Here is a 57,671-nt window from a genome sequence, read left to right on the forward strand (position 1 = left end):
GGACATATGAAAGCTATTTTATCTTTAAATATTAAAGTGGCCCAAGGAACACCTCTAAGAGCTGCAGTAAAAGATGAAAATGGATTATGGCATATTGGAAGTTCTAATATAAATAGTTTTGGAGGAGGATGTTCTGTTGCATCAGAAGCTAGTAAAATGGAGAGCTTTGAAGATTTATTAGGTAAAACAAAAAGTAAAGTTTGGAAAAAAGAGAATAACTACAGAATAAAATGGTCAATTTTTCACCCAATGGAAACGGGACTTTTTGTAGGAAATCCATCTTTTCATATATCTAAAGTTGATATAAAGCTTGATTCTCAAACTATTGGAAAAATTGATTTATATGGTTCTGTTAGTGAAAATCCAAGAATTACCCTTGAAACAAATGTAGGGAATGGAGCTTATAAACTTTTTATAAGAGATACTGATGGTAATGAATTTGAATTAAAAACAAAAATATAGGAGTAAAAAATGAGACTAGTTAAACAAATATTACTCTTTATTCTTTTTTCACAAATTTTATTTGCAAATGAATATAACTATAATCTAAAACCTAAAAAAATTGCAGAAAACACTTATGTACTTATTGGTAAAAAAGAGTTTTTTACAGTACATAATGGTGGTAATATCTCTAATACTGCTTTTATTATTACAAAAGAAGGTGTTATAGTTATTGATACAGGCTCTTCTACTAAATATGGGGAGCAAATGATTAAAGCAATAAAAAAGATCACTGATAAACCTATTGTAAGTGTTATAAATACACATCATCATCCTGACCATTTTTTAGGTAACTCTGCATTTAAAGATGCTGAAATCTTAGCTACTAAATATACTAAAAAAGATATTGAAGAAAATGGAGATTTATATATAGATAATCTTATGAATCTTACTTATAAATGGATGCAAGGAACAAAAGTTAAAGCTCCAAATAAAGAGTTAGTGGAACTAAAAAATAAATATATAAAATTAGGTAAACACAAACTAAAAGTTATTTATCTTGATGGCCATACAAGCTCTGATATTGCTTTGTATGATGAATATACTAAAACTTTATTTGCTTCTGATTTAATTTTTTATAATAGGATAGCAGCAACTCCTCATGCTAATATAAAAAATTGGATAAGAGCCTTAGAAGATTTAAGAAAAGTGGATTTCAAAGTTTTAGTTCCAGGACATGGTCCAATAGCTACTGATAAAAAACCTTTTGATCAAGTAAAAAGATATCTTATTTATTTAGATAAAACTTTAAAAGATTCAGCGGAAGAAGGGCTTAGCGTCTTTGAAATATTACAACTTCCTAAGCCAAAAGAGTTTGCAAATCTTGCTATGATTGAAGATGAATTTGAAAGATCTGTTATAAATCTTTATCCAAAATATGAAAATGCTTTAATGGAATAAATAGTAGAAAACTCTACTATTTATTACTCTACTACTTTTTCAAGTTTTTAATAAAATCTAATGTAATTCTAATTCCAGCACCTGTTCCACCAAATGAATGATATCCCCAAGGTGATTCACTATAAGCAGCCCCTGCAATATCTAAGTGTAACCATTTTTTCTTATTCTCTTTTTTTACAAAATTATTTAAAAATAGTCCAGCTGTAATAGATCCAGCTGCTCTTGAGCTTGTTGAGTTTACGATATCAGCAATTCCACTTTTTAATTGTTTTGGAAGATATCTATTAAAAGGTAATATACCTATTAACTCACCAGATGAATCAGCTGCTTTTTGCATTTTTTGCTTTAACTTATCACTATGTCCCATTGTTCCAATTGTTTCATTTCCAAGGGCAACTATACAAGCACCTGTTAGTGTTGCATAATCAAAAATGTAATCAATATCTTTAATTTCATCTTGTGCATAACATAAACAATCAGCAAGAACAAGTCGTCCTTCTGCATCTGTATTTCGAACTTCTATTGTAGTTCCATTCTTTGCAACTAAAACGTCATCTGGTTTATAAGCATCACCACCTATCATATTCTCAACAGCACCTATGATTCCATGAACTTCATATTCGCAAGAAAGAGCTTTTAAAGTATTCATAATTCCTAAGACTGCACTTCCTCCACCTTTATCACATTTCATAGAAACCATACTACCACCAACTTTTAAGCTTAAACCACCACTATCATACGTTAAACCTTTTCCAACTAATACAATCTTACCTTTTGGCTCTTTTGGCTTATATGATAGATGTATAAGTTGTGATTCATGTCTTGAAGCACGTCCTACATTAAACATTGCATTCATACCATTTTCTACTAAATAATCTTCACCATGAATAATACATTGTAAATTATTTTCACTTGCAATATTTTTAGCATCATTTGCCATAGTTGCTGGAAAATAATCTTCAGGTGGAGTATTAACAATACTTCTTACCATATTTACACTAGATGTAATTGCTAAAGCATTTTCTAAATCTTTTTCTAAAATCTCTTCTTCATTTTTTGATTTTGTTATAGAAATTGTAATATTAATCTTTTTACTTTTCTTTTTTTCTGATTTATATTTTGTAAAATCATAAGCTCCTAAAACTAAACCTTCAACTATTTCACCAATATTTAGTTCTTTATTATTTTGAACTAAATCAAACTTTACACTTTTGATATTTAGTTTTTTGATATTTCTAATAGCACTTGAAAAACAAAGCTTTAAATCTTCTTTTTTCAATTTTGGGCATGAAACATAAAATATATTTTCATTTGCATCAAAATATGTATCAAATGATTTTAAATCAAATGATATTTTTTTTAAAAGCTTTTGTCTATTTTTCTCTAATTTTTTTAAATCTTTTACTACAACTAATTCTATGTCAGAATCAATATTTTTTAAATATTTTTTTGATAGTTTAATATTCATTTATATTCCTTTTTTAATTTTTTTTCAAAGTGTTGATAATCTTTTATAGTAATCCAATCTCCACCCCATTTCCACCCATGCTTTTCAAAGATTTTAACAACCTTACTATTTTTAAGTAAAACTGCTTTATCTTTTAAACTTTTTATTTCATGTTTTCTAGTTCTATATTTTAGTGAGTCTTTATGAGAAATATGACCTTTTCTTGAAATATATGGATTCTCTATTGGATTTATATCAATAGCTTTTCCATATGCATGCTTTGACCACTTATTTTTTTTACCTGTAATAGCTCTACAGTTAAAGGCAGATGTATTATTATCTTCTATTGATACCCAATCATCAGCTTTATAATCACTTACTAGTTTCATCTTATAAATTGGATATTTTAAAGCATACAATTCATCAAATATTTTTAAAACTTCTTTTGCCACACTTTTATGAACTATTAACTCACCAATTTTATCTTTACCATCAAAACCTAAGTGCTTTATACTTAAATATCTCAAATCTTTTAATGGTACTGGACAGCCTTTTTTAAAAGAGTTTCCCAAAAGCATTCTATTTTCTATTTGTTTATTTATTAAAGATATTTTAAAAGGGTTTGTATTAGCTAGTAAAGTAGTAATTAAAATAGTAGTGAGTATAAAAAGATATTTTATCATAAGTGTAAACCTTTATAAACTAGTAAACCTCTACTAGTTTATAAATTTAATTTTTTGTTTTCTAGTTCTTCGTTTTTAGTTTTTGTTGATGGCACATAAATCAGAAAATGCAATCTCAAGTCTTGCAATCATAGATTCTTGTGAAGCTCTTAACCATTTTCTTGGGTCATAGTAAGATTTGTTTGGCTTATCTGGACATTCAGGATTTCCAATTTGACCTTGTAAATAAGCATGATTTTTTTCAACATATGATCTAACACCATCCCAAGTTGCCCATTGAGTATCTGTATCAATATTCATTTTTATTACACCATAATCAATTGATTCTCTAATTTCTGAAAGTTCAGAACCTGAACCCCCATGAAATACAAAATCAACAGGCTCTATTTCCGTACCATGTTTATCTTGAATAAATTTTTGTGAGTTATCTAAAATTTTAGGACTTAATTGAACATTTCCTGGCTTGTAAACACCATGAACATTTCCAAAAGATGCAGCAATTGTAAAGTTAGGGCTTACTTTACTTAACTCTTCATAAGCATAAGATACTTCTTCAGGTTGAGTATATAATAAGGCATTATCAACTTCAGAGTTATCAACACCATCTTCTTCTCCACCTGTAATTCCAAGCTCAATTTCAATCATCATATCAAGTTCATTCATAGTTTTGAAATAATCTACACAAGTTCCAATATTTTCTTCTAATGGCTCTTCTGAAAGGTCAAGCATATGAGATGTATATAAAGGTCGACCAGTTTGCTCAAAGTGTTTTTTCCCAGCATCTAATAAACCATCAATCCATGGTAATAATTTTCTAGCTGCATGGTCTGTATGTAAAATTACAGGAATACCATAAGCTTTAGCCATAGTATGAACATGATTAGCTCCACTTATTCCACCTAAAACCGCCGCATCTGAAGACTTTAAACCTTTTCCTGCGTAGTATCCTGCTCCACCATTTGAGAACTGAATAATAATTGGAGAATTAACTTTTGCTGCTGCTTCTAAAACTGCATTAACAGAATCTGTACCTACCACATTAACTGCTGGAATTGCAAACTTATTCTTTTTTGCATAAGCAAATAATTTCTTTGCTTCACTTCCAGTTAAAACTCCTGCTTTTACTATTTCTAATACACCCAAACTAGTCTCCTTGAAAATTTATTTAATTACGATTTTTGCTGTTTTTCTTAATTTATCAGAAATTTCTTTTACACTTTTATTGTAAGCATTTCCTATTAACATTTGTGAAATATTACCTTTTACTTCATTAAAAGATAATGATTTACCTTTCTTTTTAGATTCTAAATAAATTACATGATATCCAAATTGTGTTTTTACAGGAGATTTAGAATAAGAACCTGCTTTCATATTCTGTGCAGCTTTTGAGAATTCAGGAACCATTTGAGTTGCTGGGAATTCACCAAGTTTACCACCATTTTTTCCTGTAGGTCCAATTGATTTAGTTTTTGCTAAAGATTCAAATTTTGCTTGTTTATTTGAAGCTTTATTAATTTGTTTAATAATATCTTTTGCTTCAGACTCTTTTTCAAGTAAAATATGACTAGCTTTTAAAGTCATTGGAACTACAAAATTTGATTTATTTTCATCATAAAATTTTTTAATCTCAGAATCAGATGGTTTATGTTTTTCAATCTCATTTTTTTGCCATACTTGAAATGCTAAATCTTGTTTCATTTTATTTAAAGCATCTTTATAAGATGCATCATTTTCAATTCCATCTTTAATAGCTTGTTTTGCTAAAAGCTTTTTATTTATAATTTGTTCTAATACTTGCTTTTGAGCATTTTTTGGTAATTTTGAAAAATCTATTCTTGGATCTTGTAGTACTAAAGCAACGTCTGCTTTTGTAATTTTATCTCCATTTACAGAAGCATAATAATCAGCTGCATTTAAAGATACAGAAGTAATTGCTAGTGTTGCTACTAAACTTGAAATTATTTTTTTCATTTTTTTCCTTAGAAATTTTATTTTTATTATTTTATCTATTCTTGGTTAATAGAAGGTTAATTTTGCTATTTTAAAAGGCGAAAATATACATTACTTAAAGAAATTTTAAAATTTAGCTTAAAATAGCTTTAATTATTCAAATAATTATGCTACAATTCCGACAAAATTTAAACTTAACTTAAATTTAAAGGATAGAATTTATGAGAATATTAATTATAGAAGATGAAATAACTTTAAATAGAACACTTCAAGAAGGCTTAGCTGATTTTGGTTACCAAGTTGATGCAGCTGAGAATTATAAAGATGCTGAATACTTTATAGATATTAGAAACTACGACTTAGTTTTAACTGATTGGATGTTACCAGATGGTGATGGAATTGAATTATGTAAACTAGTTAAAAACAGAAGTTCAAGAACTGCTGTTGTTATTATTTCAGCAAGAGATGATAAAGAATCAGAAATTGAAGCATTAAAATCTGGTGCTGATGATTATATTAAAAAACCATTTGATTTTGATATTTTACTTGCAAGAATTGAAGCTAGATTAAGATTTGGTGGAACTAATGTAATTGAAATTGATGATTTAATTATTAATCCTGATGAAGAAAAAATCGAGTATGATGGGAATGAAATTGAATTAAAAGGTAAACCTTTTGAAGTTTTAACTCACCTTGCAAGACATAGAGATCAAATCGTTTCAAAAGAGCAATTACTTGACGCAATTTGGGAAGAGCCAGAATTAGTTACTCCTAATGTTATTGAAGTTGCAATTAATCAAATTAGACAAAAAATGGATAAGCCATTAAATATTTCAACAATTGAAACTATTAGAAGAAGAGGTTACAGATTCTGTTACCCTAATTTAACAGAAGAAGAGAAATCTGCAAAAGCAAAAGCTTAATATTTTTAACAAGGCTTAAATAATGGAAGCGAAGAGCATATACAAACAGTTTTATACTAAACTAATTATTGCTACTTCGCTTTTTATTATTGCACTATCATTTATTTTCTATGAATATACAAGAAGTACTGTTTATGGAAATATACAAAAAGTTATGCTCCAAGATGCAAAAGAGATTTATCTAGCATCATTAAATAAAAAACTTACAAAAAACAACTTTAAAGCTATTCAAAACAACAATGTTACTATTGATTTAATTGATGATGTAAAACTATTAAATTATAAGTTTTACACATATAAAAAAGAAAACCATTTTTATATAAAACTTATTTATCCTATAAATGTAAAGAAAAATCAATACTTGCGTATTATTAAAAATATTAATTTTGAAAGAGAATTATTATATTCAATCATTTTTAAAAACTTATTTATATTGGCAATTCCAGGATTTATACTAATGCTTTTATACTCACTTGTAGTATCAAAATCTTTACTTAAACCTATTATTCAAATTAATAAAAAACTCTCTAATATGGATGAAAACTCTTTAACACAAATTGATAAGAAAGATTTACCCATTGAATTTCATTCATTATCTGATTCAATTAACTCTTTAACAAATAGAATTGAAACCTATGTAAAATTTAAAAAAGAGTTATTTATAGGTGCTGCTCATGAGTTAAAAACTCCACTTGCTGTAATGAAACTAAAAAATGAAGTTACCTTACGTAAAAAAAGAGAAGTTGAAGCCTATGAAGAAACACTAAAGCTTACAGTAAAACAAATTGATGATATGAATATAATGATTTCTTCAATTTTAGATATAGGAAGAGCTGAAGGTGCTCAGTTTGAACAAACTATTGATTTAGATTTAGTTGAATATATGAAAAAGAAATCAAATGACTATAGAATGCTTAGTGCTCAGAAAAATATAATTATTACATTTTTTTCAAATGTGAATTTTTTAAAAACATCAATACAATTAACTCTATTTAATCAAATCCTGCAAAACTTTGTACAAAATGCTATCAAATTTACACCAAATGAAAAATCTATTGCAATAAGATTAAAAAAAACAAAGACTAAACTTGTTATTACTGTTACTGATGAGGGTTTAGGAATTGATGAAAAAATAAATTTGTTTGCACCTTTTAAAAGATATGGAAATCAAAGTGGCGTTGGATTAGGTTTATTTTTAGCAAAAAATGCTGCTGATGCATTAAGAGCTAGAATTTCTTTAAAAAATAGAAAAGATGGCAAAACAGGATGTGTTGCTAAATTAGTTATTAACAACCCATCTGAATTAAAAAAGACTTAGAATAAGTTAGCGTGTTCTATCTTAGTACACTTATTTTGAACTACTTTCATTCCTGCTTCGCTTGCTTTTTGTGCAGCTTCATTATTTACAAGCCCTAATTGAGTCCATACGGTATCAATATCACCTCTTGCTATACATGCATCAATCACAGCTGCGATTGCATTTGGTTTTCTAAAGATATCAACCATATCAATTTTAAAAGGTATCTCTTCTAAACTTCTATAAACTTTTTCACCTAAAATAGTCTCTTCTTTTGGATAAATAGGAACTATTTTAAATCCTGCATTTTGTAAATATTTTGCAACTCTATTTGAGGCTTTTTCTTCATTAGGTGAGAGACCTGCTATTGCAATTGTTTTTGTATTTTTAAATATTTTTATAATTTCTTCATTATTTGAATTAACACTTGGAAATTCACACTCCATTTTTTATCCTTTTTAATTATTTACTATATTATAAATAAATATGTTGAAAGTATTATAAAAAGGAAGAAAAAATTAGATTTTGTCTAATTTTCCTTGAACGTAAGTTTTAACATCACTATAGTTTATAGTTTCTTTAAAATCATTAAATTTAGCACCAGATGCATTTACATGTCCACCACCTCTTGCTAATTTTTCTGCCATTAAAGCAACATCAACTTTTCCATCTGCTCTAAAGCTAGAATTACCTTTTCTGCCAACATCTATAAAGAAGTCAAAGTCTGTATTAGCTTTTAAGAAAGCATTAGCAGGAATTGAGATAGAACCTAAACAGTAAGTTAAAAGACCTTTGTGTCCTTTGTATGTAACTGTAAGTTCATCTTTTATATCAGCAAGTGATTTTACTAAAAATTTTGCAGATAAGTTATCTAAAGTATCATCTTTTTTATCTAGTTTTAGAAACTCTTTTTTCATTTCGTGTAAGCTATTATCTAATAATATATTTCCATCTCTTTGTTCAATATATTTACATGACTCTTTTAGTAAATGAATTCTATATTCTCTATTCAAATCAGAAAAAAGTATATTATTAACTTCTCTTGCTTTTGAAACCATCATTAATAAAACTTTTCCAAACTCAAAGTTTTTAACTTCATTATCTAACCAAATATCAACTGCATTAATAGCATCTACTAAAGGAGATAACCAAGCTCTTTCATCACAATTAAAAGCACTATACTCTTCACACATATAGTCATATACTATTTTTGTAGCACATCTACTAATATCTAAATAGTACCAATGATAGATATCTGCACTTTTTTGACCACTTGCATGATGATCTAAAATTTGAAGCTTTATATTGAAACCATTATCATTTAATTCATTTATGCTTTTATCTAAATCTTTTGATTCTTGAGGAGTTAAATTTAAATCAGATATTAAAAAGAAAATCTCTTCTTCTTTAAAATCTTCAATCTGAGATAAAACCTTTTTAATAGTTAATTTAACTTCATTTCCATAATTTGCATTATAGTAAAAACCTTTTTTAAAAAACTCTTTTGTAATTAGCTGACATCCGTATCCATCTAAATCTGTATGAGAAATGTGAAATAACGTCATCAAGAAATATCTTTTAGTGTTAAATCATTTAAAAAACCATCAATTTTTGATTGTAAGTTGTTTAATAAAGGCCAAATAGTACATAACATTCCTACTTGACTTGGACAATCATTTACAGATGGTGAGCATTCGAAAACTGAAGGCGTTTTCTCTTCTGCTGCTGTTGTAATTTCTAATATAGTTATTTGATCATAAGATTTTTTTAAAGCAAATCCACCATTAACACCTCTATGAGACACTACTATTTGGTGCTTTGCTAAGTTTTGCATAATTTTTGCTAAAAATGATTTTGATATATTTAATTCTTTTGATAATACATCAACGTTCTTTGGTTCATCAGCTTTCGCGATTGAAATTAAAGAAAGAAGTGCATATTCACTCTTTTTTGTTAATAACATTTATATCCTGACATATTTTATTGATTGTATTTTACAAGAAACATTATTAAGATATGTAATTTTGAGGAATTAATTGTAAAATTTAATTTTGAGTAAAAAAAAAGGCTTACAGTAAAACTGTAAACCTTTTTTTAAGAAAGCAAGTAAAGCTAAAATTATTTAGCTCTAATTCCTAATGAAGCAACTAATTCAACAAAACCTGCATAATCAGTTCTTCTTAAATATTTTAATAGTCTTTTTCTTTTTCCAACCATTTTTAAAAGTCCTAATCTTGAAGAGTGGTCTTTTTTAAATGTTTTTAAGTGGTCAGTTAATACTGAAATTTGCTTAGTTAATATAGCAATTTGTACTTGTGCTGAACCTGTATCACCGTCTTTTTTTGCGTATTTTGCAACAATCTCTGCTTTTAAATCCTGATCTAAAGCCATCATGACCTCCTAATAGGTATATGTAATTTCACTTTACTATTTGTAAGTGGACGCGTATTATAGATAAAATTCCTTTAAAAAAACTTTAAGTATGTCGTGAATTTTAATAAAGCTTAACACTTTGGAGATTTTTCAAAAAAATAATGGTATAATTTATTTATATTATTTAAGAAAAAGGAGAAGGTTTTATGTTTAATGCATCTGAATTATTAGAAAATCCTAATAATCCAAAATTTAATTTAAAAGAATCCGAAATCTACTCTTTCAAAGAAGCTAATGAATTAATTAAAATTAATAAATATTCATATTCCTTATTTGCAATATGGAATGGTATTGTAATAAATTTACAAAGAAGAATAGAAAACTTTGGCATTGCAAATTTATTTACAATCATTGATGATAAAAATAACTTTAATGAAAAAGCTACAAATTTAAAAGAGCGTTGGTTAAATGTAAATGAATATAAAATTATTGATTATGCAAAAAACCTAAATATTATAAATAATACTACACATGATATTATCACTACTTTATATTGGATGAAATCTGACAATAATGAAGAAGATAGTCAAAAGCTTGACAAGTATGAAATTTATGCAATTGCATATTTACTTGAAAAGAACCTTATTTTAAAAGAGTTTAAAAAAGATTTAAGAGTAAATAAGATTAATACAGAAAACAATTTTAAGCGTAGAGAGATAGACAGATATAATGATTTAAATCTTGTACCTCAAACTCATCAAGAGATGCTTTTAAGGTCAAGTATTGAAGCTTTTAAAAAAGATAGTAAAGAAGAAGATAATCTTCCTTCTTTTATAGATAAGTATTGTTAAATACTTAATCTATTATTGAGTAAAAAATCACCCACCCGTTTCATAAAATGCTCTTGTAGATGTTTCATTATCATCTTTATCAGACCATTTATTTTTTTCTGGTTTATCAGCTAATACTTTTTTAAGTATTGCTGTTGCTTCATCAATTCTATTATTTCTAACTGCATCTTTAATACTCATAGCTTCTTCAAAATATAAACATGGAATTAAATTACCCTCAGCTGTTAATCTAATTCGATTACATGCAGCACAAAAATCATCTTTGTGTGGTTCTATAATACCAAACTGATATCCATCTTCAAGTTTATAATATTGAGCAGGAGAGCTTGTATCTCTTGGAATCATTTCAAAGTTTTTATACTTTCTTGAAACTATCTCTTTCATTTCATCAGAAGTAATACCTTTAGCTCCATCTTTTGCATGATTATTTTCCATAAATTCAATGAATCTAATTGTGTATCCTCTTTCTTTACAAAAGTCTAATACCTCAACTATTTCTTGATCATTTATTCCTTTAATTGGAACACAATTAATTTTGATTTTTAAACCAGCATCATCTGCTGCTTGAATACCTTTAAAAACTGTTTTTAAAACATCTTTTTGTGCTATCTTTGCAGCAACATCAGGTCTTAAAGTATCTAAAGAAATATTTATTCTTTTTAATCCTGCATCTTTTAGCTTTTGAGCTGCTGCTGGAAGTAAAAATGCATTTGTTGTAAGAGCTAAGTCAATATCATTTTTATAATCATAAATCATTTTTATAAAGCTATCTAAATTTTCTCTTAAAAGTGGTTCACCACCAGTGATTCGTACTTTTTTTATACCTTCATCAATTGCAACTTTAATAAATTTAAATAAATCTTCGTATGAAAGTAAGTTTTCTTTTGGAACCCATGAGAAAGGTTTTTCAGGCATACAGTATTGACATCTAAAGTTACATCTCTCTGTTACAGATACTCTTAAGTAATCTACTTTTCTACCATGTCCGTCTATTAACATATTTTTTCCTTCTATTATTAATCTGAAAGATTAATATAATTTAACTTAAAAAGGTCAAATTAATTTAACCTTTTCCAAGCCTCTTCTAAACTATCTACTCTTTTGGCAAATACTAAATATAATGCAATATTAAACTTAGCAAGTTTAATAATCTCTTCATCTGGATTTTTCACTATTTCTAAAGCTTCTTCAAGCGTAATATTTTCATATGTTTTATCATAAGAAATTCCAAAATCTTTTAAAGAAAAAGGTATTTCTACTATTTCACCATTAACTTCTTTCCAATACTTTCCATCTTTAAATACTTCTGGACTTCCTTCACTGGCTTTAACAACAAGAACTTCTTTATAATACTCTTTAAACATTGCTAAATATTTTTTTACATAAGGTTTATGAAAAGCTGTTGTAACTCCATATTCACTCTCTCCTGGATTCAATAACTTTTCAATTGTATTAAATACAGTTCTTAAACCTAATTCGTGTCTTAAGGGTGTAATATCACTTAATTCTTTAAGATATTCTACCCTATCAAAGAAAAATACGTGTTGCTTTAGGTCAAGAGAATTAAATACTTCTTTTGTAGTTATACCATTTTTTGCAGGTTGCAAAAAATCTCCTGAAATTACTAAATTTAATTCTTTTACATCTTTGTTTTTTTCAAAAAACTCTTTTAATATATTTTCATATAATGGAAATAAAAATGGATTATTAGTTCTACCATCAAATGAATAACCTAATTCAATAGAGTTTTCAATTTTTTGATATTTAACATATTTTTTTAATGCTTTAACTGCTGCTATTAATTCATCATTAGTTTCAAGCTTTGTTCTCCAAGCTATTAAAAAAGCCCCTATTTGACTTTGAGTTACTTTATTATCTAAGATTGAACTAATTGCATCAATTACTTCTTCTGCTTCTAAATCCCTGTTTCCTTTTGGACCTGTTCCTACAGCTTTAATATATTTTTTAAAATTCATTTATAAATACCTTGTTTAATATTGTTTTACACAAGGATAATATAGAATTGCTTAAATAAAACAATAGTTAAGGAAAATGTTGGCTGCCCTAGATACAATAAATAATATAAGTTTTTTTGATACTTTAAATGAGCAACAAAAAGAACAAATTGCTTCAATATCACTAGTGAACAAATACCCAAAAGACAGTATTCTTTACTATGAAAGTGAAACAAGTAAAAACCTTCTTTTCTTAGTTTCAGGATTGTTAAAAATATTTAAACTAGATAAATTTGAGAATGAAATTTTTCTTTATCATATATATAATAATTCTATGATTTCAGAGCTTTCTTCTATAGAACAAAATGATATATACTGTTTTTCTAATGCTGAATTTATTGAAGATTCAGAAGTTCTATCAATAAATTTTGAGAAATTTCATGAACTATTCTTATCAAAAAATATTTTAACAATTGAACTAATGGAAATACTTTTAAAAAAGACACATCAATTACAATGTATTGTAAATAGAGAACTTGTATTTGATGCAACTGCAAAAGTAGCTTTTATGATAAATCAAGATTTAGAGATGTTTAATAAACTAAAAAGACAAGAAGTATCTTTTATGTTACATATACAACCTGAAACTTTATCAAGAGTTTTAAAAAAGCTATCAAGAAATGGAAGTATTGAAATAGATAATAGTGAAGTAAAAATAAAAGATAAAACAGCTTTAGAGTATGTTTTTAAAGGAGTTGGGGTATGAGTGTGCAAACCAATACTATTAGTAGAAAAATAAAATTAATTGGTATTTTATTTATAGTTTTAATGACAAGTATCATTCTTACAACAATTTATTTAAATAATAAAAATAAAAAAGATGCCTTAGTGATTAATATTGCAGGAAAAGAGAGGATGTTAACTCAAAAAATTTCAAAAAATATTTTTTATTTATATCATAATAGTGATAATACATTATTTACAGAATTAGACTCTGCTACTATTGAGTTTATATATAATTTAAACTCTTTAAAAGATGGAAATACACTAACAGGAATAAACAAAGCACCTACAGATTTAATTGCAAAGCAAATATCAAAAGTTGATATTTTATGGAGTACTTTTTATGCAAATATAAATGACTTTAGAGAAAATATTGTAAAAAGAAATCCAGATAATGAAGTAGTTTTAAAAAATATTGTGAACTCTGTTCATAATACAAATATTACACTGTTAAATGAAGTTGATAAATTAGTTTTCATGTATACATTACATAGTGAAAAGAAAGCAGAATACATCAAGTATATACAATATATATTTGGGTTAATGATAATTTCACTTATGTTTTATAGTTTTTCACAGTTAAAAGCAATGGAAGATAATGTAAAGAAATTCTTTGAATTCTCAAAAAAATTAGCACAAACTGATGATAACAACCATTTAGAACCTATCAAAATTGAAGCAGAAAAAGAGATAATAGAAGCCTCTGATACGATAAATTGTTTCATTAGCAAGTTAAATTCAGCCATGGATTACTCATCAAGTGCTATTGAACAATCACAAAATGCATCTATTAAACTTGAAGAAATTACTGATGAGTTTAGTAAAACGATTAATGATTTAAAATATTCAAGTGAAATTTCAAATAAACTTGATAAAACAGAAAATATTGTAATTCAATCTCATGAAGACCTTATAAATACAACAAAGAAACTACAGCTATTAAAAAATGAGCTAGACAAGCTTTTAGAAAGTTGTAAAATATAAACTTGATACTTTAAGCTATAAACTTGACATATATTACTATTGTATGTCAAGTAACTAACACCCATACACTAAACAATCAGCACTCTTTAAAAACTATATTTACAACTCTTTTCTAAAATTGACATATATCCTTTCAAAATTGACATATATCATTTTTTTTAATCTCTCATTAGACTAAAATTTTTTCATAGTTCTTGCATCAGCAAAAGAGGAGAAAGAAAAGTATGGAACCTGTTTTAATTATTAGACCTGAGATCGCACTTGATGATTTCTTACCTATATTTTTATCATCTTCATTTGTATTGTTATTTGGACTGTTTTATGTAGCAATATATACGCTAGTAAAAATGGGTAAGCTTAAAAGTATATATATGCCTTTTGCATATATGTTCTGGGTTTTACAAACATATTGTACGTATTACTTCGCAGACATGATTCAAAGTAATCCTTTCACAATGAAAGCTTTAATGGTAACAATGGTGTGTTACTTGATCCTTCCACACCTATACTATCACTTGAATCAACGTTCAGAAGAACGATATGAACAATAAAAATTAGGAGGAAAAAGTGTCAAAAAAAGTTGTTTCAGTATGGACAAGTATTCCTTTTTGGAGAAGATCAGCAGGTTGGGTTACTGGTTTTGCTTCAATATTACTAATTTGGTTAACATTTGACTCAATGGGACAAATTAGTATGGGAACAGATGCCGACTTAAAAGCTGGTATCACAAAAAGAGTACCAGGTCCTACAGTAATTAATTATAAAATTACGTATGAGATGGATACAAAAAGAGGTCATGAGGTGCCAGTTATTGGTGAAAAAGAGAAGTTTTTTGGAAGAGATGATTGGTCTGAAGAAGAAGCAAGAGAGCTACTTCATTTAGGAAAATTAGGTTCACAAGCTAAGAACTGTATGAACTGTCATACTTTACTTGGAAACGGTGCTTATTATGCTCCTGATTTAACTAAAGCATGGTTAGATCCAGCATGGGGACCAAATGGACCATATTTAGGTATGACTAATTCTACTACAAAAGAAGAAGCTATGTCTAAATTTTTACAAGATCCTTCACAGTATCCAACTCATGAGAGAATGATGCCAGATCTTGATATTACAGAAAAAGAAGCTATGGGTCTTGTAGCATTCTTAAAACACATGTCTTCAATTGATACAAATGGTTTCCCAAGAAACTTCGCAAGAATGTCAACTGATGGTGTAACAGGAGCAATTCATGGAAAGTAATTTAAAATTTGAATCACAAAAATTAGCAACTTGGTACTTTACTGTAGCTGCTGTATTATTTGGTGCTCAATTATTAATGGGTTTAATTGCAGCAACTCAATTTTTATATCCAAGTTTTCTTTTTGAAATCTTTGATTTCTCTGTTGCAAGAATGGTACATATTAATGCATTAGTTGTATGGATGTTATATGCAATGATTGGTTCAGTTTACTGGTTATTACCAGAAGAAACAGGTATTGAAACTGTTGGTATTAAATTAGCTAAATTAGCATTCTTTGTTTTAACAGCAGCTGTTACTGTTGTTGTACTAGTATATATCATCGTTCAAGTTGGACCTGCTACAGAAGCAACTATTTGGTTTATTAACGAAGGTAGAGAATATATTGAAGCTCCAAGATGGGCTGATATTGGTATCGTTGTTGTTGTATTAGTGTTCGTTGCAAACCTTTTCTTAACTGCAATGAAAGGTAAGCAAACTGGAATTGTAACAGTATTAATGGCTGACGTTCTTGCACTTGCAGGTTTATATCTTGCTGGTATGTTCTTTACAGATAATATTTCTATGGATCAATACTGGTGGTGGTGGGTAATCCACTTATGGGTTGAAGCTACATGGGAAGTATTTGTTGGTTGTTTATTATCTTTTGGTCTTATTAGAATCATTGGTGCAAGAAGAGAAGTAGTTGAAATGTGGCTATGGATTGAAGTTTCAATGTTATTTGGTTCTGGTATCTTAGGTATGGGGCATCACTATTTCTGGATTGGTACTCCTGAGTACTGGTGGGAAATTGGAGCATTATTCTCTGCACTTGAACCTGTTCCATTAATTGCAATGTTTGTTCACGTAATTTACGATTGGGGTAAAGAGACTGGTCTTAAAGAAGCTGAAGCAAATGGAGAAGGTTATCATACAATGAATAACTCACCTGCATTTACTTGGTTTGTTATGAATGCCTTTGGTAACTTCTTAGGTGCTGGTATCTGGGGATTCTTCCACACATTACCACAAGTTAATATTTATACACACGGAACTCAGTTTACATCAGCACATGGACACTTAGCGTTCTTTGGAGCTTATGCAACTATTCTTATTGGTATGTTCTATATGGGAATTCAAGGTAAAAATGGGATTAAAGTATTAAAAGCTACTTTTGATTCAAAAATGGCTGTATTCTTAATTTGTTTTGGTGTAATGGGTATGACAGTAGCTTTAACAGTTGCTGGTTACGGTCAAGTTTTAGTTGAACGTGCTCAAATGGGTGCTACATGGGAAGGATTCTTTGTATCTCAAGATATGATGTGGTTCGTTCAAGGTATTGGATGGAGACTTGCGATGGGTGTTGTAACTTTAGTTGGGTTTGTTTACCTAATCAAAGATTTATTAACTACATCTAAAAACTCTATTCACGTTAAATAGAAAGGATATAAAATGTTTGAACCAATGACAGATTTGGTACCTAGTTTTTTTGCAACATTAAACCAAGGTCCATTAACATTGACACTTTTTCTTCATACTTTTATTGTACTTCCAATGTTTTGGATTTATAAGCAAGAGAAGAAAAGATTAGAAGAAGAAGCAGAAGATTAAAAAAGCGGGGGAGTCGTGTCCCCTACTTTTTAGAATAAGTTTATAAGAAAACTCGCCAGGAGTATAGCTTACTTCAATTAAAAGCTAATGTCTTGGCCATAGAATAATTAATTTATATATTAATATAAAGGGAGAAATTATGAAATTAGGTAAAGTTTTAAGTTTAGCAGCATGCACAGTAGTTACAGCAGGTTCTTTATTTGCAGGTACGTCAAATATGGATTTTCCAGAAGTTTATGAAAAAGAGTGTCAAGGATGTCATGGACCAATTCACCAAGGTGGTGTTGGATCAGATTTAAGACCAGGTGCTTTAAAGAAAAAAGAAAGACACGTATTAAGAGATGCAATCTTAGCAGGTGTTCCAAATACAGCAATGCCTCAATGGGATCATTCATTCTCTAAAGATGATGCAGATGGTATGGTTGATTGGTTAATGGATTGGAAAGATAATACAAATTATAAATTAGATTTCGATCAAATTCACTCAACTTGGACAAAATTAGCTGATAGAGAAGCATTAGCTAAAAAATATACTAAATCAGCAGATACTAAATCAGTTCTTGATATTACATTTGCAACTGAAAGAGATGCATCTTTAGTTGACTTTATTGATTCAACTAACGGGAAAGTATTATCTAGACATAAAGCTGGATTTGCAGTTCACGTAACAGTAACAAATAAGAAAAATCCAAGATATGCATACTCGATTTCAAGATCAGGTAGATTAACTATGTTTGATATTGCAGCTCCTGGTCAACCAGCGCTTGCATCAGTTCAAGTAGGGTTTGAATCAAGAGGACTTGCAGTATCTCCAGATGGTAAATATGTAATTGCAGGAAACTATACTCCAGGTGGAGCAGTTTTATGTGATGCAATGACTTTAGAGCCATTAAAAGCATATGATACATCAGCAGTAATTAACATGAAAGGTCAAATTGAAGCGTCAAGAGTTGCATCTTTAGCTGATACTCCTTATGGTCCTTACTTTGCAATGGCATTAAAAGATGCTGGTAGAGTATATATTATTGATTACTCTAAACCTGATTTCCCAATCGTTGGAGATGTTCCAAATATTGGTGAAGTACTTCATGATGCATTCTTAAATGAAGATGAAGGTGAAGATTTCGGTAGATACTACATGATTGCATCTCAAGGTTCTGATGTAATGGGTATCGTTGATTACAAAGAGAAAAATTTAGCTGCAAAAGTTTACACAGGTAAAAAATCTAAGCCACATCCAGGTCAAGGTTCTTCTTGGTTTAACAAAAAAATGGGTAAACAATTACATGCAACTGTAACTATGAACCAAGGTTCAGTAGTTGTTTGGGATTCTAACTGGGAAATTGTTAAAAAAATTGAAACTTCTGGTGGTGGATTATTCATAGGAACTGCACCTCATACTCCATATTTATGGGCAGATACAGTTCTTGGTAAACCAGCAACTTATAATGAAGTTCACTTAATTAACAAAGAAACTTTAGTAACTGATAAAATTGTTAAAGTTGGTAAAAAAGAAGGTCAATTAATTGATGCTAAAACTAATAAAGTATTACAAACTTGGGATGCAACTCAGTACAAAACTGTAACATTCCCAGAATCTAACCCACAAATTGGTAAAGATAAAGTTGTTGAATATACTTCAAAAGTTGGTGATAAAGTTAAAGAACCTGTACAACCAAGATTACTTCACGCAGAACCTGCAAACCATGGTAAATGGACTATGATTTCTGAGTGGACAACTGGTAGAATTGGTATTTATGAATCAGAAACTGGTAAATTTATTAAATATATTAATAACTTAACTACTCCTACATTTACTTATTCTGTTGAACACAGACAACATATCCCTGGTGCATAATTAGGAATATGTAAATATTCATCTCTTTTGAGATGGATATTTATCAAAAGGATTAAAATGAAAAAAGATATATTAATAAAACTTTTAATTTTAATCCTTCTTTTTAACTCTCAACTCTTATTTTCAAAATACTTAGATTCAAAATCATGTAACGAATGTCATCCAACTATTTATAAAGAACATGCCTCAAGTATGCATCATAAATCTTCTATTTATACTGATGAAATTCATACTAAAATGAAAGAAGCAATAAGTCCAAGAAAATATTCATGTGCTATATGTCATACACCTGCTGTAAAAAATCTAAGACCATTAATGCAAGGTAAATCTCAGCCAAGTGAATTTGACCATAGATTAAAAGATGGAGTTTCATGTTCATATTGTCATCAAATTTCAAAAGTAATTTTTACTAAACAAAAAGGTATTAATTTTTCAACTATGAATGATAAATTGAAACCAACATTTTTCGGAAATCTAGAAAGTCCAGAGGGTTCAAGTAAACATAATAGTTCTAGTAATAATGAAAACTATGTAAATAGTAAAGTCTGTATGGGTTGTCATTCACATAAAATCAATAAAAACGACATTCAAATTTGTAGTACCTTAGATGAAGTTGGACAAACAAGTGATTGTATTTCATGTCATATGCCAAAGAAAAAAGGAACACCTACAAAATTAAATGCAAAAGCAAGAGTAGAATATACTTCACATGAGTTTTTAGGAATACATTCTGAACAAATGGTTAAACAAGCTATTGAGTTAAGATTAAAACAACTATCAAACGATTCATTTGAATTATATATAAAAAATAAAATGGGTCATTCAATAATTACACAGCCTATGAGACTTAAATATGCAAAAACAGAAATTTTAAGAGATAAAAAAATTATATGGCAAAATTTTGACAAAAATCCTTATAAAGATAAAGATGCTACTTTTTCTATTGTATTTAAAGATATAAATAATAAGCCAACTTTTCCAGCTTTTGCAAAAGGGTATATTTATAATAATAACTTAAAATCAAAAGAAGAAAAAAGAGTTATCTACAAAGTTAAAGAATTAAAAAAAGGAGATATTATAAAATCCACGTGGGTTTCATATATCATAGCTCCAAAAATTGCTAAAAAACTTGATATTACAGATAAAGAATTGACAAAACAAATCTTAGGTCAAACAGTTCAATTAGAGATTAAATGATAAAAACTATTCTACTATTATCAATTTTTATTAGTTCATGTTTTTCAAATAATATATCATGGTATTCTTCTTATAATAAAGCTTTAAAAGATTCTCATAAACAAAAGAAAAATCTTATGATTTTTATAAGCTCAAAAAAAACAAATAAATCTAATTTTGTTCTTAGTAAGTATTTTATGAAACAAGATTATATTGAATATATAAATAAAAACTTCATATGTGTTTTAATAAGTGTAGAGAGTAAAATTTCATATCCTATTGAGATGTTTTATACTACAACATTTCCAAGTATATTTTTTGCTTCATATAAAGATGAGTCATTTTTAACTCACCCAATATATGATTTTAAAAGTAAAGAAGATTTTAAAAAGATTTTATTTTCAATAGATTATAAATAATATAAACCACTTCCAATAATAAGTGATAATACAATAGTAAGTACTACTGTTAAGATATTATACATTTTATCACTAACATGCATTTTTGTTTCTAAAAATTCTACTATTTTCATAGCAGGATAAATCATAAAAACTAACATTACTGATGAAAAAACTAATGTCATTACAATTTCCATATTTAACTCCTAATACTTTGCTAATTCAAACTGATCCCATAAAGCCTGTGCTTTCATGTTTCCAGTATCTTTTGCTTTTTTAATATACATTGCTGCTTTTTTCATATCTTTTTTCACACCTTGTGAAGAGATATACATAAACCCTAAATTTATTTGAGCATCAGTACTTCCTAAAGAAGCTGCTTTTTCATACCAATAAATAGCCTCTTTTTTATCATGTTTTACAATTGTTCCAACTGTATACATAAAGCCTAAATTATAAGCAGCTTCCTTATTCTCTAAAAGAGCAGCTTCTGTAAATAATGCAACTGCACGTTTATTATTCTTTTCTACACCATATCCATTAATATAGTTTTTTGCTAATTGTGTCATTGCAAAAGGATTTTTAGAATCACTTGCAATTTTTAGCCATTTAATAGACTCTTTTAAATTCTTTTCAACTCCATCTGCATTATTATACATAATTGATAAATTATGTGCAGCTTGAGAGTTTCCATTTTTTGCACTTTTAATAAAAAACTCATAAGCTTTTTTAAACTCATTGTTTTTATATGATTGCAAACCTAAATCATAGTTATTTGCAAATAGTAAAGATGCACAAGAAAGTGCCAACAATACTTTTTTCATTACTATATCCTTTATTATTAAATATATCTGTAATTTTATCTGATTATATACATATAATGTTGATAGCAGTCAAGTATTCCAATTATCATTTATGTTAACATTTAATACAAAAAAAATAAGGAGTACAAAATGAGTATACTAAGAAAAATACCTCTTGTACTAATATTTTTTTATTCATTTACTTTTGCACAAAATGTAAGTGGAGAAAAAGTATTTAAAACATATTGTTGGGGATGTCATCACCAAACTTCTGTAGCTTTTGGACCATCATTTCAAGAAATTGCAGATTTAAGAACAAGAGGAGAGATTCAAGGTCATATCATTGCTCCTAAATCAATGTATAAGCAATTAGGTCATAAAAGATCAGTAATGCCAAGTTTTGAAGGCAAACTTTCAAAAGAGGAGTTAGATGCAATAACAGATTTCATTTACTCTTTTAAATCAAAAAAGGATAAATAGAATGTTTAGACTCTCGAACCTAATCAAAACAACACTTGAAGATCAAAAATCAAGAACATTAAATGGTTCAATTATGATTTGGAATTTTACAAATCGTTGTAACCTATTTTGTCATCACTGTTATAGTAAAGCTGATGCAAATGAAAAAGATACACTAACTTTTGAAGAGATAGAACAAACAATTAAAAGACTTAAAAATGGTGGTGTAAACTTTGTAATTTTTTCAGGTGGAGAACCACTTTTAAGAAAAGATATTTTTGATATTGCACAATGTATGAAAGATAATGGAATAATGACTTATCTTTCTACAAACGGTTTATATATAAGTCCTAAAAATGTTGATAAAATAATTGAAACATTTAATTATATTGGTATTTCTATTGATGGTATTGAAGAAGTTCATGACCAGTTCCGTGGACAAAAAGGTGCATATAAAAAATCTATTGAAGCAATAAAACTTGTACAAAAACATGGTGGAAATGCTGGTATAAGATTTACTATCACAAAAGAGACTCAAGATAGCTTTTATGCAATGTTTGATTTATGTGAAGAATTAAATGTAAACAAACTATATATATCTCACTTAGTTTATTCAGGACGGGGAGAAGATAATCTTGAAATTGATATCTCAAAAGAGGAAAGAAGAGAGTATGTTAATTTCATAATTGATAAAGCCTTTGAATATTATGAAAGTGGTAGTAATATTGATTTAGTAACTGGAAATATGGAAATGGATGCAGTTATGTTATTAAATAGGTTTAAAGAAAAATACCCACAAAAAGTTGAACTACTAGAAAGTAAGTTAAAATCTTGGGGTGGAAACTCTGCTGGGAATAGACTTGGAAATATGGACTGGGCTGGAAATGTAAAACCAGATCCATTTTTTCCTTTTACAGTTGGGAACTATTTACAAACTCCTTTTGATGAAATTTGGACTTCAAAGAAAAATGATATTTTAAATCAATTAAGACAAAGTCCAAGAAATATTAAAGGGAAATGTGCCCAGTGTAAATATCTTGAGATTTGTAATGGTGGTTCAAGATCAAGAGCATATGCAATTAGTGGTGATTTATGGGAAGAAGACCCATCATGTTATTTAACAAATGAAGAGATTAGGAATTAATATGAAAATTTTTAAAATAATACTTGTAGCAGTTATTGCTCTTAGTTCAGTTTACGCAAAAGAAAAATTCTTTGTAGTTGAGAGAGAAAGCTCATCACTTGCAACAATCTATAATGGTTTAAAAAGAACTAATATAGAAGGCATGAGAAATATGAATCATGGAGTTGTAAAGTTTGAGGGGAAAGATGGTTATGTAATATCAAGAGATGGATATGTTATTAAATTCAATCCAGAATCTGAAAAGATATTAGCAGAATATAAAACTTCAAAATCAGCAATTGGTTTTGTAATTGGTAAAAACTATGTTGCAGTTGCAAACTATGATGATAAAAGTGTTGATATTTTGGATAGAGATTTAAAACCTATTAAAAAAATAAAAACTAATTCTAAAAATGTGGGAATTAAAATATATAAAGACTATTTAATTTTCTCACAAATGGATAATGACACAATTAGCGTTTATAAAGACATGAATCTTGGAATTGGTACTGCTGACTTTAAAGTATATAAAGAGTTTAAAGATGTAGGACAGTTACCTTTTGATGCAATGATAAAAGATAATAACTATATTGCAGGATTTTTTACATCACCACATTATGGTGTTGTAGATTTAGATACAATGTCATACAAAAAAATCAAGATTTATTTAAATGATGAAAGAAAGATGGTACTTAAAGTTCCTCACTTTGGATTTTGGAGTATTGGTGGAGATAAAGTATTTGTTCCAGCAGTTGGCGATAATAAAGTTTTAGTTTATGATAAAGATTTTAAATTTATCAAAAATATTGAAACTCAAGGTTTACCTGTATTTACAAGTTTAAGTCCTGATAAAAAACATTTAGCAGTTACTTATTCAGGAAAAGATTTTCCTACAATACAAATAATAGATACAAAGACATTAAAAATTATACATACATTTAATTTTGATGGAAAAGTTCTACATGTAAGATGGTCAAATAAATCACCACAATTATATGTATCAGTAAATGATACAAATAAAATAGCAGTAATACACACTAAAGAGTGGTTTTTAAATAGAGAAATATTTAATGTTAAAAAGCCTTCGGGAATATTTATATATGAGGATGGAAAATAAAATGGGTAAAGTATATTTAACAGGAGCAGGTCCTGGTGCAATTGATTTAATGACAGTGAAAGCTGCAAGATTAGTAACTGAAGCTGATATTATAATTTATGATAGATTAGCAAATCCAAAAATTTTAGAAACAGCTAAAGAAGGATGTGAGTTAGTTTATGTAGGTAAACAAGATGGAAAGCACTCAGTGCCTCAAGATGAAATAAATGAAATTATTTATCAAGCAGCATTAAAGCATGAAAAAGTTGTAAGACTTAAAGGTGGAGACCCTTTTGTATTTGGACGTGGTGGAGAAGAAGCTATTTATCTTTTTGATAGAGAGATTAAATTTGAAATTATCCCTGGTATTACATCATCTATATCAGTACCTGCTTATGCAGGTATTCCTGTAACTCATAGAGGTGTTACAACATCTTTTAGAGTTGTAACTGGTCATGAATCACCAAATAAAAGAATTTCACAAATAGAGTGGGAAAGTTTTTTAAATGATGAAACACTTATTTTCTTAATGGGATTCCATAATATTGGATTAATTACTAGAAAACTTATAAAACATGGAAAAGATAAAGATTACCCATGTGCAGTAATATCTAAAGGTTCAACTCCAGAACAAGAAGTTGTAGTTTCAACTTTAGAAAATATTGTAGAAGACTCTAAAAATATGCCAACACCTGCAATTATTGTTGTTGGAGAAGTTGTAAAATTAAGAGAAAAGATTAAATGGACTTATTAGTCCTTTAATCTTCTTCTTTAAACTTTTTATTTACATACATTGCAAGTCCTGATAGTAAAGAAATTCCAAAAGAAATAACTAAGCCTCTACCTACTGTATATAAACAATCATTTATATTAACTCCACTTTTATATTCAAGTGCAGCCCAAATAACATGACCTATAAAAACTATTATAGCAGCACCTGCTAATAAGGTTGATGCCTGAATACTATTTTCTTCCATCTTAAGTAAAGAATACTTCTAGTTTTTCTTTATCTACTGTTTTTGCTTTTGCATCTATTAAACCATCATTTTTAAATACTCTTAGCATTCTAGAAAGTGTTTCAGGTGAGATATTTAATATCTCTGCAACCATGATATTTTTAGTATTAAAGAAATCTTCTGTGTGTTCACATAAATACTTTGCAATTCTTTCTTTTGAATCAAGAACTACATGTAAAGATACAAGCTTTTCTAGATTTCTAATTTTTTTAATAAGTGATGTTTGAATCATAAATGATAATTCAGGATCTTGATATATAACTTCTTTTAGCTTTACAAAATCTACTCTTAAAACTTCTGATTCTGAAAAACATTGTGCAGTTGCTGGATAAGGTATTTCTTCAAAATTAGCAACCTCAGCAATAAGCTCATTAGAATGAAAGTATTTCATAATAATCTCTTTATCATTTGAAGCAGTTTTATAAAGCTTTACAATACCTTTTGCAAGTATATATAAATACCTTGATTCATCACCTTCATAAAAAATAATATTGTCTTTTGATAATTTTAGTAGTGTAGTAAATTCTTCAATCTGAGATATAGTTTCATCTCTTAAATCTTTAAATAAGTAAATATCTTTTAACTTAACTTTCACTTCGTCTCCTAAATTTTAGAATTGATTTAATGAAAGTATAGTTAAAAAATCTTTTTATCCACTTGATTTGAGTTAAGTAAATAGGATTATTTTAGTTCAAAATAACTTTTAACCCAAGAAAGTTCCGTATCATTTTGTAATACTATTTTAGTTATTTCATTTTTATTTTTATCAAGTATTGATAAATTCATACCCTCAAGTTTTAAAAACTCTTTTCCCCATTGTTTTTCTAACTGTTCTAATCTACCATAAACATCTTTTGCAGGTGGTTTCTCTTTTATATCAGTAATTTTACTTCTAATAGATAAGCCCCCTGCTCTTTTTTCTAAAACATATGGCATATGCTTTTGTAAGATTGGATAAACTCTTTGATCTTTTGCACTTGGCATTCCTTGTTTTAATGCCATAATTCCTAGTAACATAAATACAGCAAAAAATGCTACTATTAATAATCTACTTACTTTCATTTTTCTTCCTTAAAATTAGATATATACTCTTTAGCTTTTTTATCTAAAAACTTCATTCTATCTTTACCTTTTGGCATTGTATTTCTATATTCTCTCATTTGTTTTAAAAAGTTCTCTACTGAATTTGGAATAATATTTTCCAACCATAGTTTTAATTGCTTTGACATTGCAGGTGAACTTCCTGATGTAGAAATTGCAATAGTTAAATCACCTTTTTTAATATGTGCAGGAAAAATAAAATCACAGTATTCTTGAATATCAACACAAGAGTACAAACATTTATAATCTCTAGTTTCTACATATATTGATTCTTGCAGTTTTATATTATCAACTGCTGCAAGTACAATATCAAAACCTTTGGCATCACTAAAATTATAATTTCTTTGTATATAAGATAAGCACTTATTTTGTATTAACTCTCTTACTTCACTTATACATTCATTTGAAATAATTGTAATATTATTTGTAAACTCTAATAGATATTTTAATTTTCTATAAGCAATTGTACCACCACCTATAATTAAAACTTTTTTATCATCAAACTTTATAAACACTGGAACATATGACATTAAATACCTTTGGGATTTATAAAAGAAATTATAGTCAAATTTATATCTGAAATACTTAATGCATATCAAGTAAAAAAGTTGTTTCAAATCAAGGCAGAAGTGAAAAATTGTTGATATACTTTCTCAAAATCGAATATAGGAATAAATATGAAAGATGAGATATTATATAGAGTACAAAAAAACTTTCCTCTTGTTATTAAACCTTTTGAGCAAATTGCAAAAGAGTTAAATACAACAGAAGATGAAGTAATAAAAATCTTACAAGAAGAGAAAGCAAACAATATTATTAGACAAACATCTGCAATTTTTGATACTAAAAAGCTAGGATATACATCTTCTTTAGTTGCATTTGAGATTGATGAAGACAAAATTGATGATGCAGTAATTATTTTAAACTCACACCCTGGTATTTCACATAATTATGAAAGAAATCATAAATATAACATTTGGTTTACAATAGCGATATCACCAGAATCAAAATCCAATTTAGAGGATACAGTTAAACTTTTATCAGAACTTACAAAAGCTTCTGATTATATTTTATTACCTACATTAAAACTTTTTAAGATATCTGTAAAATTAGATACAACTAATAAACAAGATAAAAAAGAAAAAGTTGAAAAGAAAAAGTTGAAAGACTTAGAACTGACTCCTTATCATTATAATATTATAAAAGAAGCTCAAAATGATATAGCAATTGTTTCAGAACCCTTTAAAGGAATTATTGAAAAATTAGATATTACTTATGAAGAGTTCTTTAAAGTATTACAAGACTTTCAAGATTCAGGTGTCATGAGAAGATTTGCCTGTATTTTAAATCATAGAAAAGCAGGATTTGGAGCAAATGCAATGGTTGCTTGGGATATTGAAGAAGGTGAAGAAGGTGAAAGAATTGGTGAAATTGCAGCTTTCTTCTCAGCTGTTTCACACTGTTATTTAAGACCTAAGTACCCTACTTGGAACTATAATCTATTTACTATGATTCATGGAAAAACAAAAGAAGATACGCAAGCAGTGATTGAAAGTATTCAAAATGAAATACCATATAAATCAAATATGCCACTTTATTCATCAAGAGAATTTAAAAAAATTAGAATTAAATATTTTAGTGATGAATTTAAACAGTGGGAAGAAAAATATATAAAATAAGGAATAAAAATGGAACTATTTATAAAACTTGAAGCAGGTTATCTTGGAATTGGTTTATTTACTTTACTAATTACACTATTTGTAACAACAAGACCTTTTATGAGCAAAGGTTCAGTAGTAAAAGGATTAATTTTTGTAGCTCCAGCAATTGCAATGTTTATTGGAATGCACTTTTATGTTACAAGTAGTAGAATGGTTGAAGTCGAAACTGCTTTTGAAAAAGGTGATAAAGTAATTTGTGAAAGTAGAGCTATTAGAAAAGTTGCTCAAAGTGTTACAATTGAAAAATCTAATGAATGGACTTTAAAAGACCATAATTTTAGCTCTCCAAACTATAATAGAGAGTTCTTTTCTGCTAGATGTATCAAGTTTGTACCCCTATCAAATCCTCCTAAAAAATAACTTATAAAATTATAGATAATTTAATTAAATTAAATTATCTATACAAATAACTGTAATTTAAAAGAATAAAACAAGACATTTTAAGTAATTTATTTAATATTGTTTAAAAAATATACTATTTTTGCTACGCAAATGCTATCTTTTCCTTTTATACTAGTTTTGTTAGTTTATTTATAGCTTCCTATAAATAAAAAATTAAAATCAATTAAAAAATAAGGATAGAAAAATGAAATTATTAAAAACTGCCTCATTATCAGTTGCTGCTTTAGCATTAGCTTCAAGTTTTGCATCTGCAGATACATTAGATTCAGTAAAAAGTAAAGGTACATTAAGTTGTGGTGTTTCAACTGGTATTGCTGGATTCTCAGCTACAGATTCAAGTGGTGCATGGAAAGGTTTAGATGTTGATATGTGTAAAGCTGTTGCATCTGCTGTATTTGGTGATGCTTCAAAAGTTAAATATGTTCCTTTAACTGCTAAAGAAAGATTTACAGCTCTTCAAAGTGGTGAAATTGATATGTTATCAAGATCAACTACTTGGACAAATACAAGAGATACTTCTTTAGGTTTAAACTTTGCTGGTGTAAACTATTATGATGGTCAAGGTTTCTTAGTTTCTAAAAATATTGGAGTTAAATCTGCTTTAGAATTAGATGGAGCAACTGTTTGTATTCAAGCAGGAACTACAACTGAGCTTAACTTAACTGATTACTTCAAAGCTAATAAAATGACTTATAAACCAATTACTTATGATACATCTGGACAAACAATTGAAGGATTTAAATCTGGTCGTTGTGATGTTGTAACTTCTGATGCTTCTCAATTATATGGTTTAGTATTAAAAGTAAAAGATCCTTCATCTGTTGAAGTATTACCTGAAATTATTTCAAAAGAGCCTTTAGGACCAGTTGTTAGACAAGGTGATGATAAATGGTTTAATATTGTTAAATGGTCTCATATTGCAATGTTAAATGCTGAAGAATTTGGTATCACACAAGCAAATGTTGATTCAATGAAAGGTAGCAAAAACCCTGGTATTAAAAGAATTTTAGGTGAATCTGGTGAAGCTGGTAAAAACTTAGGATTAGATGATAAATGGGCATACAATATTATTAAAAATGTTGGAAACTACGGTGAGTCATTTGATAGAAATGTTGGAAAAAATTCACCACTTAAAATTTCAAGAGGTTTAAATAAACTTTGGAATGATGGTGGACTTCAATATGGTGCACCTATTAGATAATAGATAAGGAATATATTAATTATTTAATAGCGAGGGGAAATTTAATTTCCCCTTTTTTAATGACAAGGTAAAAAAATGAACAAACACAAAAGGGCTAAACAGCCACAGGTTGCTTTTTATAACAACCCCGAAAATAGAGCCATTATCTATCAGATAGTAGCATTAGTATTAATATTTTTTGTAACATACTTTGTTATAAATAATATGTTTATAAATATTGAAAAGCGTGGGATTAATACAGGATTCGATTTTTTAAGTTCAGAAGCTGGATTTGGAATACTTCAATCACTAATTGAATATGATGAATCTGATACACATGGAAAAGTTTTTATTGTTGGATTACTAAATACTATATTAGTTTCAGTAATTGGTATAATATTTGCAACAATCATTGGACTTCTAGTTGGTATTGGTAGATTGTCAAAAAACTTTATGGTAGCTAAATTATCACTTATTTATGTGGAAACTTTTAGAAACATTCCAATTTTATTACAAATTCTGTTCTGGTATAATGTTGTATTAGCCTCACTTCCAAGCCCAAGACAAAGTATCTCTTTCTTTGATTCTATTTTCTTTAATAACCGTGGTTTATATATTCCACGACCTATTTTAGAAAGTGGATTTACAGCTGTAATTATTGCTTTTATTATTGCAATTGCAGGAGTTTTTTATCTATCAAAATGGGCGAATAAAAGACATGATGAAACAGGTCAAGAATTTCCAACTTTTTGGGTTTCACTTGCAATCTTAATTTCTGCACCTTTACTTGTTTTCTTAATAAGTGGAAGTCCTGCAAGTTTAGAAATAGCAGCACTTAAAGGTTTTAACTTTAAAGGTGGATGGACTTTAATTCCTGAATTATTAGCACTTGCATTTGCACTTAGTATCTATACAGCTACTTATATTGCTGAAGCAGTTCGTGCTGGTATTGAAGCCGTTCCAAAAGGTCAAAAAGAAGCAGCTAGTGCTTTAGGATTAAAAGATCACGTAATATTAAAGAAAGTTGTTTTACCACAAGCTTTAAGAGTTATTATTCCACCTGTGATTAATCAATATCTTAACTTAGTAAAAAACTCCTCTCTTGCAACTGCAATTGGATATCCAGAACTTGTAACAATATTCTCTGGAACTTCTTTAAATCAAGTTGGACAAGCAATTGAAATCATTTTAATGACAATGGCTGTTTATTTAACACTGAGTATATTAATTTCTATTTTAATGAATTATATAAACTCTAGAATGCAAATAAAGGAGAGATAATATGGCAACTTATGAAAAACTAGAAGCAAGACCAGCTCCTTTAGGTACAAAAGGAATAATTCATTGGGCAAAAGAGAACTTATTCTCTTCAATACTTAGTTCTATTTTAACACTAGTATCTTTTTATCTATTATATGTAACTGTTCCTCCTTTATTAGATTGGATGATTTTTGATGCAACTTGGAGTGGGACAAAAGATGAGATAACAAAAGAAGGTGCTAGATGGATTTTTATATTTGAAAAATTCAATCAATTTATCTATGGTTTTTATCCAGAAGAACTTTACTGGAGACCAAACTTAGCACTTGTTATTTTTGTTGCATATGTAATTGCATTTAAAAAATTTGATAGTATAAAAATTAAAGCATTTATAATTATCTCTTTTCCTATTATCACATATACTTTAGTAGCTGGTGGTTTTGGATTAGAAGTTGTTGAAACAGAAAAATGGGGAGGATTACTTCTTACAATTATTGTAGCTTCTGTAGGTATTATTGCGTCTTTTCCAATAGGAATTTTATTTGCATTAGGTCGTCAATCTAATATGCCTATTATACGAACACTTAGTGTTATTTATATTGAGTTTATTAGAGGGGTTCCTTTAATTACATTACTATTTATGTCTTCAGTAATTTTACCTTTATTCTTCCCTGAGGGAATGGATTTTGATAAATTACTTCGAGCATTAATTGGTATTACATTATTCCAAGCTGCATATATAGCAGAAGTTATAAGAGGTGGATTACAAGCAATACCAAAAGGTCAATATGAAGCAGCAGATGCTTTAGGATTAACTTACTGGAAATCAATGGGATTAATTATACTTCCACAAGCACTTAAAATTTCTATTCCAAATATAGTTGGATCGTTTATCTCTTTATTTAAAGATACAACGCTTATTTTAATTATTGGATTATTTGATATTTTAGCAATGGTAACACTTACAAATAGTGATACAAATTGGCTTGGTTTTGAAACAGAAGGTTATGTATTTGTAACAATGATTTATTGGGTTATTTGTTTTAGTATGTCTAGATATGCTAAATCGATTGAAGATAAATTTAATACAGATCACAAATAGTAGAAGAATAGGAAAGAATTATGAGTGAATTAGAATATATGATAGAAATGAACGAAGTTAATAAATGGTATGGAGATTTCCATGTACTTAAAAATGTTAACTTAAAAGTTAAAAAAGGTGAAAGAGTTGTAATTTGTGGACCTTCAGGTTCTGGAAAGTCTACTACAATTAGATGTGTTAATAGACTTGAACCTTTTCAAGAAGGTCAAATTATTGTTAATGGATTAGAATTAACTGAAGATGTAAAAAGAATTAGGGAAGTAAGAACTCATGTTGGAATGGTATTTCAACACTTTAATCTTTTTCCACATCTTTCAATTTTAGAAAATTTAATTTTAGCACCAACATGGGTTGGGAAAAAACCTAGAAAAGAAGCAATTGAAACTGCGATGCATTATTTAGAAAGAGTAAAGATTGCAGATCAAGCTGATAAATATCCAAATCAATTATCAGGTGGACAACAACAACGTGTTGCAATTGCAAGATGTTTATGTTCAAATCCTGATATTATGCTATTTGATGAACCAACAGCAGCACTAGATCCTGAAATGATTGGTGAAGTTCTTGATGTTATGACAGAACTAGCAGAAGATGGTATTACTATGGTTTGTGTTACTCATGAAATGGGATTTGCTAAAAAAGTTGCAGATAGAGTAATTTTTATGGATGCAGGTCAAATTGTTGAAGAAAATGAACCAAATGAATTCTTTGATAATCCACAATCTGATAGATTAAAACTATTCTTAGAACAAATTTTAGACCACTAATAATTTAAAATACTAGCTTAAAACGAATATTCAATATAAGAGTATTCGTATTTAAATATTAAGGTTATAAAATGACTATATTTAATCTTTTTAAAATAGGCATTGGTCCATCAAGTTCTCATACAGTTGGTCCAATGATTATTACAAAAAACTTCTGTACATTAATAAAAAAGCAAAATTACTTTTCAAACTTAACAAGAATAAAAGTTGAACTTTTTGGCTCTTTAGGCTCTACAGGAATTGGACACCATAGTGATGTTGCTGTTTTATTAGGCTTACTTGGACATGACCCTAAAACTATAAATACAAGTAAAATAAATAATATTATTGACAATATTAAAACTACTTCTACTCTTAGATTATTAAATGAAAAAACAATAAACTTTTCAATAGCAAAAGATTTAATCTTGCATAAAAGAAAAACTTTACCTTTTCATCCAAATGCTATAAAAATTACAATTTATAATTTAAAGAATGAGTTGTTTTCAAAAATTTATTATTCTATTGGCGGGGGAGAAGTTATAAGTGAAGATGAAATTAATAGTAAAAACAGTATTTCAAAAAAAGATGACCTATCTTTACCATACAATTTTTCTAATGCAAAAGAGTTATTAAAACAATGTAAAGATAATAAACTTACAATTTCCGAACTAATCTTTGAAAATGAAAAAGCATATAGAAGTGAAGATAAAATAAAAGAGTCTTTATTAGAAATATGGAAAGTTATGAATGAGTGTGTTTTAAATGGGTTAAATTCTGATGGTATTTTACCAGGAGGACTTAATGTTTCTAAAAGAGCATATAAAATCCATCAAAAGTTAAGAGAGAAAAGAACAACTGATCCTTTATCTTTTGTTGATTGGATTAATTTATATGCACTTGCCGTAAATGAAGAAAATGCATCAGGGAAAAGAGTAGTAACTGCTCCTACAAATGGAGCAGCTGGAATTATTCCTGCAGTGTTACACTATATAATTAATTTTTTAGTACATAAAGAAGACAAAGAACAAGTTATTATAAATTTTTTATTAACAGCAGGAGCAATTGGACTTTTATATCAAAGAAATGCTTCTATTTCAGGTGCTGATGTAGGATGTCAAGGAGAAGTTGGAGTAGCTTGTTCTATGGCAGCTGGTGCAATGGCTGAGTATTTAGGTGCAAATATAGAACAAATAGAAAATGCAGCAGAAATTGCAATGGAACATAATTTAGGTCTTACTTGTGATCCAATTGGAGGACTTGTTCAAATTCCTTGTATTGAAAGAAATGCTATGGCTGCAATGAAAGCTATAAATGCAGCCAGAATGGCACTAAATGAAGATGGAACACATTATGTTTCACTAGATTCTGTTATTAAAACAATGTATACAACTGGAAAAGATATGCAAAATAAGTACAAGGAAACATCAAAAGCTGGATTAGCTGTTCATTATGTTGAATGTTAATTCTTATTTTTATTAACTACTAGCTAACCAAATACCAATACCCATCATTAATATACCGGCTACTTTATTTATAAGTCTAACATTTGAGCTATTTTGTAATAACTTTCTTAAGGTCTTACCTCCAGTTGCATAAATAATTAAACATGAAAACTCTAAAACTAAAATCATAAATATTAAAACTATTAATTGTGAAGTCATTGGCAATTTATCATCTATAAAAGGTGGAAGAAGTGCTATAAAAAAAGCCCATCCTTTGGGATTTGCAATTGCTGTTATAAAACCTTGGATAGCTAAACTTTTTTTAGAAACATTATAATTACATTCATCTAAACTTAATGCCATCTTACCACGAGAAAGCCACATTTGAATACCAAGATAAAATAAATAAGCTCCACCTCCATATTTTAAAACTAAAAATATACTTGGATATTTAAGCATAATTGTTGCAACACCTATAACAGAAGCAGTTGCAACCAGTCCAACTCCAATGAGTTCTCCATACATCATATAAAATGTTTTCTTTAAACCAATACTCATCCCCATACTTAAAGACAAAGTCATACACATTCCAGGAGTAATAGATACAACAAAAAAAGTAGGAATAAAAACAGCAAGAAGAGTGAAGTTTACAAAATCCAAAATAATCCTTTAAAAAACGATTATATACAAAAGAGAATAAAAAAGTGTCTATTTAATTAGCTATAATAATTAAAATAAAGATAAAGGGGAGAAAGATTGTGTCTAAAGAGTTTAATGTTGGAAAAAAAATCAAAGATTTACGAATACAAAAAAATATGAATGCAAAAGAGTTAGCACATATGTCTAAAATCTCTGTTGGTATGTTATCTCAATTAGAAAATGGTTCAACACAAGGTTCAGTTGAAACCTTACGAAAAATTGCTAAAGTATTAGATACAACTTTAGCACAATTATTTACTGATGAAGAAACAGTAAATACGCCATTTGTAAATGAAGAATCAAAATATATTGTAAAAAAAGCTAATAGAAAAAAGATATCTTTTCCTGATCCTTTATACAACTGTGAACTTTTAGTACCAAATTTACAAGGTGCTATAGAGTTTGTATTAGTAAGGCTAGGTCCAAATAGACTTAGTGATGATATTTTACCTCACTCTAAAGGTGGAGAAGAGTGTAATTATGTTTTAGATGGAGAAATAGTAGTTACTCTTGAAAATCAAGAGTTTACACTTCAAAAAGGAGACAGTATTAGATTTAAACCTGAAACTCCTCATAAAATTGAAAATAGAAGCCTTAAAAAAGCTTCTTATATTTCAGCTATTACTCCTGTTTCTTTTTAATCTACCATTTCATAAGCTTCTTTAATATCGTTTGATTTTTTTGAAGCTATTAAAAACATCGCAGCATTTAATTTAGCAAGTTTTTCTAAGTCATTACTTGGATTTTTTGTCATATTTAAAGAATCTTCTTTACTTATAACTGTAGTTGATTTATTATAGTTTATTCCAAAATATTCAGGGTCAATTTTATGTTCAGATATTACTCCATCTTTATTTAACCAATATTTACACTTTGAAAAGATTTCAGGTGTTCCTTCATTTCCTTTTACAATTACTAAGTGTTCATAGTTTTTACCAAAAAGTTCATTATATTTTACAACATAAGGCTTATGAAATGCTGCGTTAATAGCATATTTTGAATTTCCTGGGTTTAACAGTTTTTCAACTGTATTAAATGCTGTTCTTAAACCTAAAATATTTCTAATTTTTGTAAGTTCGCTTAGTTCTTTAAAATAATCTGCTCTATCAAAATAATGAATATTATCATCAAACTTTATATTTGCATTTAATTCTTTTAAAGTTAAACCTTTTTTTGCAGGTTGTAACTCATCTCCACTTACAACAATATTTAAATCAAATTTCTTTAAATATTTTGCAACTAAAGGTAATATATATGGATTATCAGCTTTTCCATCAAAGGGATAACCTAACTCAATTGAGTTTTCTACTGTTTGTCTTTTTATATATTTATCACAAACATTAAATGTAGTTTTTAATTCTTCTATAGTTTCAAGTCTAACTCTCCAACCTAATAAAAACGCAGCAATCTGCTCAGAATAAACACTTTGATTAAGAATACATTCCATCGCATCTATCATTTCATTTTCTTTTAACTCTCTATTTGATTTAGGTCCAGTTCCAACTGCTCTAATATATTCATGAAAAGCCATTTTTTTTCCTTAAATTATTTATAAAGAAAATAATATCTTAATATGAATCCTAGACTGATGATTTAAATCAAGTTAATAAAACATCATTATTATCATATTTGTAAGTTTCAAGAACAAAATAATTTTTTTATAGGAACCTTATAGTCGCTAATTGAGAAAATAGGACAAAAAGTATCTTAATTTAAACTTAAGTTACTTGACTTTAGTCAATGGCTAATCTTAAACTAAGTGGTATAATTCCTAAGTAAAATTAACTTGATTAAAGGAGAAAATATGTCGCTATCAAGAAGAGATTTTCTTAAAAGCTCAGCAGCCGCTTCAGCAGCAGCCGCAATAGGTATGAATGTACCAACAGAATTAGCAGCAAAAGCAACTGCAGCCGAAGGTGGTTGGAGATGGGATAAAGCAGCTTGTCGTTTCTGTGGAACAGGATGTGGAATTATGCTTGCTACTAAAGGTGGTAAGATTGTTGCAGTTAAAGGTGATCCAGCAGCACCAGTAAACAGAGGTCTTAACTGTATTAAAGGTTACTTCAATGCAAAAATTATGTATGGTGCTGATAGATTAAAACAACCATTATTAAGAGTAGATGCAAAAGGTAACTTTGATAAGAAAGGTAGCTTTGCACCAGTTTCTTGGGAAAGAGCTTTTGATGAGATGGAACTTAACATCAAAAAAGCACTTAAAGCTTCTGGACCTGAAGGTGTTGGTGTATTTGCTTCTGGGCAATACACTGTTATGGAAGGATACGCAGCTCAAAAGATGATGAAAGGTGGATTTAGATCAAATGCATTTGATCCAAATGCTAGACACTGTATGGCATCTGCTGTTGTTGGTTTCTACCAAACTTTTGGAATTGATGAACCATCTGGTTGTTATGATGATATTGAGCTTACTGATACTATTGTATCTTGGGGTTCTAATATGGCAGAAATGCACCCTATTTTATGGTCAAGAGTTACTGATAGAAAATTATCTGCTCCTGATAAAGTTAAAGTAATTAATATTTCAACTTATAGACATAGAACTTCTGACTTAGCTGATAGTGAAATTATCTTCACTCCAAATACAGACCTTGCTTTATGGAATTATATTGCAAGAGAAATCGTATATAACGCACCTGAATCAATTGATTGGGATTTCGTTAAAGAACATATCGTATTTGCTGCATCTCCTGTTAATATGGGTTATGGTATGAGAAGAGCTGGTGAAAAATCTATTGTTGATGGTAAATATTCTAAATTAGAAATGGAAACTATTGATAAAGAAATGGTTAAAGTTATTTCTGAAACTGAAGCACCTGCATTAGCTCCTTATGGATATAAAGCTGGCGATAAAATGGAAAATAAACCAGCTGGTCTTAAACACTGGGAAATTTCTTTTGAAGAGTACAAAAAATTCTTAGAGCCATATACTTTAGATTATGTTGCAAAAATTTCTAAAGGTAATCCTGATGAAGATATCAATAAATTTAAAGCTAAATTACAAGAATTAGCAAACCTTTATATTGAAAAAAATAGAAAAGTTGTATCTTTCTGGACTATGGGAATGAATCAACATACAAGAGGAACTTGGGTTAATACTTTAGCATACAATGTTCACTTCTTATTAAATAAACAAGCTAAGCCAGGTTCTGGTGCATTCTCATTAACTGGTCAACCATCAGCTTGTGGAACTGCAAGAGAAGTTGGAACATTTGCACATAGATTACCAGCGGATATGATGGTAGCAAATCCTAAGCATAGAACAATTACTGAAAATGCATGGAAAGTTCCAAATGGAACATTAAATCCTGTTGGAAACCAACACATTATGAAAATCCATAGAGATATTGAAGATGGTGTTGTTAAATTTGCATGGGTAAATGTTTGTAATCCATACCAAGATACAGCATCTGCTACTCACTGGATTAAAGCGGCAAGAGAAATGGATAACTTTATTGTAACTTCTGATGGATACCCTGGTATTTCAGCAAAAGTTTCTGACCTTATCTTACCATCTGCTATGATTTATGAAAAATGGGGAGCTTACGGAAATGCTGAAAGAAGAACTCAACATTGGAGACAACAAGTATTACCAGTAGGTGATGCAATGTCTGATACATGGCAATGGGTTGAACTTTCAAAAAGATTTACTGTAAAAGACGTATGGGGTGAACAACCACTAAGAGGTGGAAAAAAATTACCAGACGTAATAGCAGCAGCAAAAGCAATGGGATATACAGAAGATACAACTATGTATGAGATTCTTTTTGCAAATGAAAAAGCAAAATCTTATAAAATAGATTTAGAAGATCCAATTCAAGCTGGATATGACAATACTGATGGTATTGGTGATTCAAGAAATGTGATTGGTTCAGATGGTAAAGTATTTAAAGGATACGGATTCTTTATTCAAAAATACTTATTTGAAGAATACGCAGATTTCGGACGTGGACATGCTCACGATTTAGCTGATTTTGATACTTACCACAAAGTAAGAGGACTTAAATGGCCAGTTGTTGATGGTAAAGAAACTCAATGGAGATTTAATACTAAATACGATCCATACGCTAAAAAATATGGTAAAGATGGAACTGATTTTGCATTCTACGGTACATTAGCAAAAGCATTATCTCAAGGTGATTTATTAGGTGTTAAAGAAAAAGCTAAAAAATCATTAAAAAATAAAGCTAAAATATTTGCAAGACCATATATGGATCCTCCAGAAGTTCCAGATGAAACTTACCCAGTATGGTTAAGTACAGGTAGAGTTTTAGAACACTGGCATTCAGGAACTATGACTATGAGAGTACCTGAATTATATAGAGCAGTACCAGAGGCATTATGTTACATGCACCCTGAAGATGCTAAGAAATATGGTGTTAAACAAGGTGGTTTAGCATGGGTTGAATCTAGACGTGGAAAAGTTAAAGCTAGAGTTGAAACAAGAGGAAGAAATAGACCTTCAAAAGGTTTAGTATTTGTACCTTGGTTTGATGAGAAAGTTTTCATTAACAAAGTATGTGCTGATTATACTTGTCCTCAATCAAAACAAACAGACTTTAAAAAGTGTGCAGTTAAAATTTATAAAGCGTAAATAAGGAGGGTGTATTGTTTTGAGCAATATTAATCCTTCAATTAAAAAAGAGTCAAAAATGAATACTGGTAAAAAAAGTCCTATTAATGATAGAAGAAGATTTTTCCTAACAATTGCAAGAGCTATTGGTCTTGCAGTTTTAGGAGGTCTTACATGGAGTGCATATGTTAGTGAAGTTACAGCAAATAGACTAATATTAAGACCTCCTGGTGCTCTTGAAGAAGAGGACTTTTTAGCAACATGTATTAAATGTGGTATGTGTGTTGAAGCATGTCCATTTGATACATTAAAACTTGCACGTCCAGGTGATAATAAACCTCTTGGTACTCCATTTTTTGAGCCAAGAGATGTTCCTTGTTATATGTGTCCTGATATTCCTTGTGTTCCTGTATGTCCTACAGATGCACTTGATATTTTCTCGGTGCAAAATGACAAAAAAGAACTAGATATAGCTAAAGCAGATATGGGTGTTGCAGTTATTGATGATAATTCTTGTATTGCTTTTTGGGGAATTCAATGTGATGCATGTTATAGAGCTTGTCCTCTTTTAGGAGAAGCTATTAGCATTGAATACACAAAGAATGAAAGAACAGGTAAACATGCATTTATGAAACCAATCGTTCACGCGGACGTATGTACTGGTTGTGGAATGTGTGAAAAAGCTTGTGTAACTGATAAAGCAGCGATTTTTGTACTTCCTAGAGAAGTAGCAGAAGGGAAAGCAGGTGATTATTACATCAAAGGCTGGGACAAAACAGATGAAAAAAGACTTGAAAATGCAACAAGTAAAGAAACAAGAACTGAAATTAGTAAAGATTCTGCATTAGATTCTTTAAATGACTCAGGAGACTTATACTAATGAAAACACTATTAGATAAATATAGATTTTTAATAGCAAGAAGAATCTCACAAGTTTTAATTATGGTTTTATATGTAATTGCGAATGTATATGGAATAAATTTTCTAACAGGAAATTTATCTTCATCATTATTAGCAGGAATTATTCCTCTTAGTGATCCATATGCAGTATTACAAATGTTTGTTGCAGGTGCAGTAATATCAATTGATATTATTGTTGGAGCTTTAATCATTACAATTTTTTATATGACTGTTGGTGGTCGTGCTTTTTGTTCTTGGGTTTGTCCTGTAAATATGATTACAGATTTAGCAAACTATTTAAGAAGAAAACTTGGATTTAATCAAATCCAAAAAAAGCAACCAGCTTCACGAAATATAAGATATTGGGTACTTGCTATTAGTTTAGTTATTTCATTTTTTATGGGATTAGCTGCATTTGAGTTTATTTCACCAATCTCTATGGTTCATAGAGGAATTATATTCGGTTTAGGTTTTGGTTGGGCTGCAATACTAGTAATATTTCTTTTTGATTTATTTGTTTTAAAAAATGGCTGGTGTGGACATGTTTGTCCTCTTGGTGGAGCTTATTCACTAATAGGGAAAACTAGTCTAATTAGAGTTCATCATAATGCACCAAATTGTACAGCTTGTATGAAATGTAAAGAAGTTTGTCCTGAAGTACAAGTTCTTCATATGGTTACAAAAGAATCAATTCCCGTATTAAGTGGAGAATGTACAAATTGTGGAAGATGTATTGAAGTGTGTGATGATGATGCTCTTAATTTTTCAATTAAGAATTTAAAAAAAGGAAAAGATAATGAAGTTAGGTAAATTAACTTTAGCAATTGCTGCAGTAGCAACTTTATACGCTACAACAATGAGTGCTGCAGAAAAGACTGTTAGTGAAGAATCTTTAGGATTAAGAAAAACAACTATTTATAGTGAAAAAGATACTACTGCTGATAAAGTAATGTATGGAACAGATGCAGCAGGTACATCTAAGAAAATCAAAAGAGCATTTCAAGATGCTCCACCAATGATTCCTCATGATGTAGATGGTATGCTACCAATTACTATTAATAATAACCAATGTACAATGTGTCATGAACCTGCAGTTGCAGAATCAATGGGCGCGACACCAATTCCTAAATCACACTTTATGGATTTTAGACCAAAACATAAATTTGATGGGAAACAATTTACAAAATCAATTGATAATATGAAAAATGAAGTTTCAGTAAAACCAATTGAGCAATTAGCAGGAGCAAGATTTAATTGTACTCAATGTCATGCACCTCAAACAACTGGTAAATTAGCTGTAGAAAATGATTTTAAAGCTGCTTATACTAAAAAAGATGGTGAATTTAAATCAAGTTGGGATGAAGTAATCCTTGATGACTTAGATACATTAAAAAAATAAGTTAAAAAATGGAAAGAAGAGAGCTATTTAGCTCTCTTGCTTCTTCTTTTAAAACAAAAGAAAAGCAAGAGATTATTTTAAGACCACCTTATTATAAAGATGAAGAAGTTTTTTTAACAAACTGTATAGAGTGTGATGGAATTTGTGGTACTGTTTGTGAAGAAAATATTATCGTTATAAAAGATGATAAAACTCCAATAATTGACTTTTCCTTAAATGGATGTACATATTGTGATGAATGTGCAATTGCTTGTCCAAATGAAGTTTTATCTATTGAAGATAAAAAGAATATAAATGCTAAAATACAAATAGATATAAGTACTTGTTTAGCATGGAATGATACTATGTGTTTTTCTTGTAAAGATCCTTGTTTTGATGAAGCTATCGATTTTTTAGGTATGTTTAGACCTGAAATAAATGATAACTGTACATCATGTGGATTTTGCATAAAAGTATGTCCAACACAAGCTATAAAAATAATCTAATAAAGGAAAACTATGACTTTTATCAAAGCAGCTATTTTTCTAGTTTTATTTCTTTTTACATTAAATGCAAAAGATATAAATCCAAGCTACACATATTTAGCAAGTGGTGGTATTACAGATCTTGTAATAAAAAATGGTAAGTTATATGTAGCAACAAAAGCATCAAAAGTAGATATTTTTGATATAAACACAAAAGAAAAGATATCTTCAATTACATTACCTAAAATAAAAGATTTTATGGGTGATGAAATTAATTCTAAAATATATAGTGTTGATGTTTTTGAAGATAGTATACTAATACTTTCACAAGGAAGTAAAGGTGGCCGAGCGATCCATCTTTATAAAAATTCAAAGCTTACAGAAATTATTTCTGCTAAAAAAAGAATGTTTATAGCTCGAGCTAAATTTATTAATAAAAGTAAAATTGTATTTTCTTTATTATCTAATGAATTATATTTATACGATTTAGAAAATAAAAAGCAACTATTAGAAACTCAAATATCACAATCTAAATTTTCAAACTTTGTCTTAAGTGAAGATAAAAAACGTATTGTAATTGCTGATGAAAGTGGTATTTTACAAATGCTTGATACAGATACTTTAAAAATATTAGAAGTATTTAAGAAGCAAAATCTTGATAATGTATTTCAAGTTGATTTAAAAAATGATATTATATTAACAGCAGGACAAGATAGAAGAGCAGCTGTTTTTTCAATAAAAGAAAAAACTGCTTATCATAAAGATGCAACATTTCTAATTTATAGTGCAGGTCTTAGTCCTAGTGGAGAGATTGCAGGAATTGCAAGTACTGAAAACAATGAAGTAAAAGTTTTTAATACTAAAACACAAAGAGATTTATCTATGCTAAAAGGTAATAATACAACTCTTACAAATATTGTATTTATAAATGAGAAAGAAGTTTTTGTCACAAGTGATGATGAAAGAATAAATTACTATAAAATTGATTAAGATTAATTGATTAAAACAAAAGGATTATAAAATGAACGTTTCAAGTATTGTAGTGCAAACATTACCAAAGTATCTAGATGAAGTAGTAGAGTCTTTAAAAAAATGTGATGTATGTGATTATCATATGCATGATGAATTAGGAAGAATTATTATTACTATTGAAGGTGCTGGAGTTGAAGAAGAGCTAAAGAAATTAAGAGTAATAGAAGCAATTCCACATGTAGCATCAGCTGATATGCAAATGGCATATAGTGAAGATGAGTTAAGTGCACATATGGAAGTTTTAGATAATGCGGAAGTTGTACCAAAAGTTTTAAATGACGAAGATATAGATCCTAAAGATATAGTTTATAATGGGGATTTAAAAAAGAAAGATTTAGAAGGTTTTGCAAGAACATTTGATAATACAGGAAAATAATCATGGAATATAATTCAAGTAATTTTTTATTAGAAACAATTGTACCAAGTGAAGAGTTAATTGTTTCAAGAACTGATTTAAAAGGTAATATTACTTATGTAAATGATACATTTGCTGAGATTTCTGGATATGAAGCAAATGAACTTATTGGAAATCCTCATAGTATTGTAAGACATCCAGATATGCCAAAAGCTATTTTTAGTGACTTATGGAAAGAATTAGAAACAAAAGGTAAATGGTCAGGTTATGTAAAAAACTTACGTAAAGATCAAGGTTATTATTGGGTTTATGCTGAAATATCTGAAGTTCATAAAGATGGGAAATTAGTTGAATATAAGTCTATTAGAACTCCTATGAGTTTTGAAAAAAAAGTAGAATATCAAGTAAAATATGATCAACTAAAACTAACATCTGGTGAATTAATTCGTCATGTAAGTTATACTGAATATAAGAAATAACAAAAATTACACAAAAATATAGTAAAGTTATAATTATGAAAAATAAATTTATAGTTATAGCTTTATTAGCTCTCTTCTTTACAAACTTAAATGCTTATTCAACACAAATAAAAGCTGCACATGCAATTGGTATTTTTCATGAAAATGGAAAAGGTGAAAATATACAGCATGTAAGAAAAACCAAAGATGATTATAATGGTATATGCTTTAGTAAAATAGTAGTCTTTGGAAAACTAAATAATATCATGCCAAAAGTTAAAATAGGCAACTCACTAGGAAAATTTATAAAAGAAATACCAATTTATAATAAGCATAAAATTAAAATTGCAAAAGAGATAACTTTCAAGCATTATAATGTAACAAAAGGCTATATTGAAGTTAGAGTTGATAAAAAACTGTATGATTCAAAAGTTTTTGTAAAATAAATAGAATATTGATTTATATCATTAATTTACTTTTTTAATCTATGTATAATTACAACATAATAAGAAGCTTTACCTCCTCCCCTCCTTTTAAAATAAAAGTCAAATATAAGATTTTTCACGGTAAAGCTTCTTTTATACTTCCAATTAAATAATCCTCCAATTTATATTTTTTAAAATTCTTTATTAATTTCATTATAATTCTTATTATAATCTATAAATTTCAAAAAAAAATCCTTTCGTAGCATTAAAATAGCATTTTTTATGGTATACTTTTGGCAATAGAAGTTTTATCTATTATCTCTCCTTAGTAAAAAATTACGTAGCTGTAAAATTTTTTCAGGATAAGACTTCTCTTAATTACTCATTATTGTAAAAAATCGAAATTTTTATAATGTTAAAATGATTTTATTTTGAATATATTTAAATACTTTTTTAATAAATAAAATCAGAGTGTGCGGACAAAAAAAAAGGATAAGTTAAATAACTTATCCTTTTTTTTTAACTGATAAATAAATATCTCTTTACATATACTTTTTAAGTACTTCTGGAATTCTTATACTTCCATCTTCATTCTGATAGTTTTCCATAATAGCAACTAGTGTTCTACCAACTGCTAATGAACTTCCATTTAACGTATGAGCTAAGATGTTTTTCTTCCCGTCTTTATATCTAATTTTTGCACGTCTTGCTTGGAACTCTTTTGTATTAGAAATTGAAGAAATTTCTCTATATTTATTTTGTCCTGGTAACCAAACTTCTAAGTCAATTGTTGTAGCTGCACTAAATCCTAAATCACCTGTACATAATTGCATTTTTTGGTGAGGAAGTCCTAATGATGTTAATAAATCACTTGCACAATTTACCATTTTTTCAAATATTTCTTCACTTTGTTCAGGTTTTGTAATAGCAACCATTTCAACTTTATCAAATTGATGTTGTCTTATAAGTCCTCTTGTATCTCTACCTGCACTTCCTGCTTCTTTTCTAAAACAAGGTGTATAAGATGTAAGTAACATAGGAAGTTCTTCTGAAGCTAAAATCTCATCATTTACTAGATTTGTTAATTGTACTTCAGCAGTAGGAATTAAATATAAATCTTCACCTTCAATTTTAAATAAATCATCTTCAAATTTTGGTAATTGACCTGTTCCTTGAAGTGCATTAGAGTTTGCCATAAATGGAACATACCATTCTTCAAAACCTCTTTGTCTATTAAAATCAAGCATATAATTAATTAATGCTCGCTCCATTCTAGCACCCTCACCTTTAAGTGCTGCAAATCTAGACTTAGCTAGCTTTACACCTCTTTCAAAGTCAATCCATTCATTTGGTAAATCCCAGTGTTCTTTTGGTTCAAAAGAGAATTCAGGCTTCTCTCCAATTGTTTCTAAAAGAACATTTTCATCTTCATTTGCACCATTAGGAACACAATCATCAGGAAGATTTGGAACACCAAGTGCTATAGAAGTTAATTCTTCTTCTATACTTCTAACTTCATCTTCTAAAGTCTGTTTTCTTTCTTTTAATTCATTGATATTTGCTTGAAGTGGAGCTATGTCTAAGCCCTCTTTTTTATATCTTCCAAACTCACGTGAAAGTTTATTTTGCTCAGCTGTAACATTTTCCATGTCTTGTCTTTTAAGCTTTGCATTTTCTGAGATAGATTTTAAGTTGTCTAAAATTTCTTGAGCCACGCCTTTTCTTTTTAAAGCGCTCGCCATATTTTCAAAGTCTTTTTGTAGTAGTTTTATATCAATCATCTTTTCTCTTTGTATTTATATTTTTTGCATTATATCTAAAAATTGCTACAAAGAGATTAGATGAGATAAAAATGTTATCCGTTCATTTCCATTTTTATTAGAACTTCACCCTCAACATATTGAGTTTTAAATCTATGTTTTTCACAAAATTCTTCATTCATAACTGTACACATTTCATTTGCTTTTTCTAAAGCTGCATCAATTGTTTCACATTCAGTAACTTGTTCAAAGTCTGAATTTCTAAAACAACCACATGCTCTTTCAACTCTTACTATTGCCATAATATCTCCTTAAAATTTTGCGAATTGTATCATAAACATATTTTAATTACCTTTTAATAATTAATTATATAGCTTTTTATAAAGTTTTGTATAAGATATAAATAAAAAAGATTTTGAATGAAAAATAAATTTTTACCCCTTTCTTTATTGATATTTGTGCTTATCGTAGCTTCATTTTATATAACTTCACAGTTTATTCAACCTCCATCTAAAAAAGAGTTTACTATAGCAACTGGTTCAAAAGATGGTCAATATTATAAAACTGCACTTTTATATAAAGAGATATTAGAAAAACAAAAAGTAAAAGTAAATATCATTACATCAAATGGTTCAATTGATAATTTGAATTTATTAAAAGAAAAAAAAGCTGACATGGCTTTTATTCAAAATGGTATAGACCATGATGTAAGTACTCATAAAATAAAATCTCTAGCTTCAACATACTATGAACCATTATGGATATTTTACAAGAATGAAAAATATACTATGGATTATATAGTCGAATTAACTTCAAAGAAAATATCTATAGGAAAAGAAGGCAGTGGAACATTTGATTTAAGTAGTAAAATATTAAACGATAACAATGTTAATAATACAAATTCAAGTATTCTAAACTATTCTACAAAAGAAGCAAAAGATAAACTTTTAAAAGGTGAAATAGATGCAATGTTTTTAGTTATTTCACCTGATTCTCCTATTATTAAAGAATTATTAGAGAATCCAGATATAAATCTTTTTAGTTTTAAAAGAGCAAAAGCATATAGTAGAAAGTATAATTTCTTAGAACCTATTACTCTTTATGAGGGAACAATAAATTTATATAAAAACCTACCTTCACAAAATGTAAACTTATTATCTACGACTGCAACTTTAGTTGTAAGAGAAGATTTTTCAGAAGAGCTAACAAGACTAATTTTAAAAAGTATCAAAAATATTCATAATAAAAAAACTCTTTTTGAAACAGAAAACCAATTTCCAAATATAGATAATATTACAATTGTTCCTAGTACTGAAGCACAGAGATACTTTGAATACGGGGATACATGGTTAGAAAAAATCTTTCCTTATTGGATTGCATCAAATCTTGACAGATTAAAAATCCTTTTAATCCCTTTACTAACACTTCTAATTCCTTTATTAAAAGGTGGTTTCCCTCTTTATAGATGGAGTATACGTTCAAAAATATATAGATGGTATGATGAAGTTCAAGCATTAGATTTAGATCTTGAGGGACTTGAAAAAGAAGAGTTGAAAAATAAACTTCTAGAAATTGAAGAGTTAAAAAAAGAGATAAAAGAAGAGACAAAAGTGCCTTTATCATATATGGGTGAATATTATGATTTAATCATGCATTTAGAGCTTATTATCTCAAAGGTAAATATAAAAATAAACTCTTATTAATTTTAGCTATTTTTGCTATAATTACAAAAAAAATATAAGGAATAATACTTTGAGAATTTTATCAGGTATTCAACCATCAGGGACATTGCACATAGGAAACTACTTTGGTGCAATCAAAAGAATTATTGAATCACAAAATCAAGGGGAGCTATTTGCTTTTATTGCATCTTATCATGCATTAACATCTGTAAAAGACAAAGCAGTTCTAGAGCAAAATACATTTGAAGCGGCTGTAAACTTTTTAGCATTAGGAATGGATCCAGAGAAAGCAACTTTTTGGGTACAACACCATGTAAAAGAGGTTTTAGAGTTATACTGGTTACTTTCAAATCATACTTCGATGGGATTATTAGAACGTGCTCACTCTTATAAAGATAAAACAGCAAGAGGAATTCAAGCAAATCATGGTTTATTCTCATATCCTGTACTAATGGCAGCTGATATTTTATTATTTGACTCAGAAGTAGTTCCAGTTGGAAAAGACCAAATACAACACGTTGAAATTGCAAGAGATATTGCAACTTCAATTAATCATACTTATAAGCAAGATTTATTTGTATTACCACAATCAAAAGTAGATGAAGTACTAGCAACTGTTCCTGGAACTGATGGTGCTAAAATGTCTAAGTCTTATGGAAATACAATTGATATGTTTAACACAAAAAAGAAAATCAAGAAACAAGTTATGAGAATAGTAACAGATTCTAAAGAGCTTGATGAAGCAAAAGAATGGGAAAATTGTAATATCTATAAATTATCTGAATTATTTATGAATGAAGATGAATTAAAAGAATTACAAACAAGATATGCAACTCCTGGTGAAGGTTATGGACATTTTAAACTAGCTTTATTAGATAGTATGACTGAATATTTTGCACCTTATCAAGAAAAAAGAGAACATCTCTTAGCAAATCCAAAAGAAGTACATGAAATACTTGCTTATGGAGCCCAAAAAGCATCTAAAATTGCACAAGAAAAAATGAGAATTTTAAGAGATGTAGTAGGATTAATATAAAAGAGATTTTCTCTTTTATATCCTTTATAAGAAGTATTAAACTTCTTTTACTGTTATAACATTAGAGATATTTTTAGAAATATTCTCTACTCTTGACTGCCAAAGTTTACCAAAATTTAATTTTTCAGTTTCATCTGCATTACCTTGAACACATTTTTGCATTAAAGCTTGCATAGATGGATCAAATTGAATTGAGCTTGGATCATAAAATACGTCAACACTTTGTTTTGTATCTACTCTTGTAAATCTTGCACTTGCATCATTAATATCTTGTTCAAATTTTAAAAGATAATTACGGTCATATTTTCCTGCAATTCCTTTAAAACCATTATTTGTACAAGCACCTGTAATATTCATAGCAACATTCCCAATAACACCTGCAACTGCTTCACTTTGTCGTTGTGAAAATGAAACTTCAACTTCACCCCTTTTTGCAGGTTCATTAGAATATAAAGCTTTTAAAGCTTCTAAATTCATAAGATAAGCGCCTAAAACTGTAGGACAAGAATGCCCTGCACCTTTTACAATATCTAAATATGAAATTTCATAAATTCCATCTTCAAATGTTCCTAAAAATGATGATAATTCATCTTGTACTTTGATTGTTTCAATTTTATTATAAAAATCTGGATAAGTCATTATTTTGTGCCTTTTTATTTAACACAAAATTATAAATAGTTTTGTGTTAGTTAGTTTTTTTGCATATAAAGATTAATTTATCGGCGTCTTCATCACTATGTAAATTAAACTCTTTTATCTCTTGAATTTCGAAATTGCATTTTTTTAACAGTTTTGTTAAAAACTCTTTTGAGTGGTATTGCTGTATTATTGAGTCACTTGTCTTTGTATATAAATTATCTTTATTTTTTTCAAAAAGTGTTAAATCTGTTTGAAGTTTTTCATTTTCAAAAACTGCATCAATACCAATAAATTTATCTTCTAAATCTATTGTAATACAACCTTGTGCAATATATTCAAATCCAAAGTGCGAGTTTACATCAAATACAAAATATCCGCCTTGATTTAAAACAAGATTTGTTTCTTGAATAAACTGTTCTAAGTCTTCACTTGAAATGTAATTTAATACATCAAAAATAGCAGTTGCACAATCAAATTTTTCTTCTACTTCACTTAAAGCAATTGCTTGAGCATTTAAGTTTTTAGCTTCACATACTTTGATTTGTTCTACACTTAAATCAATACCAAAGGCAGTTTTTTTATTAATTTTTAAATTATCTAAAAAGTATCCTTGACCACATCCAATATCAATGATATTATCAAGTTCATTTACCATCACAAACTCCATAAACTGTTTGTGAAGAGAATAAACCTCATCTTCAAAGTCTAAGTAAGGTTCAATCTTTGAATATAGTTCTAAACCCATTATAGTTGTGCTTCAATCTTTTCTTTTAAGTCTAAAATTAAATCTTTTTTAGCATAAAACGAGTTTTTATTTGCAATTAAATGTGCGCTACTTTCCATAATTGTAGGACCTACTTCAAGTCCATTTTGCTTCATTGTCTCACCAGTTTCAACAATATCAACAATACAATCAGAAAGATTAACAAGTGGTGCTAATTCTATTGAACCATATAGTTTGATAATATCAACTGCCATTGCTTTTTCTTCAAAATATTTTTTAGCAATTACTTCATGTTTTGTAGCAACAGTAATTTTACTTTTAGTCATATCAAGTTGTTCACCCTTTCTTAAACCAAAAGCAACTTTACATCGACCTAGTTCTAAATCAAGTAATTTAATTAAGTCGTACTCTTTTTCTTCTAATACATCAAGTCCTACTACACCTAAATCAGCAGCACCATGCATTACATAAGTTGGTACATCTTGATTTCTTACATTTAAAAATCTAAATCCAGCTTTTTCAAGTATAAGTTTTCTATCTTCAAAAACAAACTTTTCATCAAAAGCCTTTTCAAATTTTTCTAATGTTTCTTTAGCAATTCTTCCCTTAGGCAATGCAATTGTTAGCATCAATAATCCTTTTCATATTTTCAAATATTAAATCTTTTTTATATATACTATTTTTAAAATAGCCACTTAAAACTAGTCCATCACCACCTGTAAATATAATATTCTTATTTTTAGCAACTTCTTTGATTGGTAAAATGATAGATTTCAACATAGCATATTGTATGGCATCTTTTGTTTGAAGCGGTATTTTATCTAAATTTATATCTTTTTCAAAATCAAATTTTAGTTTTTTTGAAATTTTTGGGTAAGCTTTTATAAATGCGCTCATTCCAAGTAATATAAATCCACCTTTATGAATACCTTTTTTCATTACATCAACTGTAATTGCACTTCCTGCATCTACTATAACTGCATCTTTTACAAAAGCACAAGCAAGAGCTCTATCAATTCCTTGACCCTTATATTCTGTTTTAAAATTTAAATATTTTTTTATATTAATTGCACTTGGATTTGAAGCAAGTAGTTTCTTTGTTGCTTTTTCATTTACTGATACGAAAAGTATCTTCTCTTTAAACTTTGGTATATCATCTTTTAAAGAATATTTCTTATGTTTTTTTCCAATTAAAAAATGAAAAGTTGTATTACCAATATCACATAAAATCAATATAAACACTCCATTTATTCTCTTTTAAATATGCCTTTGCTTTTGAGCATAAAGGAGAAGAGATTAATAATACCTTTTTCTTAAAGTTATGGTCAAGATGAGAAGATAATGTTTCACAAAGAGCCATTAAATCATCTGCATTTTTTCTTAAAAATCTACTTTTTGCATCAACAATAAAAATTGCATAAAACTCTTTTTTTACAGAAGTTGCATGATATATGCCTATTTTTTTTCTTGAACCTATCTCTTTTGGAGTAGTTTCATTTATTTGTTTAAATATAATATCTTTTTTTGTAAAATAATTTGTTAATTCTTTCAATTTTTGCCTTTATATAAATGCGATTATAACTAATTAAATCTTTTATTTTAGGCTTAATGTAAATTCTTTATTTTTTATACTCAAATATCATACAAATCTAACAAATTCTTGATAATATATCAAAAAAATTAATAATGAAAAAAATATGAAAAAAATCACTTACGAAGAACAAACAAAAATCACAAGAGCTATTATAAAAGCAGCAGTTTTAATGTTGGAATTTGGAGCAGAAAGTAAACTTATTGAAGAGACTGCACAAAGACTTGGAAATGCATTAGGAATAGACTCTGTTGAAATGTCACTAATACCCTCTGCAATAGTACTAAGTACTCTTAGCAATAATCAAACACAATCTGTTACCACTACAAGAAGAGCACATCATAAACCTATTAATATGTCTATTGTTTGTGATGTTCAAAAAATGTGTCACAATATAGAAAAAGAGAACCAAGATGTTGACTTTATTTTTAAAGCACTAAAAGAGATACAGCCTAATTATTATAACAGATGGTTAGTAATGTTTATGGTTGGTTTATCTTGTGCTTCATTTGCCTATTTAACAGGTGGAGATATCTCTGCATTTTTTATAACATTTATAGCATCAACTTTAGCTATGTTTACAAGACAAGAGTTAGCAAAAAGAAAGTTTGTAATGATTATAACTTTTGCATTTACAGCTTTTGTAGCAACAATAGTTGCAGGACTATCACAAATATATGAGTTAAGTTCAACTCCTAATGTTATTCTTTCAGCTAGTGTAATTCTTTTAGCTCCTGGTTTTCCTTTTGTAAACTCTGTTTTAGATGCAGTAAAAGGTTATCTTGCAATGGGTTGGGGACGTTGGATGCAAGCTGTTTTACTAACAGTAGCTACTTCAATAGGAATTATTTTAGCTCTTGCATTATTAAGTTTAAAAGGATGGTAGTTATGATTACTGAATATATTTTAAATGCAATCTTTGCAGCAATACCAGCTCTTGGATTTGCTATGGTTTTTAATGTTCCAAAACATGCTCTTATTTATTGTGCATTTGGCGGAGCTATTGCATATACTTCAAGAATTATATTACAAGACTTAGATGTACCCTTAGAACTAGCAACATTTTTAGCTTCTACAATTATTGGAATAGTTGCACTTTATTGGTCTAGAAAATTTATAATACCAAGACCTGTTTATACTATTGCATCAATTATTCCTTTACTTCCTGGAACATTTGCCTTTTCTGCAATAATAAATTTAATAGAGATGAACGCTCATGGAGTTACACCTGAATTAATCAATCTTTTTATTGAAAATGGATTAAAAACAATTATAATCTTAGGTGGAATTGGGTTAGGATTAGCATTCCCATCACTGTATAATATTAGATATAACAGAGCAATTAGTTAAGAAGGCTAAAAAACCTTAGCCTTTACTACATAAATAGTGATCAAATACAAAACTGATATAATATCATTTGAATAAGGAATAAAATGAATATTAATATAAAAGAGTTTATTAAATCACTAAATCTAATATTTTATGAATTTGATAGTAAAGAAAATAGTTTAATTAAAGATGTTGATTACTCTAATAAACATACAAAACTAGAATTTTTTAAAATTACATATTATTTATCAAAAGAGAGAATTCCCTTTAATGTAGTTAAAGATAAAACAATTACTTTTAAAGAAACTAGTTTTAATATAAAAGAAAAATTCTCAATATTTATTGAAAATTTCAAAAACAATAGTAAAAATATTTTTTTACTAAACGATAAAAAAGTGCAGTGGGCAAAAAATATACCTTTATTTAAAATCACTTTTATAAATAAAGAGATAGATTTTACTAAATATGATGCTATTGTATTTACTTCAAAAAATGCAATTAAAGCAATCAATTCAATTAATAAAAATTGGAAAAAAATCCCTTCGTATGTTATTTCAGAGCAAACAGCAAAACTAGTAAAAGATTTAGATGGAAAATTAGAGTATATAAGCAAAACAAAGCACGGTAATGAATTTGCATATGAAATATTAAACTTATTAAAAGGCAAAAAAGTTTTATATTTAAGAGGAGAAGAAATAGTATCTGATTTTTTAGAAATTATGAAAGACAATAGTATTGATTGTAAAGATGAGATTATTTATAAAAATAGTTTTAATGAAAAAGTTAAAAAAGTTAAAATTCCTAAAAATTCTAAGATTATCTTTACTTCTCCTTCAACAGTTAAATATTTTTTTAAAATATTTTCTTGGGATAAATCTTATAAAGCAATATCTATTGGGAAAACAACAGCACAATATATCCCTAAAGATATCAATACTGTTATTGCAGATAATACTTCCTTTAAGTCTTGTGTTAATAAAGCACTTGAAACAAATTAAAAGTATCTAGGGCTTACCTAAAAGCTAAGCTATTTATCAATAAGAGAGGTTATCTCTCTTATTAATTAATTCCTCTTGCTCCTATATTTCCATATCTATGGTATGAGTGAGAAATAGATTGTTCAATAAAGTAATTAAGAAGTTCTAATCTTCCCTCCATCATAGGAGTTTGTCTTACTATAAATGTTAATGATTTAGAAGCTTCCTTAAACACTAATGCTGACACTTTTGAAATATCAGAATAGATAACTCTATCATACTTACTAAGTGTTTTTATCATCTCTTTTTCTGTTTGAGAAATTAGACTATCTCTACTTGTAAATAACTCTTTTGCATTTTCTAAAAATGACTTAACTAACTCATTATTCTCAATTGAAACTTTAAAATGAACACCGGAAACTCTTGCTGCTATTATTCTTGAAACTGTTTCAAAAATTGTATCGTCACTTGATACTCTAATTAATACATTATCTAAGGGAATATATTTAAAGTGGTTATCTTCACCTCTAACATTTGCATAATCTTTTTCTTTTGAAAACTCATTTTCAAAGTTCTCGTAGTATGACTGTAATGCTATTTCTAGTTTTTCAAAATCTTGCTTTTCATTTTGCGTATTTTTACAATTTTCAATAAACTGTGTTAATTCTGTATTGTATTTTTTAGCTGTTTTAGGACTTGTTTTTTCATTTATATCTACGAACTGTGTTATATAATTATAGAAACCTGCTTTTCTACCAGCACCAATTGCTGATTTTCCCATTCCACCAAAAGGTTGTCTTAAAACAATTGCACCTGTTGTTCCTCTATTAACATAAAGGTTACCAGCTTTTAGATTTTCTTTCCAATATGTAACTTCTCTTTCATCTAAAGATTCAATTCCTGAAGTCAATCCATATCCAGTATCATTTACAATTTTTACTGCATGTTCTAAGTCACTAGCTCTCATTACTGCTAATACTGGTCCAAATAACTCATTCATATGAATAAAACTACCCTCTTCTACACCCCATTTAATTGAAGGTTTTAACATATATGGATTATTGTTTTCATATGATGGTTCTACTGCCCAAGTTTCATTGCCCTCAAGCTGGTTTAATGCCTTTTCAAGGTTACCACCTACTTTATTTGCTAGTGTTCCAATTCTATTTTTAAAATCCCAAATAGAACCTACATTCATTGAAGTTGCAGTATCAATTAAAGCTTTTTTAAATCCCTTATCATTATAAACCTCATCTTCTAAAACTAAAAGTGAAGTTGCTGAACATTTTTGACCTGAATTTCCAAAAGCACTTTGACATACATTTTTAACAGCTTGTTCTCTATCGGCCATATTTGTAACTATTGTTGCATCTTTTCCACCAGTTTCAGCACTTAAGAATAAGTCATTTCTAGTTTCCATCATAGTAGCCGCTGTATCTTCTCCACCTGTTAAGATTAAGAAATCAATATCTTTATTAGGAATTAAATGTTCACCTGCTAAAGCTCCTGGACAAGGTAAAAATTGTAAAGTATTTTTTGAAACTCCAGCATCCCAAAAACACTTACACATTTCATAAGCACATAAAGCAGCAACTGAAGCTGGTTTAATAATTACTGTATTTCCTGCAGCTAAAGTAGAAGCCACTCCTCCAACTGGAATAGCAATAGGGAAATTCCAAGGAGGCACAACAACTCCTACACCTTTTCCTTTTAACTCTAAATTTTCATAAGACTCAAAATGTCTTACTGCATGAGAATAAAACTCTACAAAATCAATTGCTTCTGAAACTTCTACATCTGTTTCTGTAAATACTTTTCCAACTTCAGCACCTGCAATACCTATTAAATCATCACGTCTTTCTCTAAATTTGATAGCTACATCTTTTAAAATATAATGTCTTTGTGAATGTGTTAAGTCTCTCCACCCATCAACATCCTCTTTTGCTACTTCAACTGCTCTTTTAATATCTTCTTCATTAGCTAAGGCAAATCTACCAGCAAGTACATTATCTTCAAACTGTGATTTATCAATAGCATCGTAAATCTTACGCTCACCTATTAAATCCTCTCCACCTACAACTACAGGAGCAATTGTATGAATAGTATCTGAAGAGTGTTTCCATTTTTTTACAATATTTCTAGCCCATTCATGATTTTTTGGAAGTACGAAATCAGTATCAGCTTCTGCTTTGTAAGAGTTTGTATCAAATGATGATTTTTCAAATTCATCCCATTTCTCATCTAATCTATTTTGTGTTCTTTTTGCACCTACAAATGAAGTTTTCTCCGCTTCAAAAGATTTAATAAATAACTCTTTTTGCATATTCCAATTTTTTGAACCAACTGTTAATCCAAATGAATATCTAATAAAGTTATTAGGACCTGTATTTTCATCAAGACGTCTTACTAAATATGCAATTGCATTTGTAAACTGTTCTTTTGCAGCTGTTGGTGCATATAAAACTACTTCTTTTGAAATCTCTTTAATAGCAAGTCTTGCTGATTCACTCATTCCCTCAAGCATCTCTAAACTATGATATTCACCTACATTATTATCATTTGCTAATTGAGTAGCATAAGCTAATTCAAATAGGTTATGTGATGCCGTTCCTATATGCATATAAGGAGCATTCTCTTTTTGTAAAGCATATCTTGCCATTCTTTTATAGTTTGAGTCAGTATCTAATTTTTCAGTATAAGTAACCATCTCCCAATGTTTTTGAGAAGCTTCAGTTTCTTCCATCTCCATATTAGCACCCTTAACAAGTCTAAACTTAATAGGAGCACCTCCATTTTCAACTCTTTTTTTAGCCCAATCACATAAATCTTTTTGAACATTAAATGAATCTGGTAAATATGCTTGAAGAACAATTCCTGCATAAAAATCTTTAAACTCTGGCTTTTCAAGTGTTTTTTTAAATACTGCAACTGTTATATCTAAATCTCTATACTCTTCCATATCTAAATTTATAAATTTATTTGATTTAGTACCATTTGGTGCAATATAAGGATATTTAACAGCTTGAGCATAAATTTGTGTTAATTTCTCAACTAAAACTTCAACCGTATGGTCAAAATCAAGTGCTGAGATTTGAGAAAAGATTGTAGAGATTTTAATAGAGATATAGTCAATATTTGGGTTTGAAAGGGCTTTTAGATATTTTTCCATTCTCTCACTAGCTTCTTCTTCACCAAGTACTACCTCACCAATTAGGTTAAGATTTACTCTAGTACCCTCTTTTCTTCTCAT

The 57,671-nt window shown here is 28.5% G+C and carries 65 protein-coding genes (2 of these 65 cut by a window edge); 39 read left to right on the forward strand and 26 right to left on the reverse strand.

Annotation, left to right across the window (positions count from 1 at the left end; all coding sequences use genetic code 11):
• Both GBG18_RS01070 and GBG18_RS01075 read left to right on the forward strand, forming a co-directional pair.
• Positions 1 to 462 carry the 3' portion of a quinoprotein dehydrogenase-associated SoxYZ-like carrier gene (locus GBG18_RS01070; RefSeq protein WP_152187574.1) on the forward strand. It extends 297 nt beyond the left edge of the window, so the window shows 462 of its 759 coding nt (coding positions 298-759); its start codon lies beyond the left edge, outside the window; the stop codon is at positions 460 to 462.
• Between the two features lie 9 nt (positions 463 to 471).
• Positions 472 to 1,401, forward strand: coding sequence for a quinoprotein relay system zinc metallohydrolase 1 (locus GBG18_RS01075; RefSeq protein WP_152187576.1), 930 nt, complete (start codon positions 472 to 474; stop codon positions 1,399 to 1,401).
• A 31-nt stretch (positions 1,402 to 1,432) separates the two neighbouring features.
• Here GBG18_RS01075 and GBG18_RS01080 read toward each other — a convergent pair whose 3' ends face one another.
• The 4 genes from GBG18_RS01080 to GBG18_RS01095 all read right to left on the reverse strand — a co-directional run bounded on the left by GBG18_RS01080 (position 1,433) and on the right by GBG18_RS01095 (position 5,502).
• Positions 1,433 to 2,869, reverse strand: coding sequence for a leucyl aminopeptidase (locus GBG18_RS01080; RefSeq protein ID WP_152187578.1), 1,437 nt, complete (start codon positions 2,867 to 2,869; stop codon positions 1,433 to 1,435).
• On the reverse strand, positions 2,866 to 3,531 hold the full coding sequence (locus GBG18_RS01085; protein ID WP_152187579.1) for a M15 family metallopeptidase: 666 nt from the start codon (positions 3,529 to 3,531) through the stop codon (positions 2,866 to 2,868). The genes GBG18_RS01080 and GBG18_RS01085 overlap by 4 nt, the downstream gene beginning before the upstream one ends.
• Positions 3,532 to 3,606: 75 nt before the next feature.
• Positions 3,607 to 4,674, reverse strand: coding sequence for a class II fructose-bisphosphate aldolase (fbaA, locus tag GBG18_RS01090; RefSeq protein WP_152187581.1), 1,068 nt, complete (start codon positions 4,672 to 4,674; stop codon positions 3,607 to 3,609).
• Positions 4,675 to 4,692: 18 nt separating this feature from the next.
• Positions 4,693 to 5,502, reverse strand: a complete 810-nt coding sequence (locus GBG18_RS01095) for a peptidylprolyl isomerase (RefSeq protein WP_152187583.1) — start codon at positions 5,500 to 5,502, stop codon at positions 4,693 to 4,695.
• Between the two features lie 200 nt (positions 5,503 to 5,702).
• Here GBG18_RS01095 and hsrA point away from each other — a divergent pair, with 200 nt between their 5' ends.
• Together hsrA and GBG18_RS01105 are read left to right on the forward strand one after the other, a co-directional pair.
• Positions 5,703 to 6,404, forward strand: coding sequence for a homeostatic response regulator transcription factor HsrA (gene hsrA / locus GBG18_RS01100; protein WP_152187585.1), 702 nt, complete (start codon positions 5,703 to 5,705; stop codon positions 6,402 to 6,404).
• 22 nt (positions 6,405 to 6,426) lie between these two features.
• Complete coding sequence (locus tag GBG18_RS01105; RefSeq protein ID WP_152187587.1) at positions 6,427 to 7,722, forward strand: sensor histidine kinase; 1,296 nt, start codon at positions 6,427 to 6,429, stop codon at positions 7,720 to 7,722.
• Here the strand turns inward: GBG18_RS01105 and GBG18_RS01110 are convergent.
• The 4 genes from GBG18_RS01110 to rpsO all read right to left on the reverse strand — a co-directional run bounded on the left by GBG18_RS01110 (position 7,719) and on the right by rpsO (position 10,092).
• On the reverse strand, positions 7,719 to 8,147 hold the full coding sequence (locus tag GBG18_RS01110; RefSeq protein ID WP_152187589.1) for a CoA-binding protein: 429 nt from the start codon (positions 8,145 to 8,147) through the stop codon (positions 7,719 to 7,721). The two genes, GBG18_RS01105 and GBG18_RS01110, sit on opposite strands and share 4 nt — an antisense overlap.
• A 72-nt stretch (positions 8,148 to 8,219) precedes the next feature.
• Positions 8,220 to 9,266 (reverse strand): DHH family phosphoesterase, encoded by a 1,047-nt coding sequence (locus tag GBG18_RS01115; protein WP_152187591.1) that lies wholly within the window; start codon positions 9,264 to 9,266, stop codon positions 8,220 to 8,222.
• Complete coding sequence (locus GBG18_RS01120; protein WP_152187593.1) at positions 9,266 to 9,664, reverse strand: RrF2 family transcriptional regulator; 399 nt, start codon at positions 9,662 to 9,664, stop codon at positions 9,266 to 9,268. Before GBG18_RS01120 ends, GBG18_RS01115 begins: the two co-directional genes overlap by 1 nt.
• Before the next feature lie 155 nt (positions 9,665 to 9,819).
• The gene (gene rpsO, locus GBG18_RS01125; protein ID WP_152187595.1) at positions 9,820 to 10,092 is read right to left on the reverse strand and encodes a 30S ribosomal protein S15; all 273 of its coding nucleotides are present in this window, start codon (positions 10,090 to 10,092) and stop codon (positions 9,820 to 9,822) included.
• A gap of 188 nt (positions 10,093 to 10,280) precedes the next feature.
• Here rpsO and GBG18_RS01130 point away from each other — a divergent pair, with 188 nt between their 5' ends.
• Positions 10,281 to 10,925 (forward strand): hypothetical protein, encoded by a 645-nt coding sequence (locus GBG18_RS01130; RefSeq protein ID WP_152187597.1) that lies wholly within the window; start codon positions 10,281 to 10,283, stop codon positions 10,923 to 10,925.
• A gap of 27 nt (positions 10,926 to 10,952) precedes the next feature.
• Here GBG18_RS01130 and moaA read toward each other — a convergent pair whose 3' ends face one another.
• Positions 10,953 to 11,924 (reverse strand): GTP 3',8-cyclase MoaA, encoded by a 972-nt coding sequence (gene moaA, locus GBG18_RS01135; RefSeq protein ID WP_152187599.1) that lies wholly within the window; start codon positions 11,922 to 11,924, stop codon positions 10,953 to 10,955.
• Between the two features lie 59 nt (positions 11,925 to 11,983).
• The gene (locus tag GBG18_RS01140) at positions 11,984 to 12,901 is read right to left on the reverse strand and encodes a glycosyl transferase (protein WP_152187601.1); all 918 of its coding nucleotides are present in this window, start codon (positions 12,899 to 12,901) and stop codon (positions 11,984 to 11,986) included.
• Positions 12,902 to 12,977: 76 nt separating this feature from the next.
• On the opposite strand from GBG18_RS01140, the gene GBG18_RS01145 reads away from it, so the two are divergent.
• The 8 genes from GBG18_RS01145 (at position 12,978) to GBG18_RS01180 (ending at position 20,930) form a co-directional block, all read left to right on the forward strand.
• The gene (locus GBG18_RS01145; protein ID WP_308418445.1) at positions 12,978 to 13,646 is read left to right on the forward strand and encodes a Crp/Fnr family transcriptional regulator; all 669 of its coding nucleotides are present in this window, start codon (positions 12,978 to 12,980) and stop codon (positions 13,644 to 13,646) included.
• Positions 13,643 to 14,647 carry a type IV pili methyl-accepting chemotaxis transducer N-terminal domain-containing protein gene (locus GBG18_RS01150; protein WP_226896361.1) on the forward strand — a complete coding sequence of 335 codons (1,005 nt, stop codon included), beginning with the start codon at positions 13,643 to 13,645 and terminating at the stop codon, positions 14,645 to 14,647. The genes GBG18_RS01145 and GBG18_RS01150 overlap by 4 nt, the downstream gene beginning before the upstream one ends.
• Positions 14,648 to 15,214: 567 nt before the next feature.
• Positions 15,215 to 15,889 carry a c-type cytochrome gene (locus GBG18_RS01160; RefSeq protein ID WP_152187605.1) on the forward strand — a complete coding sequence of 225 codons (675 nt, stop codon included), beginning with the start codon at positions 15,215 to 15,217 and terminating at the stop codon, positions 15,887 to 15,889.
• Positions 15,879 to 17,306, forward strand: a complete 1,428-nt coding sequence (locus tag GBG18_RS01165; RefSeq protein WP_152187607.1) for a cbb3-type cytochrome c oxidase subunit I — start codon at positions 15,879 to 15,881, stop codon at positions 17,304 to 17,306. Before GBG18_RS01160 ends, GBG18_RS01165 begins: the two co-directional genes overlap by 11 nt.
• Positions 17,307 to 17,318: 12 nt before the next feature.
• On the forward strand, positions 17,319 to 17,477 hold the full coding sequence (locus GBG18_RS15255; RefSeq protein ID WP_193311041.1) for a hypothetical protein: 159 nt from the start codon (positions 17,319 to 17,321) through the stop codon (positions 17,475 to 17,477).
• A gap of 139 nt (positions 17,478 to 17,616) precedes the next feature.
• Positions 17,617 to 19,335 carry a nitrite reductase gene (locus GBG18_RS01170; RefSeq protein ID WP_152187609.1) on the forward strand — a complete coding sequence of 573 codons (1,719 nt, stop codon included), beginning with the start codon at positions 17,617 to 17,619 and terminating at the stop codon, positions 19,333 to 19,335.
• Positions 19,336 to 19,392: 57 nt separating this feature from the next.
• Positions 19,393 to 20,532, forward strand: a complete 1,140-nt coding sequence (locus GBG18_RS01175; protein WP_152187610.1) for a multiheme c-type cytochrome — start codon at positions 19,393 to 19,395, stop codon at positions 20,530 to 20,532.
• Positions 20,529 to 20,930: a thioredoxin domain-containing protein gene (locus GBG18_RS01180; protein WP_152187612.1), complete on the forward strand. Its 402-nt coding sequence runs from the start codon at positions 20,529 to 20,531 to the stop codon at positions 20,928 to 20,930. The genes GBG18_RS01175 and GBG18_RS01180 overlap by 4 nt, the downstream gene beginning before the upstream one ends.
• Here the strand turns inward: GBG18_RS01180 and GBG18_RS01185 are convergent.
• The gene (locus tag GBG18_RS01185; protein ID WP_152187614.1) at positions 20,921 to 21,106 is read right to left on the reverse strand and encodes a hypothetical protein; all 186 of its coding nucleotides are present in this window, start codon (positions 21,104 to 21,106) and stop codon (positions 20,921 to 20,923) included. The two genes, GBG18_RS01180 and GBG18_RS01185, sit on opposite strands and share 10 nt — an antisense overlap.
• 9 nt (positions 21,107 to 21,115) lie before the next feature.
• Complete coding sequence (locus GBG18_RS01190) at positions 21,116 to 21,733, reverse strand: tetratricopeptide repeat protein (RefSeq protein WP_152187616.1); 618 nt, start codon at positions 21,731 to 21,733, stop codon at positions 21,116 to 21,118.
• A gap of 129 nt (positions 21,734 to 21,862) precedes the next feature.
• Here GBG18_RS01190 and GBG18_RS01195 point away from each other — a divergent pair, with 129 nt between their 5' ends.
• From GBG18_RS01195 to cobA, 4 genes are read left to right on the forward strand one after another with little or no spacing between them, the layout of a single operon-like run.
• Positions 21,863 to 22,192: a c-type cytochrome gene (locus tag GBG18_RS01195; protein ID WP_152187618.1), complete on the forward strand. Its 330-nt coding sequence runs from the start codon at positions 21,863 to 21,865 to the stop codon at positions 22,190 to 22,192.
• Between the two features lies 1 nt (position 22,193).
• Complete coding sequence (locus GBG18_RS01200) at positions 22,194 to 23,315, forward strand: radical SAM/SPASM domain-containing protein (protein ID WP_152187620.1); 1,122 nt, start codon at positions 22,194 to 22,196, stop codon at positions 23,313 to 23,315.
• 1 nt (position 23,316) lies between these two features.
• Positions 23,317 to 24,411 (forward strand): cytochrome D1 domain-containing protein, encoded by a 1,095-nt coding sequence (locus GBG18_RS01205; protein ID WP_152187622.1) that lies wholly within the window; start codon positions 23,317 to 23,319, stop codon positions 24,409 to 24,411.
• Between the two features lies 1 nt (position 24,412).
• On the forward strand, positions 24,413 to 25,144 hold the full coding sequence (cobA, locus tag GBG18_RS01210) for a uroporphyrinogen-III C-methyltransferase (protein ID WP_152187624.1): 732 nt from the start codon (positions 24,413 to 24,415) through the stop codon (positions 25,142 to 25,144).
• Positions 25,145 to 25,148: 4 nt separating this feature from the next.
• Here the strand turns inward: cobA and GBG18_RS01215 are convergent, their stop codons facing one another.
• The 4 genes from GBG18_RS01215 to GBG18_RS01230 all read right to left on the reverse strand — a co-directional run bounded on the left by GBG18_RS01215 (position 25,149) and on the right by GBG18_RS01230 (position 27,037).
• Positions 25,149 to 25,367, reverse strand: a complete 219-nt coding sequence (locus GBG18_RS01215; RefSeq protein ID WP_152187626.1) for a hypothetical protein — start codon at positions 25,365 to 25,367, stop codon at positions 25,149 to 25,151.
• Position 25,368: 1 nt separating this feature from the next.
• The gene (locus tag GBG18_RS01220; RefSeq protein ID WP_152187628.1) at positions 25,369 to 26,001 is read right to left on the reverse strand and encodes a Crp/Fnr family transcriptional regulator; all 633 of its coding nucleotides are present in this window, start codon (positions 25,999 to 26,001) and stop codon (positions 25,369 to 25,371) included.
• 86 nt (positions 26,002 to 26,087) lie between these two features.
• On the reverse strand, positions 26,088 to 26,468 hold the full coding sequence (locus tag GBG18_RS01225) for a hypothetical protein (RefSeq protein ID WP_152187630.1): 381 nt from the start codon (positions 26,466 to 26,468) through the stop codon (positions 26,088 to 26,090).
• On the reverse strand, positions 26,465 to 27,037 hold the full coding sequence (locus GBG18_RS01230) for a precorrin-2 dehydrogenase/sirohydrochlorin ferrochelatase family protein (protein ID WP_152187631.1): 573 nt from the start codon (positions 27,035 to 27,037) through the stop codon (positions 26,465 to 26,467). The genes GBG18_RS01225 and GBG18_RS01230 overlap by 4 nt, the downstream gene beginning before the upstream one ends.
• A 147-nt stretch (positions 27,038 to 27,184) precedes the next feature.
• Between GBG18_RS01230 and ahbA the strand changes: the two genes are divergently transcribed.
• The 7 genes from ahbA (at position 27,185) to GBG18_RS01265 (ending at position 34,384) form a co-directional block, all read left to right on the forward strand.
• On the forward strand, positions 27,185 to 28,186 hold the full coding sequence (gene ahbA / locus GBG18_RS01235) for a siroheme decarboxylase subunit alpha (protein WP_152187633.1): 1,002 nt from the start codon (positions 27,185 to 27,187) through the stop codon (positions 28,184 to 28,186).
• 9 nt (positions 28,187 to 28,195) lie between these two features.
• Positions 28,196 to 28,588 carry a hypothetical protein gene (locus GBG18_RS01240; protein WP_152187635.1) on the forward strand — a complete coding sequence of 131 codons (393 nt, stop codon included), beginning with the start codon at positions 28,196 to 28,198 and terminating at the stop codon, positions 28,586 to 28,588.
• 226 nt (positions 28,589 to 28,814) lie between these two features.
• Positions 28,815 to 29,831 carry an amino acid ABC transporter substrate-binding protein gene (locus GBG18_RS01245; RefSeq protein WP_152187636.1) on the forward strand — a complete coding sequence of 339 codons (1,017 nt, stop codon included), beginning with the start codon at positions 28,815 to 28,817 and terminating at the stop codon, positions 29,829 to 29,831.
• Positions 29,832 to 29,906: 75 nt separating this feature from the next.
• Entirely contained in the window at positions 29,907 to 31,091 is a 1,185-nt protein-coding gene (locus tag GBG18_RS01250) for an amino acid ABC transporter permease (RefSeq protein ID WP_152187638.1), read from the forward strand.
• Between the two features lies 1 nt (position 31,092).
• Positions 31,093 to 32,172, forward strand: coding sequence for an amino acid ABC transporter permease (locus GBG18_RS01255; protein ID WP_152187640.1), 1,080 nt, complete (start codon positions 31,093 to 31,095; stop codon positions 32,170 to 32,172).
• Between the two features lie 38 nt (positions 32,173 to 32,210).
• Positions 32,211 to 32,939, forward strand: coding sequence for an amino acid ABC transporter ATP-binding protein (locus tag GBG18_RS01260; RefSeq protein WP_193311043.1), 729 nt, complete (start codon positions 32,211 to 32,213; stop codon positions 32,937 to 32,939).
• A 71-nt stretch (positions 32,940 to 33,010) separates the two neighbouring features.
• A complete protein-coding gene (locus GBG18_RS01265; RefSeq protein ID WP_152187644.1) occupies positions 33,011 to 34,384 on the forward strand; it encodes an L-serine ammonia-lyase in 1,374 nt (457 codons plus the stop codon).
• Between the two features lie 12 nt (positions 34,385 to 34,396).
• On the opposite strand, the gene GBG18_RS01270 is transcribed toward GBG18_RS01265, so the two are convergent.
• On the reverse strand, positions 34,397 to 35,023 hold the full coding sequence (locus GBG18_RS01270) for a LysE family translocator (RefSeq protein WP_226896362.1): 627 nt from the start codon (positions 35,021 to 35,023) through the stop codon (positions 34,397 to 34,399).
• 98 nt (positions 35,024 to 35,121) lie between these two features.
• Here GBG18_RS01270 and GBG18_RS01275 point away from each other — a divergent pair, with 98 nt between their 5' ends.
• Positions 35,122 to 35,703: a helix-turn-helix domain-containing protein gene (locus GBG18_RS01275; protein ID WP_152187647.1), complete on the forward strand. Its 582-nt coding sequence runs from the start codon at positions 35,122 to 35,124 to the stop codon at positions 35,701 to 35,703.
• Here the strand turns inward: GBG18_RS01275 and GBG18_RS01280 are convergent.
• A complete protein-coding gene (locus GBG18_RS01280) occupies positions 35,700 to 36,593 on the reverse strand; it encodes a glycosyl transferase (RefSeq protein WP_152187649.1) in 894 nt (297 codons plus the stop codon). The two genes, GBG18_RS01275 and GBG18_RS01280, sit on opposite strands and share 4 nt — an antisense overlap.
• Positions 36,594 to 36,866: 273 nt before the next feature.
• Here GBG18_RS01280 and napA point away from each other — a divergent pair, with 273 nt between their 5' ends.
• Genes napA through GBG18_RS01325 form a run of 9 tightly spaced genes read left to right on the forward strand, consistent with a single transcriptional unit; the run spans position 36,867 to position 44,704 of the window.
• Entirely contained in the window at positions 36,867 to 39,671 is a 2,805-nt protein-coding gene (napA, locus tag GBG18_RS01285) for a nitrate reductase catalytic subunit NapA (protein WP_152187651.1), read from the forward strand.
• A 58-nt stretch (positions 39,672 to 39,729) separates the two neighbouring features.
• Positions 39,730 to 40,530: a ferredoxin-type protein NapG gene (gene napG, locus GBG18_RS01290; protein WP_152187731.1), complete on the forward strand. Its 801-nt coding sequence runs from the start codon at positions 39,730 to 39,732 to the stop codon at positions 40,528 to 40,530.
• On the forward strand, positions 40,530 to 41,360 hold the full coding sequence (gene napH / locus GBG18_RS01295) for a quinol dehydrogenase ferredoxin subunit NapH (RefSeq protein ID WP_076083910.1): 831 nt from the start codon (positions 40,530 to 40,532) through the stop codon (positions 41,358 to 41,360). Before napG ends, napH begins: the two co-directional genes overlap by 1 nt.
• Positions 41,347 to 41,949, forward strand: a complete 603-nt coding sequence (locus GBG18_RS01300; RefSeq protein WP_193311042.1) for a nitrate reductase cytochrome c-type subunit — start codon at positions 41,347 to 41,349, stop codon at positions 41,947 to 41,949. Before napH ends, GBG18_RS01300 begins: the two co-directional genes overlap by 14 nt.
• Positions 41,950 to 41,957: 8 nt before the next feature.
• Entirely contained in the window at positions 41,958 to 42,434 is a 477-nt protein-coding gene (locus GBG18_RS01305; protein ID WP_152187654.1) for a ferredoxin-type protein NapF, read from the forward strand.
• Positions 42,435 to 42,446: 12 nt separating this feature from the next.
• Positions 42,447 to 43,403, forward strand: a complete 957-nt coding sequence (locus tag GBG18_RS01310; RefSeq protein WP_152187656.1) for a WD40 repeat domain-containing protein — start codon at positions 42,447 to 42,449, stop codon at positions 43,401 to 43,403.
• A gap of 31 nt (positions 43,404 to 43,434) precedes the next feature.
• On the forward strand, positions 43,435 to 43,821 hold the full coding sequence (locus GBG18_RS01315) for a chaperone NapD (RefSeq protein WP_076083898.1): 387 nt from the start codon (positions 43,435 to 43,437) through the stop codon (positions 43,819 to 43,821).
• A 2-nt stretch (positions 43,822 to 43,823) separates the two neighbouring features.
• A complete protein-coding gene (locus GBG18_RS01320; RefSeq protein WP_152187658.1) occupies positions 43,824 to 44,279 on the forward strand; it encodes a PAS domain-containing protein in 456 nt (151 codons plus the stop codon).
• Between the two features lie 35 nt (positions 44,280 to 44,314).
• Positions 44,315 to 44,704 (forward strand): hypothetical protein, encoded by a 390-nt coding sequence (locus GBG18_RS01325; RefSeq protein ID WP_152187660.1) that lies wholly within the window; start codon positions 44,315 to 44,317, stop codon positions 44,702 to 44,704.
• 521 nt (positions 44,705 to 45,225) lie between these two features.
• On the opposite strand, the gene serS is transcribed toward GBG18_RS01325, so the two are convergent.
• Both serS and GBG18_RS01335 read right to left on the reverse strand, forming a co-directional pair.
• Positions 45,226 to 46,464 (reverse strand): serine--tRNA ligase, encoded by a 1,239-nt coding sequence (gene serS, locus GBG18_RS01330; RefSeq protein ID WP_152187661.1) that lies wholly within the window; start codon positions 46,462 to 46,464, stop codon positions 45,226 to 45,228.
• A 74-nt stretch (positions 46,465 to 46,538) separates the two neighbouring features.
• The gene (locus GBG18_RS01335) at positions 46,539 to 46,745 is read right to left on the reverse strand and encodes a hypothetical protein (RefSeq protein ID WP_152187662.1); all 207 of its coding nucleotides are present in this window, start codon (positions 46,743 to 46,745) and stop codon (positions 46,539 to 46,541) included.
• Between the two features lie 117 nt (positions 46,746 to 46,862).
• On the opposite strand from GBG18_RS01335, the gene GBG18_RS01340 reads away from it, so the two are divergent.
• A complete protein-coding gene (locus tag GBG18_RS01340) occupies positions 46,863 to 48,146 on the forward strand; it encodes a TAXI family TRAP transporter solute-binding subunit (RefSeq protein ID WP_152187664.1) in 1,284 nt (427 codons plus the stop codon).
• Between the two features lie 49 nt (positions 48,147 to 48,195).
• Positions 48,196 to 49,161 (forward strand): tryptophan--tRNA ligase, encoded by a 966-nt coding sequence (gene trpS, locus GBG18_RS01345; protein WP_152187666.1) that lies wholly within the window; start codon positions 48,196 to 48,198, stop codon positions 49,159 to 49,161.
• 36 nt (positions 49,162 to 49,197) lie between these two features.
• Here the strand turns inward: trpS and GBG18_RS01350 are convergent, their stop codons facing one another.
• Genes GBG18_RS01350 through GBG18_RS01370 form a run of 5 tightly spaced genes read right to left on the reverse strand, consistent with a single transcriptional unit; the run spans position 49,198 to position 52,076 of the window.
• Positions 49,198 to 49,800, reverse strand: coding sequence for an FmdE family protein (locus GBG18_RS01350; RefSeq protein ID WP_152187668.1), 603 nt, complete (start codon positions 49,798 to 49,800; stop codon positions 49,198 to 49,200).
• Positions 49,801 to 49,846: 46 nt separating this feature from the next.
• Positions 49,847 to 50,545, reverse strand: coding sequence for a class I SAM-dependent DNA methyltransferase (locus GBG18_RS01355; RefSeq protein ID WP_152187670.1), 699 nt, complete (start codon positions 50,543 to 50,545; stop codon positions 49,847 to 49,849).
• A complete protein-coding gene (gene hisG / locus GBG18_RS01360) occupies positions 50,545 to 51,153 on the reverse strand; it encodes an ATP phosphoribosyltransferase (protein ID WP_152187672.1) in 609 nt (202 codons plus the stop codon). Before hisG ends, GBG18_RS01355 begins: the two co-directional genes overlap by 1 nt.
• Entirely contained in the window at positions 51,131 to 51,766 is a 636-nt protein-coding gene (locus GBG18_RS01365; RefSeq protein ID WP_226896363.1) for a type III pantothenate kinase, read from the reverse strand. The genes hisG and GBG18_RS01365 overlap by 23 nt, the downstream gene beginning before the upstream one ends.
• Complete coding sequence (locus tag GBG18_RS01370; protein WP_152187676.1) at positions 51,744 to 52,076, reverse strand: hypothetical protein; 333 nt, start codon at positions 52,074 to 52,076, stop codon at positions 51,744 to 51,746. Before GBG18_RS01370 ends, GBG18_RS01365 begins: the two co-directional genes overlap by 23 nt.
• Positions 52,077 to 52,221: 145 nt before the next feature.
• On the opposite strand from GBG18_RS01370, the gene GBG18_RS01375 reads away from it, so the two are divergent.
• From GBG18_RS01375 to GBG18_RS01385, 3 genes are all read left to right on the forward strand, one after another.
• Positions 52,222 to 53,001 (forward strand): threonine/serine exporter family protein, encoded by a 780-nt coding sequence (locus GBG18_RS01375; protein WP_152187678.1) that lies wholly within the window; start codon positions 52,222 to 52,224, stop codon positions 52,999 to 53,001.
• 2 nt (positions 53,002 to 53,003) lie between these two features.
• Positions 53,004 to 53,465, forward strand: coding sequence for a threonine/serine exporter family protein (locus GBG18_RS01380; RefSeq protein WP_226896364.1), 462 nt, complete (start codon positions 53,004 to 53,006; stop codon positions 53,463 to 53,465).
• An 83-nt stretch (positions 53,466 to 53,548) separates the two neighbouring features.
• On the forward strand, positions 53,549 to 54,442 hold the full coding sequence (locus GBG18_RS01385) for a uroporphyrinogen-III synthase (RefSeq protein ID WP_152187682.1): 894 nt from the start codon (positions 53,549 to 53,551) through the stop codon (positions 54,440 to 54,442).
• A 61-nt stretch (positions 54,443 to 54,503) separates the two neighbouring features.
• Here GBG18_RS01385 and GBG18_RS01390 read toward each other — a convergent pair whose 3' ends face one another.
• Positions 54,504 to 57,671, reverse strand: the 3' portion of a protein-coding gene (locus GBG18_RS01390) for a proline dehydrogenase family protein (protein ID WP_152187684.1). It continues 402 nt past the right edge of the window; 3,168 of the gene's 3,570 nt are visible here — the last part of the coding sequence; its start codon lies off the right edge, out of view; the stop codon is at positions 54,504 to 54,506.

It is taken from the genome of Poseidonibacter ostreae (assembly GCF_009208075.1).
Taxonomy (GTDB): Bacteria; Campylobacterota; Campylobacteria; order Campylobacterales; family Arcobacteraceae; genus Poseidonibacter; species Poseidonibacter ostreae.

Coding starts and splice junctions, on each gene's coding strand:
- GBG18_RS01325 (WP_152187660.1), top strand. CDS start 44,315: ATGAAAAATAAATTTATAGTTATAGCTTTATTAGCTCTCTTCTTTACA.
- hsrA (WP_152187585.1), top strand. CDS start 5,703: ATGAGAATATTAATTATAGAAGATGAAATAACTTTAAATAGAACACTT.
- GBG18_RS01175 (WP_152187610.1), top strand. CDS start 19,393: ATGAAAAAAGATATATTAATAAAACTTTTAATTTTAATCCTTCTTTTT.
- GBG18_RS01105 (WP_152187587.1), top strand. CDS start 6,427: ATGGAAGCGAAGAGCATATACAAACAGTTTTATACTAAACTAATTATT.
- GBG18_RS01240 (WP_152187635.1), top strand. CDS start 28,196: ATGGAACTATTTATAAAACTTGAAGCAGGTTATCTTGGAATTGGTTTA.
- GBG18_RS01130 (WP_152187597.1), top strand. CDS start 10,281: ATGTTTAATGCATCTGAATTATTAGAAAATCCTAATAATCCAAAATTT.
- GBG18_RS01335 (WP_152187662.1), bottom strand. CDS start 46,745: ATGGCAATAGTAAGAGTTGAAAGAGCATGTGGTTGTTTTAGAAATTCA.
- GBG18_RS01380 (WP_226896364.1), top strand. CDS start 53,004: ATGATTACTGAATATATTTTAAATGCAATCTTTGCAGCAATACCAGCT.
- cobA (WP_152187624.1), top strand. CDS start 24,413: ATGGGTAAAGTATATTTAACAGGAGCAGGTCCTGGTGCAATTGATTTA.
- GBG18_RS01140 (WP_152187601.1), bottom strand. CDS start 12,901: ATGAATTTTAAAAAATATATTAAAGCTGTAGGAACAGGTCCAAAAGGA.
- GBG18_RS01385 (WP_152187682.1), top strand. CDS start 53,549: ATGAATATTAATATAAAAGAGTTTATTAAATCACTAAATCTAATATTT.
- rpsO (WP_152187595.1), bottom strand. CDS start 10,092: ATGGCTTTAGATCAGGATTTAAAAGCAGAGATTGTTGCAAAATACGCA.
- GBG18_RS01310 (WP_152187656.1), top strand. CDS start 42,447: ATGACTTTTATCAAAGCAGCTATTTTTCTAGTTTTATTTCTTTTTACA.
- GBG18_RS01255 (WP_152187640.1), top strand. CDS start 31,093: ATGGCAACTTATGAAAAACTAGAAGCAAGACCAGCTCCTTTAGGTACA.
- serS (WP_152187661.1), bottom strand. CDS start 46,464: ATGATTGATATAAAACTACTACAAAAAGACTTTGAAAATATGGCGAGC.
- GBG18_RS01350 (WP_152187668.1), bottom strand. CDS start 49,800: ATGACTTATCCAGATTTTTATAATAAAATTGAAACAATCAAAGTACAA.
- GBG18_RS01250 (WP_152187638.1), top strand. CDS start 29,907: ATGAACAAACACAAAAGGGCTAAACAGCCACAGGTTGCTTTTTATAAC.
- GBG18_RS01195 (WP_152187618.1), top strand. CDS start 21,863: ATGAGTATACTAAGAAAAATACCTCTTGTACTAATATTTTTTTATTCA.
- GBG18_RS01265 (WP_152187644.1), top strand. CDS start 33,011: ATGACTATATTTAATCTTTTTAAAATAGGCATTGGTCCATCAAGTTCT.
- GBG18_RS01200 (WP_152187620.1), top strand. CDS start 22,194: ATGTTTAGACTCTCGAACCTAATCAAAACAACACTTGAAGATCAAAAA.
- GBG18_RS01080 (WP_152187578.1), bottom strand. CDS start 2,869: ATGAATATTAAACTATCAAAAAAATATTTAAAAAATATTGATTCTGAC.
- napG (WP_152187731.1), top strand. CDS start 39,730: ATGAATACTGGTAAAAAAAGTCCTATTAATGATAGAAGAAGATTTTTC.
- ahbA (WP_152187633.1), top strand. CDS start 27,185: ATGAAAGATGAGATATTATATAGAGTACAAAAAAACTTTCCTCTTGTT.
- GBG18_RS15255 (WP_193311041.1), top strand. CDS start 17,319: ATGTTTGAACCAATGACAGATTTGGTACCTAGTTTTTTTGCAACATTA.
- GBG18_RS01320 (WP_152187658.1), top strand. CDS start 43,824: ATGGAATATAATTCAAGTAATTTTTTATTAGAAACAATTGTACCAAGT.
- moaA (WP_152187599.1), bottom strand. CDS start 11,924: ATGTTAATAGACGGACATGGTAGAAAAGTAGATTACTTAAGAGTATCT.
- GBG18_RS01075 (WP_152187576.1), top strand. CDS start 472: ATGAGACTAGTTAAACAAATATTACTCTTTATTCTTTTTTCACAAATT.
- GBG18_RS01150 (WP_226896361.1), top strand. CDS start 13,643: ATGAGTGTGCAAACCAATACTATTAGTAGAAAAATAAAATTAATTGGT.
- napH (WP_076083910.1), top strand. CDS start 40,530: ATGAAAACACTATTAGATAAATATAGATTTTTAATAGCAAGAAGAATC.
- GBG18_RS01340 (WP_152187664.1), top strand. CDS start 46,863: ATGAAAAATAAATTTTTACCCCTTTCTTTATTGATATTTGTGCTTATC.
- GBG18_RS01085 (WP_152187579.1), bottom strand. CDS start 3,531: ATGATAAAATATCTTTTTATACTCACTACTATTTTAATTACTACTTTA.
- GBG18_RS01165 (WP_152187607.1), top strand. CDS start 15,879: ATGGAAAGTAATTTAAAATTTGAATCACAAAAATTAGCAACTTGGTAC.
- GBG18_RS01095 (WP_152187583.1), bottom strand. CDS start 5,502: ATGAAAAAAATAATTTCAAGTTTAGTAGCAACACTAGCAATTACTTCT.
- GBG18_RS01280 (WP_152187649.1), bottom strand. CDS start 36,593: ATGGCTTTTCATGAATATATTAGAGCAGTTGGAACTGGACCTAAATCA.
- GBG18_RS01115 (WP_152187591.1), bottom strand. CDS start 9,266: ATGACGTTATTTCACATTTCTCATACAGATTTAGATGGATACGGATGT.
- hisG (WP_152187672.1), bottom strand. CDS start 51,153: ATGCTAACAATTGCATTGCCTAAGGGAAGAATTGCTAAAGAAACATTA.
- GBG18_RS01225 (WP_152187630.1), bottom strand. CDS start 26,468: ATGAAAGTAAGTAGATTATTAATAGTAGCATTTTTTGCTGTATTTATG.
- napA (WP_152187651.1), top strand. CDS start 36,867: ATGTCGCTATCAAGAAGAGATTTTCTTAAAAGCTCAGCAGCCGCTTCA.
- GBG18_RS01120 (WP_152187593.1), bottom strand. CDS start 9,664: ATGTTATTAACAAAAAAGAGTGAATATGCACTTCTTTCTTTAATTTCA.
- GBG18_RS01230 (WP_152187631.1), bottom strand. CDS start 27,037: ATGTCATATGTTCCAGTGTTTATAAAGTTTGATGATAAAAAAGTTTTA.
- GBG18_RS01375 (WP_152187678.1), top strand. CDS start 52,222: ATGAAAAAAATCACTTACGAAGAACAAACAAAAATCACAAGAGCTATT.
- GBG18_RS01180 (WP_152187612.1), top strand. CDS start 20,529: ATGATAAAAACTATTCTACTATTATCAATTTTTATTAGTTCATGTTTT.
- GBG18_RS01190 (WP_152187616.1), bottom strand. CDS start 21,733: ATGAAAAAAGTATTGTTGGCACTTTCTTGTGCATCTTTACTATTTGCA.
- GBG18_RS01205 (WP_152187622.1), top strand. CDS start 23,317: ATGAAAATTTTTAAAATAATACTTGTAGCAGTTATTGCTCTTAGTTCA.
- GBG18_RS01315 (WP_076083898.1), top strand. CDS start 43,435: ATGAACGTTTCAAGTATTGTAGTGCAAACATTACCAAAGTATCTAGAT.
- GBG18_RS01355 (WP_152187670.1), bottom strand. CDS start 50,545: ATGGGTTTAGAACTATATTCAAAGATTGAACCTTACTTAGACTTTGAA.
- GBG18_RS01245 (WP_152187636.1), top strand. CDS start 28,815: ATGAAATTATTAAAAACTGCCTCATTATCAGTTGCTGCTTTAGCATTA.
- GBG18_RS01145 (WP_308418445.1), top strand. CDS start 12,978: ATGTTGGCTGCCCTAGATACAATAAATAATATAAGTTTTTTTGATACT.
- GBG18_RS01185 (WP_152187614.1), bottom strand. CDS start 21,106: ATGGAAATTGTAATGACATTAGTTTTTTCATCAGTAATGTTAGTTTTT.
- GBG18_RS01215 (WP_152187626.1), bottom strand. CDS start 25,367: ATGGAAGAAAATAGTATTCAGGCATCAACCTTATTAGCAGGTGCTGCT.
- GBG18_RS01300 (WP_193311042.1), top strand. CDS start 41,347: ATGAAGTTAGGTAAATTAACTTTAGCAATTGCTGCAGTAGCAACTTTA.
- GBG18_RS01305 (WP_152187654.1), top strand. CDS start 41,958: ATGGAAAGAAGAGAGCTATTTAGCTCTCTTGCTTCTTCTTTTAAAACA.
- GBG18_RS01170 (WP_152187609.1), top strand. CDS start 17,617: ATGAAATTAGGTAAAGTTTTAAGTTTAGCAGCATGCACAGTAGTTACA.
- GBG18_RS01110 (WP_152187589.1), bottom strand. CDS start 8,147: ATGGAGTGTGAATTTCCAAGTGTTAATTCAAATAATGAAGAAATTATA.
- GBG18_RS01260 (WP_193311043.1), top strand. CDS start 32,211: ATGATAGAAATGAACGAAGTTAATAAATGGTATGGAGATTTCCATGTA.